Here is a 54,496-nt window from a genome sequence, read left to right as displayed (position 1 = left end):
CGCCGCGATCAGCAGCGTGCCGATGATGAACAGGAACGCGGCCGCGGCGATCGCCGGGCTGATGTTCTCGCGGATCGAGGAGAACATCTGCCGCGCCAGCGTGCGCTGGTTTGGGCCGGCGACAAACAGCGTCAGCACCACCTCGTCGAGCGAGGTGGCGAAGGCGAACACCGCGCCCGACAGGATGCCGGGCAGTGCCAGCGGCAGGGTCACGCGGCGGAACACGGTGAACGGCGCGGCACCCAGGCTGGCCGCCGCCCGCTCCACGCGCCGGTCGATGCCGGCGAGCGAGGCCGTGACCGAGACGACGACGAAGGGCACAGCCACCACCGAGTGGGCGGCGATGACGCCGGCATAGGAATTGGCGAGGCCCAGATGCACGAAGAACACCTGCATGCCCACGCCCAGCACCACTGCCGGCACCACCATGGGCAGAAGGAAGGCGGTGCGGAACAGGCCGGGCAGGATCAGCCCGGCATTGCGCAGCCCGAGCGCCGCCAGCGTGCCGAGCGTGCCGGCCAGCAGCGTCGTGCCGGTGCCGATGATGAGGCTGTTGATGATCGACATGCGCCAGACATTGGCGTTGGCCAGCTCGTTGAACCAGCGCATCGAATAGCCGGGGATGGGATAGGTGAGGAACACGCTGGAGGTGAAGGCGAGCGGCAGGATGGCGACCAGCGGCGCCACCAGGAACACCACCGCGAGCACGCCGAACAGCAGCTTGACGAGGTTCGCCGCGCGCATCAGCGGCCCCCCGCGCGGTCGGCGGAGAGCCGCCCGTAGACGGCATAGAGCGCCAGCGTGGCGACCAGCAGGATGGCGCCCAGCGCGCCCGCCATGCCCCAGTTGGCCGAGCCGATGGCGTAGAAGGCGATGACCGACGAGATCATCTGGTCCTGCGCCCCGCCGATCAGCGCCGGGGTGATGTAGTAGCCGATAGCGGTCATGAACACGAGCAGCGAACCCGACACCACGCCGCGCAACGACAGCGGCAACAGCACCCGCAGGAACGCCCGCCACGGCGGCGCGCCGAGCGAGGCGGCCGCCGGCATCAAATTGCGCGGGATCGACAGGAGCACCGAATAGATCGGCAGCACCATGAAGGGCAGAAGCACATGGGTCATGGCGATGACCACGCCGAGCCGGTTGAAGATCAGCGGCAGCGGCCGGCTGATGAGGCCGAGCGACATCAGCGTGTCGTTGATCAGGCCCTGCTCCTGAAGCAGGATGAACCACGCCGCGGTGCGCACCAAAAGCGAGGTCCACAGCGGCAGCAGCACCGCGCCGAGCAGGAGCTGGCGCTTCCAGCCCTCCACGGACACGGCGAGCATCGCATAGGGCAGGCCGATCAGCGCGCAGGCGATCGTCACCACCGCCCCGATACCGAGCGTGCGCAGCAGGATCGCCGTGTTGGCCGAGGCTTCCGCCGGCAGCGCCTCGATCCTGCCGCTGGCGTCGCGCTCATAGTCCAGTGCCGCCAGCAGGTAACGGTCGGTATAGGGATTGGTGGAATCGGCCACCGCGCGCCAGAACCGCGCATCGGCCCACCGCTTGTCGACCTCGACCAGGTCGATCGGCCCTTGCGGCTGCTCCTCGACGGCGCGCATGGTGCGGCCCATCAGCGTGCGGAACCCGTTCTGCGCGCTGTTGAGGCGGCGCACCGCATCGCCCAGCAATTGCTGGTCGTCGATGGCGCGCAGGTCGTCGATGAAGGCCTGCTGCAGTTCCTGGGGCGGGTCGGACTGCCGGTCCCAGTCGCCGGCGACGGCGGCGGTGAGCGGGAAGGCGCGCGAGCCGACCGGATCGGACACCGCCTCCTTGAGCATGGAGACCAGCGGCCAGGCGAAGAAGATGGCGAGAAACAGCACCAGCGGCGCGACCAGCGCCAATGCCCCGAGGCGTCCCTTGGCCGAGGTATCGCTCATGTCGGCAGCATCCAGCAGTCCGACGGTGCGAAGGACACCACCACCTTGTCGCCTGGGTTGAATTCCGCCGTCCTGCGATCGGCCTTGGCCACGAAACCGAAGGCGCCGTTGTCGAGCTGGATGCGCAGATGGTCGCCATGATAGACGGCATCGGTGACGGTGGCCGGATAGCTGTTCTCCGAAGCCGCATCCGGCCCGAGACGGATACGCTCCGGGCGCACCGAAACGAGAATCCTGCCTGCATCCATCGCCATATCCGAAGGCTGGACGCGGATCGTTCCGCCGCCCTCCAGCTTCACCGTCGCGCCCGTGTCGCCGGCCTCGGCCAGCGTGCCTTCGACCAGATTGGTCTCGCCGATGAACTGGGCGACGAAGCGCGAGCGCGGCTGGTCGTAGATTTCGCGGGGCGTGCCGATCTGCTCGATCTTGCCGCGGTTGAACACCGCGATGCGGTCCGACATGGTCAGAGCCTCGGACTGGTCGTGGGTCACGAACACGATGGTGAGCCCCAGCCGCTTGTGCAGCGCGCGGATGTCAAGCTGCATCTGCTCGCGCAACTGCTTGTCGAGCGCGCCGAGCGGCTCGTCCATCAGCACCACCGAGGGCTCGAACACCAGCGCCCGCGCCAGCGCCACACGCTGCTGCTGGCCGCCGGAAAGCTGAGAAGGACGGCGGTCCTTCATGGTGCCGAGCTGCACCATGTCGAGCGCGCGCGCCACCTTGCTGTCGATCTCCGAGCGCGGCGTGCCGCGCATTTCCAGCGGGAAGGCGACGTTCGCAGCCACGCTCATATGGGGAAAGAGCGCATAGTTCTGGAACACGACGCCCATGTTGCGCTTGTGCGGCGGCAACTGGTCGATGCGCCGGCTGCCGAGCGAGATCGTGCCGCCGCTCGGCGCCTCGAAACCGGCCAGCATCATCAGGATGGTCGTCTTGCCCGAGCCGGAAGGGCCGAGCAGGCTGAGGAACTCGCCCTGATCGATGGTCAGGTCGAGATCGTCGACGACGCGCAGCGTGCCGTAGGACTTGCTGACCTTCTCAAATCTGATGTTCGACTGGCTCAAGGACGACCGCCGCTCCCCGGGGAGCAGCCCTCTGCGATAAGGGACGGGACACGGGACCTTGCCGGCCCCGTGCCGTTGTGAAAGCCGGCCTTATTGGGCCAGCCAGGCGTTGAAGCGCTGGGTCAGGGCTTCGGCGTTGTCGATCCAGAAATCGACGTCGATCGCCAGCGCATCCTTCATGTTTTCAGGCTCGGTCGGCAGGTCGGCCTTGTATTCGGCCGGAACCATTTCCGCCGCCGCCTTCACCGGCAGGCCGTAGGCCACATACTGGGGCAGCTTGGCCTGGTTCTCCGGCTGGCTGGCGAAGGCGATGAAGTCCATGCCGGCCTCCTTGTTCTCGGCGTCCTTGAGGATCGCCCAGCTGTCGACGGCATAGATCGAGCCCGGCCAAACCACCTTGAACTTGCGGTTCTCGGTGCGGTTGATGCCGGTGATGCGGCCGTTATAGGCCGAGGCCATGGCCACTTCGCCGGAGGCCAGGAACTGCAGCGGCTGCGCGCCCGATTCCCACCACACGATGTTCGGCTTCAGCTCGTCCAGCTTCTTGAAGGCGCGGTCGACGCCCTCGTCGGTCGCCAGCACGTCATAGACCTCGGCCGGCGGCACGCCGTCCGCCATCAGCGCGAATTCGAGGGTGTATTTCGGCCCCTTGCGCAGCGAGCGCTTGCCGGGGAATTTCTGCACGTCCCAGAAATCCGCCCAGGACTGCGGGCCGTCGGCCAGCTTCTCTGTGTCATAGGCGATCGCCGTCGACCACACGATGGCCCCGGCGCCGCATTCGTTCACCGCCGAGGGGATGAACTTGTCCTCGCCGCCGAGCTTGGCCCAGTCGATCTTCTCGTAGATGCCGTCGGCGCAGCCCAGCGCCAGTTCCTCGACCTCGACCTGCACCACGTCCCAGTTCGGGTTGCCGGCCTTCGCCTTGGCCTGCAGCACGCCGTAGCCGCCGTCCCAGGTTTCGTCGAGCACCGGCTTGCCGGTCTTCTCGGCATAGGGCTTGAAATAGATTTCGCGCTGCCCGTCCTGATAGTTGCCGCCCCACGACACGATCGTGAGGTCGCGCGCCTGCGCGGGCGCGGCCGCGCCCATCGCCGCGGCCAGCAGGCCGCCGATTGCCAGAATGCCAATTCGCTTACGCATGTTTCCTCCCTATGCGGTCACGTTTCCCTGATTGCCGATCGAAAAACCGTCTCCCGAAACTGTCAAGCAATTCGCATCGAATGCAAAGGGCCGGGCAGCTGCCCGGCCGTCTTTCCTAGAAGAATGCCTGCAGGCCGGTCTGCGCCCGCCCGAGGATGAGGGCGTGCACGTCATGCGCGCCTTCATAGGTGTTCACCGTCTCCAGGTTCTGCGCATGGCGCATCACATGGTAGCCGATCTGGATGCCGTTGCCGCCATGCATGTCGCGAGCGAGGCGGGCGATGTCGAGCGCCTTGCCGCAATTGTTGCGCTTGACGATGGAGATCATCTCGGGGGCCATCTTGCCCTCGTCCATCAGCCGCCCGACGCGCAGGCTGCCCTGCAGGCCCAGCGCGATCTCGGTCTGCATGTCGGCGAGCTTCTTCTGGTAGAGCTGCATGCCGGCCAGCGGCTTGCCGAACTGCCTCCGGTCGAGGCCATATTGCCGCGCCCGGTGCCAGCAGTCCTCGGCCGCGCCCATCACGCCCCAGGAAATGCCGTAGCGCGCCCGGTTGAGGCAGCCGAACGGGCCCTTCAGGCCGGACACGTTGGGCAGCAGCGCCTCCTCACCGACCTCGACGCCGTCCATGACGATCTCGCCGGTGATCGAGGCGCGCAGCGAAAGCTTGCCGCCGATCTTCGGCGCCGAAAGTCCCTTCATGCCCTTTTCCAGCACGAAGCCGCGGATCGCGTCCTTGCCGTCCTCACCCTTCAGCTTGCCCCAGACCACGAACACGTCGGCGATCGGGGAGTTGGAGATCCACATCTTGGAGCCGGAAAGGCGATAGCCGCCGTCGATCTTCTCGGCCCGCGTCTTCATGCCGCCCGGATCGGAGCCGGCATCCGGCTCGGTCAGGCCGAAACAGCCGATCCATTCGCCCGAGGCCAGCTTCGGCAGGTACTTCGTGCGCTGCTCCTCCGAGCCATAGGCGTCGATCGGATACATGACCAGCGACGACTGCACGCTCATCATCGAGCGGTAGCCGGAGTCGATGCGCTCGACCTCGCGCGCGATCAGGCCGTAGGTGACGTAGTTGGCGCCGAGCCCGCCATATTCCTCCGGCACGGTGACGCCCAGCAGGCCGGCCTCGCCCATCTCGCGGAAGATCGCCGGGTCGGTCTTCTCGTCCATGTAGGCGTCCTCGATGCGCGGGGCGAGCTTGTCGGCCGCGAAGGCCGCCGCCGCGTCGCGCACCATGCGCTCGTCCTCGCTGAGCTGATCCTCGAGAAGGAACGGATCGTCCCACACGAAGGATGCCATTTTCGAAGATGTCTTGCCGTGTTCAGCGGTCAATGCGGTCGCCTCCTCAGCCTGCCTTGCGGGTCTTGGTTTCGGAAATCACTGACTGAGGAAGCCCGCGCCCCTGCGTCAAGATAACTGCCGCGACATCCGTCATCTTACCCCTGTGACGGCTCTTAGCATCGTTCAAAATTCTGCGCAACATCGCGCTCATTATATTGAGCGGCATTGGTCAAAGGTAGGGGGGCGTGCAGGCCGAGATGACGATGGTGACGGCATCGGATGCGTTGCGGAAGCGGTGCGGCAGGCGGCTGTCGAACAGGTAGGATTCGCCGGCCTTGAGCACGCGCACCTCCTCGCCCACGGTCAGTTCCAGCTCGCCTTCCACCACATAGCCGCCCTCCGTCGAGAAATGCTGGAGCATGGCCTCGCCGGTGTCGGCGCCCGGCTCGTAGATTTCGTGCAGGATCTGCAGGTTGTAGGCCCTGGCGTCGCCGATCTGCCGCAGCGTAAGCCTGCCATTGCCCTGGTCTATGGCACGCGCCGTCACCCGCGAGGTGAGGTCCTTGAGGTCGTCGGCGCCGAAGAACGGGCCGTATGGCTTGCGCTGGTCGTCCTCGAAGAAATCCGACATCGACACATCCAGCCCGCCGAGGATCTTGCGCAGCGTGGCGATGGACGGACTCGACTTGTTCTTCTCGATGATCGAGATCTGCGCATGCGGCACGCCGGCGCGCCCCGCCAGCTCGCGCTGCGACAGGCCGGCGGCGGTGCGCAGCGCCTTGAGGCGCGCGCCGATGTCGAAATCGTCTGTCATCCCTCTCCCGAGCCCGGTCGCTTCTTCCATTTTGGTCAAAATATAGAACACCAGAGGGAAGGGAAAGAGGTGATGACGTCATTTCGACATGCCGCGCGCGGGGGCAGGCCGCGCGGGCCGGGCGCATCATCCGTTCCGGCTCAGTCCGGCACCACGGCGGTGGCCTGTATTTCCACCAGCGCCTCGTCCTCGATCAGGCCCGAGACCTCGACCACGGCCATGGCCGGGAAGTTGCGGCCCATGGTGGCCTTCCACGCCGTGCCGATCTCCTTCAGCGAGGCCGAATAGGCCTTCCGGTCGGTCACGTACCAGGTCATGGTGGTGATGTGCTCAGGCCCCGCACCGCTCTCGCGCAGGATGGCAAGCACGTTCTCCAGGGTCTGGCGGATCTGGCCGGGAAGGTCGTGCGCCTCGAACCTGTACTGCCCGTTCCAGCCGATCTGGCCGCCGACGAAGATGGTGCGGCCGCGCGCCTCGATGCCGTTGGAATAGCCGATCGGCTTGGCCCAGCCTTCGGGCTGCAAGATGCGATGGGGCGTGAGGGGCGAGGTTGCGGGCGGCGCCTGTTCCTGGGGCTTGGTCACGCTCATGACGACTCCTGTCTCGACATTTTCACCAGCTCGCGGCCGATGATCAGCTTCTGCACCTCGGTGGCGCCTTCATAGATCCTGAGCGCCCTGATCTCGCGATAAAGGCGCTCGGCGATGTTGCCGACCTGAACGCCGCGGCCGCCGAACATCTGCACGGCCTGATCGATCACCCATTGCGCGTTCTCGGTCGCCGTCAGCTTGGCCATGGCGGCTTCCTTCGTGGCCGGCAGCTTCTGCACGTCGCGCCGCCAGGCGGTGCGCGCCACCAGAAGCGCCGCCGCATCGATGGAAGTCGCCATCTCGCCCAGCGTCGACTGCGCCGTCGGCAGGTCGGCCAGCGTCGCCCCGAACATGCTGCGCGCGCCGGCATGGGCGAGCGCCTCGGCCAGTGCCCGGCGGGCGAAGCCGAGCGCGGCCGCCGCCACCGAGGGGCGGAAAATGTCGAGCGTGCGCATGGCGATCTTGAAGCCCTCGCCGGGTGCGCCGAGAAGCTGGCTCGCCGGAATGCGGCAGCTCTCGAAGCGGATGCGGGCGAGCGGATGCGGGGCGATGGTCTCGATGCGCTCGGCGATCACGAAGCCCGGCGTGTCGGCGAACACGACGAAAGCTGAAATGCCGCGTGTGCCGGGCGCCTCGCCGGTGCGGGCAAAGACGGTGTAGACGTCGGCGATGCCGCCGTTGGAGATGAAGATCTTCTCGTCGTCGAGCACATAGGCGTCGCCGTCGCGGCGGGCAGCACAACTCATCGCCGCGACGTCCGATCCGGCATCCGGCTCGGTCAGCGCGAAGGCGGAGATCAGCTCGCCCTTCGCCACTTTTGGCAGGATCTGCTGTTTCAGCTCCTCGCCGCCCGAAAGGCTGATCGCGCCAGTGCCCAGCCCCTGCATGGCGAAGGCGAAATCGGCCAGCCCGTCCTCATGGCCGAGCGTCTCGCGCAAGATGCACAGCGAGCGGCTGTCGATGTCGGGCGACATGCCGCCATAGGCCTGCGGCACGCAATGGCGCAGGAAGCCGGCAGCGCCGAGCCGCTTGACCAGCGCCTGGCAGGCGGCGTCGGCATCGTGATGGTCGATCGCGCCAAGGCCGCCTTCGGCGATGAAGGCGTCGATCTCGGCCGCCAGAGCCCGATGCCCGTCATCATAGAACGGCCAGTCGAGATGGTCGCGCGGCGGCGCTTTGGCCGGGCTTGGTGCCGGGCTTGGGGGATGCGCGGCCATGGTTCAGTTCCCCTTGAAATCCGGCTTGGCCTTGGCGGCGAAGGCCTCGAAGGCGCGACGGAAATCACCGGTAGCCATGCAGATCGCCTGCGCCTGCGCTTCCGATTCCAGCATTTCCTCGATGCCCATCGACCACTCCTGGTCGAGCATCTTCTTGGTCATGGAATGGGCGAACCACGGGCCGTCGGCCAGCCGGCGGGCGAAGGCCTGCGCCTGCTTCAACAGGCCGTCGCGCGCGGCGATCTCGTTGTAGAATCCCCAGTCGTGGCCTTCCTGCGCCGTCATCACCCGCCCGGTGAACAGAAGCTCCGCCGCCCTGCCCTGCCCGATGATGCGCGGGAGAATGCCGCAGGCGCCCATGTCCGCGCCGGCCAGCCCGACGCGGGTGAACAGGAAGGCGGTCTTCGCTTCCGGCGTGGCGAGACGATAGTCCGACGCCATGGCGAGGATCGCGCCGGCGCCGGCGCAGATGCCGTCCACGGCGGCGATCACCGGCTGCGGGCAGGCGCGGATCTGGCGCACCAGATCACCGGTCATGCGGGTGAAGGCCAGGAGGTCCGGCATCTTCATGCCGGTCAGCGGCTCGATGATGTCGAACACGTCGCCGCCCGAGGAGAAATTGTTGTCCGCCCCGGCCAGCACCACGCAGCGCACGTCGCTGGCGCGCGCCAGCGCCCGGAACAGGTCGCCCAGTTCCTCATAGCTTTCGAAGGTGAGCGGGTTCTTCTTCTCCGGCCGGTTCAGCGTGATGGTGGCCACCCGGCCATCCTCGTCCGTCTCGAAGCGGAAATGCTTCGGCCGATAGTCCCTGAACGGCTTGAGCTTGGCCTGCATGGCATTGGTCATCGGTTCAGCCTCCCATCACTTCGCCGCCGGCGACCGCGATGGCCTGCCCGGTGATTGCGCTTGCGCCTTCGCCGGCCAGCCACAGCACGGCGTCGGCCACTTCCTGCGGCGCGACCAGCCGGCCCTGCGGATTGGCCCGCGCCAGCGTCGCGCGCGCCTCGTCGCCGCTGCGGCCGGTCTTGCCCCTGATCGTCTCCACGGCCGCGTCGAGCAGCGGCGTGTCGGTGAAACCGGGGCACACGGCGTTGACGGTGATGCCGGTGCGCGCCAGTTCCAGCGCCAGCGCCCGCGTCAACCCCACGACTCCGTGCTTGGCCGCGCAATAGGCGGAGACGTAAGGATAGCCGGTCATGCCGGCGGTGCTGGCGATGTTGACGATGCGCGCGTTGCGGACCTTGCGCAGCGAGGGCAGCAGCGCCCGCGTGACCAGATAGGTGCCGGTGAGGTTGACCGCGACGACATGGTTCCACAGCGCCGGATCGGTCTTCTCGAACGGCGCGGACGGCGCTTCGCCGGCGCAGTTGACCAGCACCGCCACCTCGCCCAGCGCCTCGGCCGCCTTCGCCGTGCCGGCGGCGACGGCCTTCTCGTCGGTCACGTCGAAGCCGTCCACGACGAGCGCGCGACCGCCGCCGGCCTCGATCTCACCCGCTGCCTCGCGCAGCGGCCCGGCCCGCCGCCCGGCCAGCGACACGGCAAAACCCCTGCCGGCCAGCGCCAGCGCGATGGCGCGGCCGATGCCGGTCCCGGCCCCGGTGACGAAGGCGTGTCGGGCGCTCATTTCTTGCCCGCCGCTTCGGCGGCCGCGCGGGCCAGATTGTTTTCATATTGCGTACGCGCCGACAGATATTGCTTCGGCCACTCGACGCCGGAAAAACCGATCCTGGCCGCCTCGTGCAACACGAAGGACGGGTCGGCCAGATGCGGGCGGGCGATGGCGCACAAATCGGCGCGGCCGGCGGCGATGACGGAATTGGCGTGGTCGGCTTCTGAGATCGCGCCGACGGCGATGGTCGCCACATCGACCTCGTTGCGGATCTTGTCCGACATCGGGGTCTGCCACAGCCGCCCATAGACCGGGCTGTCATCGGTCACCACCTGGCCGCTGGAGCAGTCGACCAGGTCGGCGCCCGCTTCCTTGAACATTTCGGCGAAAATCGCCGCATCCTCCGGCGTGTTGCCGCCCTCGTGCCAGTCGGTGGTCGACAGGCGCACCGACATCGGCCTGTCCTGCGGCCACACGGCCCGGACGGCGCGGAACACCTCCAGCGGGAAGCGGGCGCGGTTCTCATGGCTGCCGCCATAGTCGTCGTCGCGCGTGTTGGTCAGCGGCGACAGGAAGGAGGACAGCAGGTAGCCGTGCGCGGCGTGCAGTTCGAGAATGTCGAAGCCGATGGCGGCGGCCCGCTGCGTCGCCGCCACGAAATCGGCCACGACGCGATCCATGTCCGCCCGGGTCATGGCGCCCGGCACCTGCGAATGCGACAGGTAGGGGATGGCGGACGCCGAAAACAGCGGCCAGCCGCCTTCTTCCAGCGGCTCGTCCATGCCTTCCCAGGCGACCTTGGTGGCGCCCTTGCGGCCGGCATGACCGAGCTGGATGCCGATCTTCGCCGGCGTCTGGCCATGCACGAAATCGACGATGCGCTTCAGCGCCTGCGCCTGCGCGTCGTTCCACAGGCCGAGGCAGCCGGGCGTGATGCGCGCATCCGGCGACACGCAGGTCATCTCGGGGAAAACGAGGGCTGCCCCACCCATGGCGCGCGCACCCAGATGAACGAGGTGGAAATCGTCGGCGATGCCGTCCTTGGCGGAATACATGGCCATGGGCGACACGACGATGCGGTTATGAAGCGTCAGCCCGCGCACCTTGTAAGGTGTGAACATGGGCGGCGGCACGCTGCCGTTGGGTCCCGGCAGGGCACCGGCACGCGTGGCGAACCAGCGCTCGTAGCCTTCGAGCCAGTCCTTGTCGCGCAGGCGCAGATTCTCGTGGCTGATGCGCTGCGAGCGGGTCAGCATGGAGTACATGAACTGCTCCGGCTCAAGCCGGTCGGCATAGCGATGCCCCACGACCTCGAACCATTCCATGGCGTTGCGCGCCGCATTCTGGATGCGCGCGACATCGACCCGGCGCACCTCCTCATAGGCTTCCAGCACGGCCGGGATCTTCGCCGCGTCATGGCCGAACCTGTCGAACTGGCGGGTCAGTTCGATGGCGTCGTCGATCGCCAGCTTGGTGCCCGATCCGATGGCGAAATGCGCGGTATGAGCGCTGTCGCCCATCAGCACGACATGGCTGTCGCCGTTGAAATGGCTCCATTTCTCACAGATCAGCCGGCCGAAGTTCAGCCAGGCCGAGCCGCGCAGATGGCGGGCATTGCTGATCAGCCGGCCGCCGTCCAGCGTCTCGGCGAACAGCTCCTCGCAAAAGGCGATCGACTGGTCCTGGTCCATCTCGCCAATGCCGTGGGCGTTGAACACGTCCTCGGTGGTCTCGACGATGAAGGTCGAGGTGTTGTCGTCGAACTTGTAGATATGGGCCTGGAACCAGCCATGCTCGGTACGGCGGAAGTCGAAGGTGAAGGCGTCGAAGCGCTTGTCGGTGCCGAGCCAGATATAGCGGTTCGGCCGCATCTGCATGTCCGGCTTGAACACATCGGCATATTTGGCGCGGATGCGCGAATTGACGCCGTCCGAGGCGATGATCAGGTCGGCGCCGGCGAACTCCTCGTCGCCCTGCACGTCGCGCTCGAACACCAGCTCGACACCGAGCTCGAGGCAGCGCTCCTGCAGGATGTTGAGCATCTTCTTGCGGCCGATGCCGACGAAGCCGTGCCCGGTGGTGCGGATCTTGCGGCCCTTGAACACCAGCTCGATGTCGTCCCAGTGGTTGAAGGCGTCCTCGATGGTGGCAGCGGTCTGCGGGTCCCACTGACGCATCGATTCCATGGTGGCGTCGGAGAACACCACGCCCCAGCCGAAGGTGTCGAAGGGCCGGTTGCGCTCGACCACGGTGACGTGGTGCTGCGGATGCTGCTTCTTCATCAGCAGGGCGAAATAGAGACCGGCCGGCCCGCCTCCGATGCAGACAATGCGCATGCTTCACCTCCCGTCATCGGCCCGGCGCAGCGCCCGCGGCACCGGTCACCCTGACAGGAAAGAGCATTCCGAAAAAAACTTCAAGCTTAAAGTTTTCTGGCGGGACGCAAAAATTCCCGCTTCGGCGCACGGCATGCGCGGCCTGGGTTCGATGCGGATGCGGCTATTGCGTGCCCGCAAGGGCGGAGCGGATCGAGCCCTTGAGCCGGCCAAGCGCCTCCATCAGCGCCGTCTCGTCCTGCCGGGTCAGGTCCTTGAACAGGTCGCCGATCCACTCGCCATGGCGGTCGGCCATGATGCGGAAGGCGGCGCGGCCTTCATCGGTCAGGGCGATGATCTGCACGCGGCGGTCCTTCGGCGAGACGGTGCGGCTGACATAGCCCACCTCGGCCAGCCGTTCGACCAGCGCCGTCAGGTTGCCGGCCGACACCATCATGCGCTTGGAGACCTCGCCCAGCACCATGCCGTTCTCGGCCCGTTCGAGCTGCGCCATCAGGTCGAAGCGCGGCAGGGTGAAGTCGAATTCCTCACGCAGCCGCCGGCGGATCTCGGCCTCGGCCAGCGTCGTGCAGGTGAGCAGCCTGAGCCACAGCCGGATTTCGGCGCCGTGGTCGCCGGGCGCCTCCAGCACTTTGGTCTCCCCGTCCAGCCATTCATCCTGGCTGTCGCCGTCCTTCCTGTCGTCCATGTCGAGCGTCGTCAGCCTCCCGGATTCAAGGCTCCCAGTTTCAGGGCTCCCAGTTTCAGGGGCCCCCAGATTCACCGGCTCCTTGTAGAGCCGATTGACCGGGAGGGACAAGCCATCACGCGTCGATGCCATATCAGGGCCGGGGAATGCCGCCGGCAAGCACGGTTCCATAGGCGTCCGGGTCGATATTGCCGCCAGAAACCACGCACACGACATTGCCTTTCGCATGGGGGCTGCAAAGTGCCGCCGCCACCGAGGCAGCGCCCGCCCCTTCCGCCACCACCTTGGTTTTCGAGAACAAAAGGCGCATGGCGTCCGTCACTTGCGCCAGGCTGACACTTTGCGCGCCATCGATCAGGTCGCGGGCCACGGGCCAAAGCTGCGGCACGAGCGAAGGGCCGCCGATGCTCTTGATGAAGGACGGCTTCGTTTCGATGTCGACGATGCGGCCGGCAGCCAGTGCGGCCGCGACCGGAGCGGCACTCTCGTCCTCGACGGCAATGACCTTCGCGGCCGGCTTCAGCGCTTTGACGGCGCTGGCAACGCCCGTCGTCATCGACCCACCGCCATAGGGCGTGAACACCACATCGACATGCGGCAAGGCTTCGACGATCTCCAGCCCGATGGTGCCGTTGCCGTCGAGAACCGCCTGATCGGTGACCGGGTTGATGAACAGTTCGGCAAGCTGCGGGCGGTCGCCCCCGGTGATGTAGCGCCACCAATCGTCCATGCCGACAAAACGCACCTCGCCGCCCAGGCCGCGCACCCCGTCGATCTTGGCCTGCGGCGCGCCGGCATACATGTAGGCCGCCATTTTCACGCCGAGCGCGTGGGCGGCGAAGGCCATGCCATAGGCCATGTTGCCGGAGCTGACCGTCGCAATTCCGCCGGACAGGCACGCGCGCTCGCGCGACAGCAGCGCGTTGAGCGCCGGCCGCAGCTTGAAGGCACCGATCGGCGAAAGCGTCTCCAGCTTCAGGAAGATGCGCCGGCCCGGCAGCTCGAGGCCCAGCGGCACCAGCGGCGTCGCCTGCATATAAGCGCCAAGCCGCTCTCTGGCCGCCTCGATGGCAGCCAAAGCCGGACGCCGCGGATCGCTCATTCGGCTGCAAGCCCTCTTCTGATCCTGCGCAGGGCATGGGCATCCACGGTTTCGCCGTGAACATAGGCATGCAGCGTATAGCCGATATGCTCTTCCATCAGCTTGCGCGCCCTTTCGATGTCGCGGTCGAGGGCGGCCTCCATCAGCGCCGTGTGATGGTCGATCCCCATCGCCTCGCGCAGCGCCGCCACCGCCTGCTCATAGCCCTCCTGCCGGCCTTGGGCGGCACGCAGCGTGGGCGCCAGGCCGAGGAAGCGGTGATGGCGGCGCAACTGGTCGGAAATCGTCGAATGGAAGCGCAGCAGCCAGCTCGAGCGGGCGGCGCTCAGCAGGGCGTCATGGAACGCCGTATGCTTCTCGTCCCATTCGTCGACAGCAGTCTCGGACGGGTCATCGGGCGCGATCTTGCAGCGCGACAGGCGGTAATGGCTGGTGACCACCGCCGCCTCCCATTCGGCATCGCCATTGGCGATCGATTCCAGCAGCAGCGGCAGCTCGACCACCATGCGCGCCCGCGCCAGATCCTCCAGCTCTTCCTTGGAGACCGGGGCCACGGCAAAACCGCGATTGGAAATGGCCGTCACCAGCTTCTCGGCCTCGAGCCTGGACAGCGCCTCGCGCAACGGCGTCCAGCCGACGCCATAGGCATCGCGCAAGGCGCCGAGCTTGAGGGGCGCGCCCGGCTTCAGGCGGGTCGCGAGGATATCGCGCCGCAACAGGCGGTAGGCCGCCTCCGTCTTGCTCGGGTGGGTTTCTTCCTGCATCCTGCCATCCGCACCTGTAGCTGGCCGCTGCCACGCCCCGGTCGCCCGTCGGCAAACTATATATGAAATGGCCAAAGAGCCAAATTATATATGATTAACGGCAACAGCCTGATCTATATATATGCGTTTGACAAGCCCTCCGAAGCCGGTATGATCGCGCTCAAGGCGAATTAAAGCGCCGATGGTTGTGTCTCGGGAGGTTACAATGAACATGTCGAAATCCGGCTGGCTGTCCGGAATTGTTGTCGCCGGCGCCATGCTGGCTGGTGTCATGACGGCGGCGGCGGACCCGGTCCGCATCGGCATCGCCAATTTCGGCGAGCATTCGCAGCTCAACATCGCCATCGAAGGCTTCAAGAAGGCCCTTACCGAGGCCGGCTATGAAGAAGGCAAGGACGTCGTCTACACCGAAAGCCACACCAATTTCGACGCCTCGCTGGTGCCGCAGATGATCGCCAAGCTGCAGGCGGAGCAGCCGAAGCTGATCTACACCGTCACCACCCCGGTTTCCCAGATCGCCCAGAAGGCGCTCGCCGGCTCCGGCATTCCGATCGTCTTCACCGCCGTCACCGATCCGGTCGCGGCCAAGCTGACGCCCTCCTGGGACGAAGGCGGGGACGGCATCACCGGCTCCTCCGACCTTCAGGACCTCGCCGCGGTGATGAAGTTCGCCAAGGAGCTGATGCCCGACGCCACCCGCTTCGGCATCCCCTACAACCCGGGCGAGGCCAATGACGTCGCGCTGGTCGAGAGCGCCCGCGAACTGGCCAAGGACGCCGGCTTCGAGATCGTCGCCGTCGGTGTCGACAACGTCAACGAGATCCAGCAGCGCGTTGCCTCCTTCGCCGGCAAGGCCGACGTGATCTATGTCCCCACCTCCAACCTGCTGCAGCCGGCGGTCGCCGCCGTTGCCGCCGCCGCCCGCCAGGCCGGCATCCCGATCGTCAACGCCGACGACGGCGCCGTTCGCGACGGCGTGGTGCCGGCAAGCTTCGCCGTCAACTACAACAAGGTGGGCGAGAACGCCGGCAAGATCGCCGTGCGCATCCTCAAGGGCGAGGACCCCAAGTCCATCGCGCCGTCCAAGCCGGCTTACGAAGACCATGTCATGGTGATCTCGAAGAAGTCGGCCAAGGAGTTCGGTCTGGAAATCCCCGCCGCGCTCGACAATTGCGAGTGCTTCGTCGACTGACGGGCAGAATTTCGCCGGAAATGGCGGCGCTCTGGAGGCGCCGCCTTTTTCTTAAGCCTTCCAAGAACGCGCAGGAGTAGCGGATGCTGGAAGTCCGGTCCGCGCGCAAGGTCTTCTACCGGGGACAGCCCGACGAGAAGGTCGCGCTCGACAATCTCAACCTGACGCTCGCCACCGGCGAATTCGGGGTCGTCATCGGCTCGAACGGTGCCGGCAAAAGCTCGATGCTCAACGCCATTTCGGGCTCGCTAGTGCTCGATTCCGGCAAGGTCCTCATCAACGGCAACGACGTTACCGCCATGCCGGTGCACAAGCGCGCCGCCCGCCTGGCGCGCGTGTTCCAGGACCCGATGCGCGGCACCGCCGCCTCAATGACCGTGGCCGAGAACATGCTGCTGGCCGAGCTGCGCGCCAGGCGCCGCACGCTGCGCCCCGGCCTCAACGCCGCCCGGCTCGCCGAATATCGCGAGCGCCTGTCGGTGCTCGGCCTCGGCCTCGAAAACCGCCTCGACACCAAGGTGGAACTGCTTTCGGGCGGCCAGCGCCAGTCCCTGTCGCTGATCATGGCCGTCAGCGACCGGCCCGACGTGCTGCTGCTCGACGAGCATACGGCGGCGCTCGACCCGCGCACCGCCGACATCGTCATGCAGGCGACGATCCGCACCGTCTCCTCCCTCAAGCTGACCACGCTGATGGTGACCCACAACATGCAGCACGCCGTCGATTTCGGCGACCGCATCATCATGCTGGATGCCGGCAAGGTGAAGCTGGAGATCGCCGGCGAGGAAAAGAAGAACGTCACGGTGGTGGACCTGATCGGCCATTTCTCCGTCAAGACCGACCGCATGCTGCTGGCGAGCTGACCAAAATGGGCTTCATCGAAACCACCCTGTCGAGCTTCGTCTCGCTCATTCCCGTCACGCTGGCACAGAGCCTGATCCTGAGCTTCGTCGTGCTCGGCATCATGATCCCGTTCCGCATGCTGAGCTTCCCGGACCTGACCAGCGAGGGCGCCTTCCCGCTCGGCGGCAGCGTGTGCGGGGTCATGCTGGTCGCCGGCGCCTCGCCAGTGGCCGCCATCGCCGCCGCCCTCGCCGCGGGCTTCGTCGCCGGCTGCTGCACCGCCTTCATCCATCTGCGCTTCCGCATCCACACGCTGCTGGCCGGCATCCTGGTAATGACCATGCTCTACAGCGTCAACCTGCGCATCATGGGCCGCTCCAACCTGTCGGTATTCGGCAACCCGACCGTCTATGACTGGGTGCCGGGCCTGCGGGCAGGCTTCCCACCCTCGAAGATCGTGGTCGCCGGCCTCGTGGTTCTGGCCGTGTTCGCGCTGCTCTATTTCTACTTCAAGACCGAGAAGGGCACCGCCATGCGCGCGGTCGGCTCCAACCCGGACATGGCCGAGGCGCAGGGCATCAACGTCTGGGCCGCCACCATCGGCGGCATCGGGCTGGCCGGCGCCTTCTCCGCCACCGGCGGCGCGCTGATGGTGCAGAGCCAGGGGTTTGCCGACGTCAACATGGGCATCGGCGTGCTCATCAACGGCTTGGCCGCGCTGATGATCGGCGAGGCGATCACCGGCAAGCAGACGGTGCTGCGCCAGCTTCTGGCCCCCTTTGTCGGCGCCATCGTCTACTACCAGCTCGTGTCGCTGTGCCTTGCCGCCGGCATGCCGCCGCCCGACCTCAAGCTGGCGACGGGCCTGTTCGTGCTGACCATGCTGGCGCTGCCCAGCCTCAAGCGGGGGCGCGGCCCCGCCGCCGCCAAGGAAGCGTTCCGCGAATAGGGCAATTCCCGGGAAAGCGGGATCCGGCTTCCCGCGCGGAATTGCGTCAAGACAAGAGCCAGAACGCTCCGGCGAAGCCACCGCGCTTCGCCGGCAGCCCCGACCGCAACAGCCGGGCAAGCCTCCCGCCGAGGCACGCCCGCAAGGAGGTTTCATGTCCGCTGTTTCCGCCGCCGATCCTGCCGCTATCGATCCGGCCGCCATCGACCTGGCCGCCATCGGGGCGATGGACAAGGCCGACCCGCTCAGCGCCTTCCGCGCGCGTTTCGTGCTGCCGGAAGGCGTGATCTATCTGGACGGCAATTCGCTGGGCGCGGCCTCTTCTGCCGCACTTGCCGAACTCGGCAAGGCGGCCGGGCAGGAATGGAGCCACGACCTGATCCGCGCCTGGAACAGCGCCGGCTGGTTCGACATGCCGCTCAGGCTCGGCGACCGCATCGGCCGGCTGGTCGGCGCGGCGGAAGGCCAGGTCGTGGTGACCGACACCACCTCGATCAACATCTACAAGGCACTGCATGCCGCCCTCGCCATGCGGCCCGGCCGCAGCGTCATCGTCGCCGAAGGCGGTTCCTTCCCGACCGACCTCTACATGGCCGAGGGCGTCGTTTCCTCCCGTCCGGGCACGTCGCTGAAGCTGGAAGGCGTCGATGCGCCCACCATCGAGGACCTGATTGACGACAGCGTGGCCGTCGTGCTGGTCAACCATGTCAACTACAAGACCGGCGAGCTGCGCGACATGGCGGCGCTGACGCGGCGCATCCACGAGGCCGGCGCGATGGCGGTCTGGGACCTGTGCCACAGCGCCGGCGCGCTGCCGGTGGAACTCGACGCCGTCGGGGCCGATTTCGCGGTTGGCTGCACGTATAAATACCTCAACGGCGGCCCGGGCGCGCCGGCTTTCATCTATGCCGCCCGCCGCCACCACGACGACATCGTCCAGCCGCTTTCCGGCTGGTGGGGCCATGCCCGCCCCTTCGCCATGGAGCGCGGCTATGCCGGCGCCTCCGGCATCCAGCGTTTCCAGTGCGGCACCCAGCCGGTGCTCTCGATGCGGGCCCTGAAGGGCGCGCTCGACATCTGGGACGAGGTCGACATGACGGCCTTGCGGGAAAAGAGCCTGGCGCTCACCGATCTGTTCATCGCGCTGGTCGAGGCCCGCTGCGGGCAATACGGGGTTTCCCTGGAAACCACCCGCGACCGGGCACGGCGCGGCAGCCAGGTGTCCTTCGCCCATGCCAACGCCTATGAGGTGATGCAGGCGCTGATCGAGCGCGGCGTCATCGGCGATTTCCGCGCCCCCGCCACGCTGCGCTTCGGCTTCACCCCGCTCTACACCAGCTATCGCGACGTGTGGGATGCGGTCGGCATCCTTGAAGAGATTCTCTCAAGCGGCATCTGGAAGGAGCCCCGCTTCGCGGTGCGCGCCGCTGTGACCTGACCACTCCCCGGCATCCCGGAAGTCTGCCGCAGCGTAGCGGAGGCTGTCCGGGATCCATTCCGTAACGTTTGAATGTTCCGGAATGGATTCCCGACACTTTCCACTCCCTGCGGTCGCTCCAACGTCGAGAATGACGAGTGTACTTATACTTTCCCGTCATTCCCGGCCTCGAAATGAGCGAAGCGAATGGAGAGTGTCGGGAATCCATGCCGCGGTCTGTCAGAATAACCACTTGCTGTTCCGGAATGGAGCCCGGCTTGCGATCACTACGCTCCCTTGGCGGGGATGACGCGCGGAGCGCTGGTCAAACCCCCAGGTAGCGATCCTGCAATTCGGGCGTCAGCGCATCCGGCGTGCCTTCGAACACCGTAACGCCCTTTTCGAGCACGAAGCAGCGGTCGGCCACCGGCAGCAGTTCCGACAGCGTCTTGTCGACCACCAGGATCGACTGGCCGGCGGCCTTGAGCTTGCGGATCGCCGCCCAGATGTCCTGCCTGATCACCGGGGCGAGCCCCTCGGTCGCCTCGTCGAGGATCAGCAGGCGCGGATTGGTCATCAGCGCCCGGCCGATGGCCAGCATCTGCTGCTCGCCGCCCGAAAGCGTGTTGGCATATTGGCTGCGCCGTTCGCCGAGGCGCGGGAACAGCTCCGTCACCCGCCCCAGCGTCCAGTCGCTGCCGCGCGCCGCCACCAGCAGGTTCTCCTCCACGGTGAGGTTCGGGAAGCAGCGGCGCCCTTCCGGCACCAGCCCCAGCCCCAGCCGCGCGATGCGATGCGGGCGCAGGCCGGCCAGTTCCTTGCCGGCAAAGCGGATCGAGCCAGCACGCGGCCGCACGAGGCCGAGAATGGAGCTGATGGTGGTGGTCTTGCCCATGCCGTTGCGGCCCATCAGCGCCACCACCTCGCCGTCCTCGATGGTCAGCTTGACGCCGAACAGCGCCTGGCTGGCCCCGTAGAAACTTTCGACACGATCGAGGACAAGCAGGCTCATGCCGCGTCTCCGAGATAGGCGCGCCGCACTTCCGGATCGGAGCGGATTTCGGCCACGGTGCCGGTGGCGATGATGCGGCCGTAGACCAGCACCGAAATGCGGTCGGCCAGCGCGAAGACGGCGTCCATGTCGTGCTCGACCAGCAGGATCGGCGCTTCATGGCGCAGACCGTCGAGGAAGCCGGTCAGCCGCTTCGAGCCTTCCGGCCCGAGCCCGGCCATCGGCTCGTCGAACAAAAAGGCCTTCGGCTCCAGCGCCAGAGCGATGGCGATTTCGAGCTGGCGGCGCTCGCCATGCGACAGCTCCGCCGCCGGCACTTTTGCCCGCTTCTCCAGCCCGACGCGTTCCAGCATGGCCATGGCCGGCCCGGTCAGGCTGCGGTCGCCCGCCACCGGCCGGAAGAAGCGGTAGCTCGAGCCCTGCCTGGCCTGCACGGCCAGCATGACATTGCGCAGCGCCGAAAATTCCGGGGCCAGCGAGGATATCTGGAAGCTGCGGCCAAGTCCCTTGCGCACCCGCGCCGCCATGTCGAGCCCGGCCATGTCCTCGCCAAGGAAGCGGATGGTGCCGCTGTCGGGCCGGATCGACCCGCAGATCTGGTGGATCAGCGTGCTCTTGCCGGCCCCGTTCGGGCCGATCAGCGCATGGATTTCGCCTTTGCGCAGGTCGAGGCTCACCCCGTCGGTGGCCTTCAGCGCCCCGAAGGTCTTGCGGATTTCTGAGAGCTGCAGGATCGGCTCAGCCATGGCGTGCCTTTCCGGCCAGAAGCCCCAGAAAACCGCCGCGCGCGAACAGCACCACGCCGAGCAGGATCAGCCCGAGGAAGAACTGCCAGCGCTCGGTGATGCCGCCCAGCGCATATTCGAACAGCACATAGACCATGGCCCCGGCCAACGGCCCGAACAGCCGCCCCTTGCCGCCGAGGATGATGAGCACGATCAGCTCGCCCGACATGTGCCAGGACAGCATGGAGGGGCTGACGAAGCGGTTGAGGTCGGCGAACAGCGCGCCCGCCAGTCCCGTCACCATGGCCGAGATGACGAAGGCGGCGAGCCGGATGCCGAAGGGCGTGATGCCGACGGCGGCGAGCCGCGTCGCGTTCTGCCGCGAAGCTTCCAGCGCAGCGCCGAAGCGTGAACCCTGGATGCACCAGAACAGCACCAGTCCCGCCGCCAGCAGGCCGAGGCAAAGCAGGAAATAGGGCAGAGGCTGCGCCGTATTGAGGCCGGGAAAGCTGTTGCGCACATAGATCGACAGCCCGTCCTCGCCGCCATAGTCCGGCCAGGAGACGGCGAAGTAGTAGATCATCTGGGCAAAGGCCAGCGTGATCATGATGAAGTAGACGCCGGCGGTGCGCAGCGATATCGCACCGATGGGCAGCGCCACCAGCCCGCACAGCGCAATCGCCACCAGCCAGATCACCGGCATCGCCGTGGTGGCCGCGAAGCCGAAGGGCAGCGGGGCGCCGTTGAAGGCGTGGGCGGCGAAGATGCCGGCCACATAGCCACCGAGGCCGAAGAAGGCGGCATGCCCGAACGACACCAGCCCGCCGAGGCCGAGCGCGATGTTCAGGCCCACCGCCGCCAGCGCCAGTATGGCGATGCGGGTGGCAAGCGTGACGTAGAACGGCTCGCCCGCCGCCGTCGCCGCCAGCGGCACGGCAACCAGCAATGCGACCAGCACGGCGCTGATCCATGTCTCGCGCGATACGCCCGCCATCATGCCTGCCCCGCAAACAGGCCGCGCGGCCGGAAGGCGAGGATCAGCGCCATGACGATGTAGATCAGCATCGAGGCAAGTGCGGCCCCGACGGAATTGGCCTGCGAGGCCGGCAGGGCGAGCGCCAGCAGCTTGGGCAGCAGGAAACGGCCCATCGTATCGACCACGCCGACCAGCACGGCGCCGACCAGCGCCCCCTTGATCGAGCCGATGCCGCCGATGACGATGACCACGAAGGCGAGGATCAGCGCCGGCTCACCCATGCCGACCTGCACCGATTGCAGCGCCCCGACCAGCGCGCCGGCCAGCCCGGCAAGGGCGGCACCGAGCGCGAAGACCACGGTGTAGAGGGTGCGGATGTCGACGCCGAGCGCCGCGATCATCTCGCGGTCGCTTTCGCCGGCGCGGATGCGCATGCCGAGCCGGGTGCGCGAAATCAAGAGATAGAGCCCGACCGCGACGACGATGCCGACGCCGATGATCGCCAGCCGGTAGAGCTGGTATTGCCCGCCGCCCGGCAGCGGCACCGCGCCTTGCAGCACCGGCGGAATGTCGAGATAGAGCGGGAAGGACCCGAACAACCAGCGCATACCTTCCGACAGAATGAGGATGAGCGCGAAGGTCGCCAGCACCTGGTCGAGATGGTCGCGCTCGTAAAGGCGGCGGATGACGGCCACCTCCATCAGCGCACCGGCGGCGGCCGCCGCCGCAAGGCTGGCGACGAGCCCGATCCAGAACGAGCCCGTGGCCGCCGCCACCGCCGCGCAGGCGAAGGCCCCGATCATGTAGAGCGAACCATGGGCAAGGTTGATCAGCCCCATGACGCCGAAGATCAGCGTCAGCCCGGCGGCGATCAGGAACAGCATGACGCCGAGCTGGAGCCCGTTCAGAAGCTGTTCGATGATGAGGGCAATGGACAAAAGCGAGAGGTTCCGGGTGGGTTATCGATGGATCGGCTTGTGACGCGGCATCGCCCCTCACCTGCCCGCCGGCATCCTCTCCCCGCATGCGGGGAGAGGAGATTTGGCCGCGGCGCTGGAGAACCCCTCTGCCCATTGAACGGGGAGAGGGTAAGGGTGAGGGACCGACTCATTCTCCCGCAAGGGAGAAAGAAACCTACATCTTGCACTGCTCGACATAGGCGTCGCCATGCTTCTCGAAGGCGGTGCCGATGATCTTGTTTGTCAGCACATCGCCTTCCTTCACCACCTCGCGCACATAGATGTTCTGGATCGGATGCTGGTTGGTGTTGAAGGTGAACTCGCCGCGCACCGACTTGAAATCGGCTTCCTTGAGGGCGGCGCGGAAGGCATCCTTGTCCTTGACGCTGGCCTTGGCGAGCGCCGACAGGATGAGGTTCGCCGTATCCCAGCTCTGCGCGGCGTAGATCGACGGCAGGCGGCCATATTCGGCCTGGAAGGCTTCGACGAATTCCTTGTTGGCCTCGTTGTCGAGGTCCTTCGACCAGCTCGCCGAATTCTTCACGCCGAGCGCCGCGTCGCCCACGGCCGGCAGCACGTCCTGGCTGAAGGAGAAGCTCGGCCCCAGCACCGGCAGGCCGACGCCCGACTGCGCATATTGCTTCATGAAGGCGATGCCCATGCCGCCCGGCAGGAAGAAGAACACCGAATCCGCACCCGAGGCGCGGATCTGTGCGATCTCGGCCGCATAGTCGGTCTGGCCGACCTGCGTGTAGAGCTCGCCGGCCAGCTCGCCCTTGTAGTAGCGCTTGAAGCCGGTCAGCGAATCCTTGCCGGCCGGATAGTTGGGGGCGAGGATGAAGGTCTTCTTGTAGTCCTGGTTGGCGTACTGTCCCATCGCCTCGTGGAAATTGTCGTTCTGGTAGGCGACGTTGAAATAGTTCTTGTGGCAGTTGGCCCCGGCCAGCGCCGACGGGCCGGCATTGGGCGAGAGATAGATGACGTCCTGCGCCACCGTGTTCGGCACCACCGCCATGGCGAGGTTGGACCAGATGATGCCGGTCATCAGGTCGACCTTGTCGCTCTGGATCATCTTTTCGGCGATCTGCACGGCCAGTTCCGGCTTCTGCGCGTCGTCCTCGATGACCAGCTCGACATCCTTGTTGCCGGCCTTCTTGAACGCCAGCACCAGTGCGTCGCGCGTATCGACGCCAAGGCCCGCGCCACCGCCCGACAGCGTGGTGATGACGCCGATCTTCACCGGCTCGGCCTGCGCCAGCCCCGCAACCGTCATCGAAAGGGCGAGCAGGCTCGCCGTCACTATGCTGCGCATTTCATTCTCCTCCCAGATTCCCCGTCCAGAGACGTTTTTCGATAGTCCCCAACCTTCGGGATCATGCCCTAAAGCCGGGTGCGAACTTTCCAGAGTTCGGGAAACAGTTCAACCTCAAGCATTCGTTTTAGATAGGAAACGCCGCCGGTTCCCCCGGTGCCGCGCTTCAGGCCGATGATGCGCTCCACCGTGGTCACGTGGTTGAAGCGCCAGCGGCGGAAGTAGTCCTCGAAATCGACCAGCTTCTCGGCCAGCTCATAGAGCTCCCAATAGCGGTTCGGCTCCCTGTACACCGCCTGCCAGGCCGCCAGCACCGCCTCGCTTTCGGCCCGGGTCTCGCGCCAGTCGCTGCGCGCACCATCGGCGCCGATGTCGAAGCCGCTGCGGCCAAGCAGCAGGATCGCCTCGTCGTAGAGCGAGGGCCGGGCGAGGATTTCCTCCAGCTTCGCCACCACTTCGGGCCGGTGTTTGTGCGGCCCCAGCATGGCCAGGTTGCGGTTGCCGGCAAGGAATTCGATCGCCCTGTACTGCCAGGACTGGAAGCCGGACGACTGGCCGAGCGCGTTGCGGAACTCGGTATATTCGCTGGGCGTCATGGTGCGCAGCACGTCCCAGGCGCTGTTGAGCTGCTCGAAGATGCGCGCCACGCGCGTCAGCATCTTGAAGCAGGGCCGCACCTCGTCCCGCTGCACGCAGGCGATGGCCGAGCGCAACTCGTGCAGGGCGAGCTTCATCCACAGTTCCGAGGTCTGGTGCTGGATGATGAACAGCATCTCGTCATGGGCATCGGAAAGCGGCGCCTGCGCGTCCAGCACCTTTTCCAGTTGCAGATAGTCGCCATAGGACATGCGTCCCCGAAACGACATCTGCGCGCCTTCTGCGGAAGGATCGTAGGGTTGCTGGCTCATTGGCGTTCCACCCTCAGCCTGAAGCGCTGAATCTTGCCGGTCTGCGTCTTGGGCAGGGCATCGAGGAAGCGGATCGAGCGCGGATATTTGTAGGGCGCGATGGTCGCCTTGACGTGATCCTGCAACCGCTTGGCCGTGGCGGCATCGCCGGCCTTGCCGCGCGCCAGCACCACATAGGCCTCGACGATCTGGCCGCGCTCCGGGTCCGGCGCGCCGATCACCGCGCATTCGGCCACATCGTCATGGGCCAGCAACGCCGCCTCGACCTCCGGCCCGGCGATGTTGTAGCCGGCCGAGACGATCATGTCGTCGGAACGCGCGGCGAAGTGGAAGAAGCCGTCCTCGTCCTCGATGAAGGAATCGCCGGTCAGGTTCCAGCCGTCGCGCACATAGTCGCGCTGGCGCTCGTCCGCCATGTAGCGGCAGCCGGTCGGGCCACGCACCGCCAGCCGGCCGATCGTGCCCCGCGGCACCTCGTTCATCTCGTCGTCGACGATGCGGGCCTCGTAGCCGCCGACCGGTCGGCCGGTGGAAGCCGGGCGCATGTCCCCGAACCGGTTGGAGATGAAGATGTGCAGCATCTCGGTCGAGCCGATGCCGTCGAGGATCGGCTTGCCGGTCTTCTGCACCCATTCCTCGAACACCGGGCCGGGCAGCGTCTCGCCGGCCGAGACCGCGACGCGCAGCGACGACAGGTCGGCGCCTTCGTCCATGGCCTTCATCATCGCCCGGTAGGCGGTGGGCGCGGTGAAGGAGATGGTGGCGCGGTATTTCTCGATGATCTCGATCATGTTCGGCGGCGAGGCGTTTTCGAGCAGCGTCGCCGTGGCGCCGAAGCGCAGGGGAAACACCGCCAGCCCGCCGAGCCCGAAGGTGAAGGCCAGCGGCGGCGAGCCGACGAACACGTCATCCGGCGTCACGCCGAGCACTTCCTTCGCATAGCCGTCGGCGATGATCAGCAGGTCGCGGTGGAAATGCATGGTCGCCTTGGGCACGCCGGTGGTGCCGGAGGTGAAGCCGAGCAGGGCGACATCGTCGCGCCCGGTCTTCACCGCCTCGAAACGCACGGACTTGCCGAGCGCAATGCGGTCGAGTTCCGCGTCATGGTTGGCGGTGCCGTCGAAGCCGATCACTTTCTTCAGGAAGCGGCTTTCCTTGGCGCAGGCCACCATCTCGTCCATCAGCCGCGTGTCGCACAGCGCCAGCGAAACCTCTGCCTTGTCGACGATCTTGGCGAGTTCGCCGGCGCGCAGCATCGGCATGGTGTTGACGACGACGGCGCCGGCCTTGGTCGCCGCCAGCCAGCAGGCCACCATGGCCGGGTTGTTGGCGGAGCGGACCAGCACCCGGTTGCCGGGCTGGACGCCATAGTCCTCGACCAGCGCATGGGCGAGGCGGTTGGTCCAGTCCGACAATTCCTTGTAGGTGCGCTGCCGCCCGTTGCCGATCAGCGCGGTATGGTCGCCGAAACCCTGCTCGACCATGCGGTCGGTCAGTTCGGAGCCGGCATTGAGATATTCTGGATACCGGTACCCGTCGAGCAGGAACTCCGGCCACTGCTCCGGCGGCGGAAGGTTGTCACGGGTAAAGGTGTCGATATGTGCCGTAGGCCCAAGCATAAGCGTGATATCCTCCCTGCGACATCTGCCGGAACCCGTCATGGCGGAAACCGCCGCGCTCCCGAGCCGGTTCCTCTTCCAGCCCAACGCGCGTTTCCCGAAAGGGTTCAACGACATGGTCGCAGGAGAAAAAATGACACCGGCCGAAAACTATTTCAAGCCTAAAGTTTCTTCGCTACGCTGATCGCCTTGGGAATTGACTTCGAGCCGCCAGACGCGGCTTGCTGTGCCGACAGCGAACGGACCGGGGAGACACGCATGCTGAGCCGCCATATCGAGGACTGGAGCGACGCCTACACCAACGGCGCCCATATAGCGGGCGGCGAGCGCTGGCCGGCCGCCTGGGTGGAGCCGGCGCGCAGCTTTCGCGAGGCGCTGGCGGCACAGGGCCGGGCGAGGCTCGACCTCGCCTATGGCGAGGCGCCCCGCAACCGGCTCGACCTGTTCCTGCCCGACAGCGCCCCGCGCGGGCTGGTGGTGTTCGTGCATGGCGGCTACTGGATGGGGCTCGACAAGAGCTATTGGTCGCATCTGGCGGCGGGGCCCGTCGCGCATGGCCATGCGGTGGCCATGCCCTCCTACACGCTCTGTCCCGACATTCGCATCGGCGGCATCGTGCGCGAAATCGCGTCCGCCATCGCCTTCGCAGCCGGCGAGATCGACGGCCCGCTGCGGCTCACCGGCCATTCCGCCGGCGGCCATCTGGTATCGCGCATGGCAAGCGCCGGCGCGCCGCTGCCCGAGCCGTTACGGACCCGCATCCGCCATGTCGTGTCGATCTCCGGCGTGCACGATCTGCGGCCGCTGATGCGCACCGGCATGAACGAGACGCTCCACATCGACGAAAGCGAGGCGCTGGCCGAGAGCCCGGCGCTGCTGCGGCCCCGCGAAGGCATCCGCCTCACCTGCTGGGTGGGCGGGGCCGAGCGGGCCGAGTTCCTGCGCCAGAACGCCCTGCTGGCCAACATCTGGACCGGCCTCGGCGCGCGCACCGCCGCCGTGGCCGAGCCGGACCGGCATCATTTCAACGTCATCGACGGCCTCGCCGATCCGGACCATGCCTTGACCCGGACCCTGCTTGGCGACTGACCGCCGCATTTTCGGGCTCACTCCCCCCGCCGACTCTTGTTTTGCGAAATAATGATTGCATTTTTTTGCAATCGTATTTATGCAGATTTCAAGATGTGACCCGGTCAAGCAACCGGCAAGCCAGAGGAATCGCTGCATGAGCAACAAGCCGGACGTCACCGCCTTCTTCGATCCGCGCACATGGTCGGTGCAATATGTCGTGGCAGATCCTGAGACCGGCAAATGCGCCATCATCGACCCGGTCTACGACTTCGACGAGAAGTCCGGCCAGACCGCCTCCACCAATGCCGACCGCATCCTCGATTTCGTCCGCGAGAGGGGGCTGGCCGTCGAATGGATCCTCGACACCCATCCCCATGCCGACCATTTCTCCGCCGCCCACCACCTCAGGCAGAAGACCGGGGCGCCGACCGCCATCGGCGAGAAGATCGTCGAGGTGCAGAAGCTCTGGAAAGGCTTCTACAACTGGCCGGATTTCCCCGCCGACGGCTCGCAATGGGACCGGCTGTTCGCCGACGGCGACACCTTCATGGTGGGTTCCATCCCGGCCCGCGTCATGTTCTCGCCCGGCCACACGCTGGCCTCGATCACCTATGTCATCGGCGATGCCGCCTTCGTCCACGACACGCTGTTCATGCCCGACAGCGGCACCGCCCGCGCCGATTTTCCCGGCGGCAGCGCCTCGGCGCTGTGGACATCGATCCAGGCGATCCTTGCCCTGCCCGACGACACCCGCATCTTCACCGGTCACGACTATCAGCCGGGCGGGCGCGGACCGCTGTGGGAATCGACCGTGGCCGAGCAGAAGGCGAAGAACACCCACATGTCGAAATATCTCACCGAGGCCAACTATGTCGCCGCCCGCCAAGCGCGCGACGCCACCTTGCCGATGCCCAAGCTGATCCTGCAATCCTTGCAGGTGAACACCAATGGCGGCCGCCTGCCCGAGCCGGAGGCCAACGGAACACGTTATCTCAAGATACCGCTCGACCTCCTGAAAGGCGCACCATGGGGATGATCGTGACCACCGCCGGAACCCTGTCCTGCGAGGCCGCCAACCTCAAGGCACATGTCGACGAGGCATCGGCCTTCCTCAAGAAGCTGTCCAACCCGGACCGGCTGCTGGTGTGCTGCGCGCTGGTCGACGGTGAGCGCTCGGTGCGCGAACTGGAGGACCTTCTCGGCATCCGCCAGCCGGGCCTGTCGCAGCAGCTTGCCGAACTGCGCGAGGCGGAGCTGATCGTCAGCCGCAAGGAAGGCAAGCAGGTATTCTACCGGCTGGCCGACCAGCGCATCGCGCCCTTCATCCACACCATGCACGCCCTGTTCTGCCAGGTTCCGTGCCCGCAGCCGCAGTGAGAAAGCCGCGCAGATGACCGAATTCACGCCTTTCCTGTCGCTCGCCGGCGGCGCGCTGATCGGCCTGGCAGCGGTGCTGCTCATGGCCCTGCACGGGCGCATCGCCGGCATTTCCGGCATCGTCGGCGGCATCCTCCCGCCGCCGGCCGCCGACTGGGGCTGGCGCGCCGCCTTCCTTGTCGGCGCGGTTGCCGCCCCTGCCCTCCTCATCGCCTTGTCCGGTTACACGATCCCCTTCGACAGCCCGGCCGGAACGCCGTGGCTGATCGGCGGCGGGTTGCTCGTCGGCGTCGGCGTCACCCTCGGTTCCGGCTGCACCTCCGGCCATGGCGTGTGCGGGATGGCGCGGCTGTCGGCGCGCTCCATCGCCGCCACGCTGACCTTCATGGCCGCGACCGGCATCACCGTCTATGTCGTGCGTCACCTTCTGGGAGGCATATGATGGCCCGCGTCCTGGTCGCGCTGCTGATCGGCCTCGTCTTCGGCACCGGCATCGCGCTTTCCGGCATGATCAACCCGGCCAAGGTGCTGAACTTCTTCGATGTCGCCGGAAGCTGGGACCCGTCGCTCGCCTTCGTCATGGGCGGCGCGCTGGCCGTCACCGCCATCGGCTACCGGCTGGTGCTGAAGCGACCGGCGCCGCTGCTCGACGCGCGTTTCCATCTGCCGGCGCGCAGGGACATCGACCTGCCGCTTTTGGCAGGCGCCGGCCTGTTCGGCATCGGCTGGGGCATTGCCGGCTTCTGCCCCGGCGGCTCGATCCCGGCATTGGGGCTCGGCGAGCCCGCCGCCCTGATCTTCGTGGCCGCTATGGCCTGCGGCATCGCCGCCACGCGGCTCATCCGCCGCTGAGACACCAACAAAAAAGCGCGGGTCGAGGCCCGCGCTTCTTGTTGGATAGGAAGCGAGGTCTATTCCTCGTCGTCTTCGTCCTTGTCGGCGCCCTTCAGCGCCGAGAGCTTGGCGAAGACGGCATCGGCGTCGAGTTCCGCATCCTCGTCGCGCGGCGCGTCAGCCTGCGGCTCCAGACGCTCGGTGAGCGAGGCCGGCAGCAGCGTGTCGCCGGTCGGCGGCAGTTGCTCACGGTTGCGCGAGGCGCGCTGCACCTCGATGTCGAGGTCGATCTGCGAGGTCAGACCCAGCGTCACCGGGTCCATCGGCACCAGATTGGCCGAGTTCCAGTGGCTGCGGTTGCGGATCTGCTCGATGGTCGACTTGGTGGTGCCGACCAGACGCGAAATCTGCGCATCCTTGAGTTCGGGATGGTTGCGCACCAGCCACAGGATGGCATTGGGGCGATCCTGGCGCTTGGACAGCGGCGTGTAGCGCGGGCCCTTGCGCTTGGTCTCCGGCACCCGCACCTTCGGCTCGGAAAGCTTCAGGCGATGGTTCGGGTCCTGCTCGCCGCGCGCGATCTCCTCGCGGCTGAGCTGGCCGGTGATCACCGGGTCCATGCCCTTGATGCCCTGCGCCGACTCGCCGTCCGCGATCGCCTTCACCTCGAGCGGATGCAGGCCGCAGAACTGGGCGATCTGGTCGAAGGACAGCGCCGTGTTGTCGACCAGCCAGACGGCGGTGGCCTTCGGCATGAGAAGCGTGTTTGCCATCGAATAAAATCCTCTCGTTCGCCCGCGTCCCGTACGCGGGCGGTGGTTTCAGATGCCACCGAAAAAGGGAAATCCGTGCCCCTATAACCGCGTTCGCGCCCGAGGGCAAGAAAATCCGGCGCGAAAACCGCCGCCGGCGCATCGTCATGCAAGTGTCGTGGAAGCGTCATCGCACTGAAATACCGGTGGCACAAAGGGAATGCGCATTCTTCTCAGAAGGGAAAGAGGTCCCATGCGCACCCGCTCGTCACTTGTCGCGGCAATGGCCGCACTCGCCGCTTCCGTATCGCTGCCGGCTCACGCCGGCCAGGTATTCAACCGGATCGCCACCTTCCCGGTCGCGTCCAACCTGCCCGAAGGCGCCGATCCGGCAACGCCCACCTCGTCCGAAATCATCACCGCCACCGATGACGGCAACACGCTCGTCTATTCCGACAGCCCGCTGGGCGCCGTCGGCTTCGTCGACATCAGCGACCCGAAAGCGCCGAAGGCCGGCGGCATCGTCAAGATCGACGGCGAGCCGACCTCGGTCGTGGTGGTCGGCGCAAAAGTGCTGGCCGGCGTCAACACCTCGAAAAGCAAGCAGGAGCCGTCAGACAATTTGTCGGTCATCGACATCGCCTCGAAGGCGGTCGAGACGTCCTGCGATCTCGGCGGCCAGCCGGACTCCGTGACGCTGAGCAAGGACGGCCGCTTCCTCGCCGTCGCCATCGAGAACGAGCGCGACGAGGAGCTGAACGACGGCGCAATCCCGCAAATGCCGTCCGGCAACCTCAAGATCGTCTCGCTGAAGGCCGGCATGCCCGATTGCGACGCCATCCGCACCGTCGAGCTGACCGGCCTTGCCGAGATCGCGCCCGAGGATGCCGAACCCGAATTCGTCGACTTCAACGAGGCCGGCGAGATCGCAGTGACCCTGCAGGAGAACAACCACATCGCCATCGTCAATGCCGAGACCGGCGCGGTCGTCTCGCACTTCTCGGCCGGAGCGGTGACGCTCGAAAACGTCGATACGAAGAAGGACGGCAGGCTTTCCTTCACCGGCAAGGTCGAGAACGCGCTGCGCGAGCCCGATGCGGTCAAGTGGCTCGATAACGACCGCCTCGTCATTGCCAATGAGGGCGACTACAAGGGCGGTTCGCGCGGCTTCACCATCTTCTCCAAGGCCGGCGAAGTGCTCCATGAATCCGGCGCCGGCTTCGAGCATATCGCGGCACGGCTCGGCCACTATCCCGAGCACCGCAACAAGAAGGGCATCGAGCCCGAAGGCATGGAGGTCGGCCCCTATGGCGAGCAGAAGCTGGTCTTCGTCGGCGCCGAGCGCGCCTCGCTGGTCGGCGTCTACGAGGATACCGGCGCGGAGCCGAAATTCCTCCAGGCCCTGCCATCGGGCATCGGCCCCGAGGGTCTGCTGGCGCTGCCGGCCCGCAACCTCTTCGTCACCGCCAACGAGACCGACCTGGTCGAGGACGGCGGCGCCCGCTCGCATGTCATGATCTTCGAGCGCGCCGAGGGCGAGGCCGCCTATCCGATGCTCGAGTCCGAGCCCGACGCCAACGGCCTGCCGATCGGCTGGGGCGCGCTGTCCGGCCTCGCCGCCGACCCTGAGACGCAAGGCAGGCTGTATGCGGTGTCGGATTCGGTCTATGGCGGCGAGCCGGCGATCTTCACCATCGACGCTACCCAGACCCCGGCCCGCATCGTTGTCAAGACCGTCATCACCCGCGGCGGCAATACGGCCCAGAAGCTCGACCTCGAAGGCATTGCCTCCGACGGCGACGGCGGCTTCTGGCTGGCCAATGAGGGCGACGCCGCCAAGCTGGTGCCGCACGCCATCTTCCGCGTCGACGCCGAGGGCGAGATCAGGCAGGAGATCGCCCTGCCGGCCGAACTGATCGCCCACCAGACCCGCTTCGGCCTCGAAGGCGTCACCACCGTGGGCGAAGGCGACGAGCTGATGCTGATCGCCGCCGTGCAGCGCGAATGGGGCGACGACCCCAAGGGCGAGGTCAAGCTGCTTGCCTACAAGCCGAAGGCAAAAGACTGGTCGGCGGTGCGCTATCCGCTGGAAAAGGCGGAAAGCGGCTGGATGGGCCTGTCGGAAATAACCGCCCATGACGGCAGGCTCTACATCGTCGAGCGCGACAATCTGATCGGCGACGCGGCCAAGGTGAAACGCGTCTACGCCGTCTCGCTCGACGGCTTCAGGCCGGCCGAACTGGGCGGCGAGCTGCCGCTGGTGGAAAAGACGCTGGTGCGCGACCTGCTGCCCGACCTCAAATCCGCCACCAACGGCTATGTGGTCGACAAGGTCGAGGGCTTCACCATCGACAAGGCCGGCGAGGCCTTCGTCGTCACCGACAATGACGGCGTCGACGACTCCTCCGGCGAGACCCTGTTCATCCGCCTCGGCAACATCGCCGCGGTGAACTGACCTGAAGGCGGGCCGTCAGCACGGCGGCCCGCCCACCTTCACGCCCGTATAGGCGTCGTTGACGATGGCGCTGCACAGCTCGGCCCATTCGCAGCCCGCGCAGGCGGTGCGTGTCAGGCCGGACCCGAATCCGGCCCGCAGCTTCGCCAGCAGGATCGCGTCCGGTTCGATCCGCTCGCCCGCACCGATCCGGCGGCCGAGCAGGTCCCCGATATCGCGGGCCGCCTGCCGGTCACGCTCGGCCACGCTGTCATTGAAGCAATGCGGCTCGGCCTCTGTCAGCAGCGGGGCGCAGACATCGTCCGGCCCCTCGACGATCACGATCTCCTCGCCCTGGCTCAATCGCTCGGCAATGCGGTCGTAATTGACCGTGAAGGCAGGCGTATAGCCCTTGCCGACATAGGTGAGCATGCACAGGAGATGATGCGCCCGCAGCCTGATGGTCACGGGGCCTTCGGCTCCGCCTTTCCGCTCGGGAACAGCTTGAGCGTGGCCGCCGCCAGCGCTGACTTCAGCACGCCGCCGACGATAAACGGCGTGACGCCCAGCGCGATCGCCTTCTCGAAGCCGACGATGCCGGCCAGCCACAGCGCGCCGAGCACCAGGCACAGCCCGTTGCCGATCAGCATGGCGGCAAAGGCGAGGAACACGCGCTCGGCGTTCCAGCCGCGCTCGACCAGCCAGCCGACGAGGGCGGCGACGATCGGGAACGAGAACAGATAGCCCGCCGTCGGGCCGACGAAGGGCGCAAGCCCGCCCGAGCCGCCGGCCAGGACCGGCATGCCCACGGCCGCTTCCGCCAGCCACGCCACAACGGTGAGCGCCCCCAGCCGCCAGCCATAGAGCGCGCCGACCAGCGTGACGGCGAAGGTCTGCATGGTGATCGGCACCGGGATCATCGGCACCTCGATCCATGACGATAGCGTCAGAAGCAGCGTGCCGATGGCGACGGCCGCCACCTGCCACAGCAAGGGACGTTCCTGCAGGCGGAGCGGGCTGAAGGCCGGCGCGGCGGTGCGGGATGCGGGTTGCGACATGGGCTCGTTCTCCGAATTATAGATAATTTTCGATTCTGATCTATCATCGAATCCATATTTTTGGCCGCGAGGCAAGCCTCCACCGCCCGCCTCCGCCAAAACAGAGATTTTGGGCCCCGGAGAAATCGCCTCTTGGTTCGAAATTCCTGTGTCATACCAATGAGATGGCGATCCGCCGTGGAAAACGGGGAAGTCGAGGAACGACAGGTCGAAAACGGAAGGCGTGCGCGCCAGCGCGGGAACGCGCCGAATCGGCCGGGCCATCATCAGCCGACGATGGCGAAAACCTCGCGCGTGGCGCCCGATTGCATGCGCACCGGCCGCTGGCCGATCCACTGCACATGCCGGGCAAGGATGGCGGCGGCGTTTTCCACCTGCCCCTGCCGCAGGGCGGCAAGGATGGCGCGGTGATCGTGATCGGTGCGCGTTTCCCATTCCGAGCGCCAGGCGGCGAACAGGAAGCGGGCGCTGGCCGCATGCAGGTCGTCGATGGTCGCCAAAAGGCGCGGCATGGCGCAGGGCGTCAGGATCAGGCGGTGGAAAGTGCGGTTGGCCTCTTCCCATGAGCGCACGTCGCGCGAACGGTCGCCGGCGCGCGTCGCCTCCTCGGCCTGGTCGAGGATGGCGGCGGTCAGGTGCGGCGCGGCATGGCGCAACGCCAGAACCTCCAGTGCGGCGCGCATCTCGGCGACTTCCTTCACCTCGTCGAGGTCGAAGGCGGCGACGCGCACGCCCCGGCGCGCCTCGCTGACGGCAAGGCCCTGTGCCTCCAGCCGCCGGAACGCCTCGCGCACCGGCACATGGCTGGCGCCGAACTCCTCGGCGATATGGTCCTGCCGCAGCCGCGCCCCCGGCTCGATGGCGCCCGAGATGATGCGCTCGGCCAGCGCCTTGGCGATCCGCACCGCAATGGTGTCGTCCTTGCTCGATTCCATGGCCGATAGATAAGGGGGAGACGGCGCCGATGTCGATAAGCCGGATACCGGCAGCGCTCGGAAGGCGCTATCTTGTGCAGCGCAACATAATGCCCATTTCGCGGGCAGAAAAACAAAACCCGCCGGACTGGGTCCAGCGGGCTTGGAACCGGAGGCGCGATGGGCGCGCCAGCATCGGTTCTGCTTGCATGCGCCTCTTGATCAGAGGGCGGCGCGAGCCACCGACGGGATGTCGGCGCGATTGATGCCGAGATCCTTGAGTTCGCGGGTGTTCAGGCGGTTCAGCGCACGAACGGTTTCGTTGTAGCGGCGCCAGTTCTTGTAAGACTGAATCAGGTTCATGTTTGCCTCCAAAGCGTTCAGGAATTCGATGACGCTGATATAGGCGGTTCTGCCCAATTCTTGAACAGACGCTTTTGCATAGCGGCAATGCGTTTGTGCATTGCAGCATAAATGAAAGGTTAAGCGGAAGTTGCGCTCAGGCCACGTCGAGCACGATCTTGCCGATGGCCTCGCCGCTCTCCAGCCGTTCATGGGCGCGCCAGGCTTCCTTGAGCGGGAAGATCATGTCCATGACCGGCGCCACCCGGCGGCTGGCCAGGAGCGGCCACACCTCCGCCTCCAGCGCGGCAGCCACCGCCGCCTTGAATTCGATGCTGCGCGGCCTCAGCGTCGAGCCCGTATGCACCAGCCGCTTGGCCATCAGCCGGGCGAAATTGGCGCTGGCGACGGCGCCGCCCTGCGTCGCGATCTGGACGATGCGCCCCTCCTCGGCGGCGGCGACATAGTTGCGGTCGACATAGTCGCCGCCGATCATGTCGAGGATGACGTTGGCGCCCTTGCCTTCGGTGGCCTCCTTCACCGCCTTGACGAAGTCCTCCTCGCGGTAGTTCACCGCACGCGCGGCGCCGAGCTTCAGGCAGATGTCGCATTTGTCGGCCGAGCCGGCCGTGGCGATCACCCGAGACCCACGCGCGGCGGCAAGCTGGATCGCCGTGGTGCCGATGCCGGAGGAGCCGCCATGCACCAGAAGCGTCTCGCCCGCCTTCAGGCCGCCGCGCTCGAACACATTGTGCCAGACCGTGAAATAGGTTTCCGGCACCGCTGCCGCCTCGCTGAAGGTGAAGCCTGCGGGGACCGGCAGCGCATGGCCGGCAGGCACGGTCACATATTCCGCATAGCCTCCGCCGGCCGCCAGCGCGCAGACCTGGTCGCCGACGCGCCAGCGTTCCACCCCTTCGCCCAGCCCGGCCACCTCGCCCGCCACCTCCAGTCCCGGCAGGTCGGAAGCGCCCGGCGGCGGCGGATAGGCGCCGGTGCGCTGGGCGACGTCGGGACGGTTGACGCCGGCCGCCCGCACCCGGATCAGGATTTCGCCCGATCCCGGCTGCGGCACCGGGCGCCGCTCGGGCTTCAGCACCAGCGGCCCGCCGGGTTCCGAAATGGCGATCGCCGTCATCGTCTGCGGCAGGTTATGCGCTGTTGCCATGGTCGTTTCTCCCTCTCGCGGCCGCTGCCGCCCCTGTTTGCACGCCGCCACTGCCCTATCTATGCTTGGCTTTCTATTCCGATTGCCGGCTCAGGCAAACCGCTTGCGCCGGCGACAACAGGATTTTCGGGGAACGGTCATGGCGATCTTCGACGATGAACCGGCAAGGAAAAGCGGCCCGCATGAAATCGGCCAGGATCTGAGCAAGCTCTCGGTGGACGAGTTGAGGGCGCGCATCGACACGCTGCGCGGCGAGATCGCCCGCATCGAGGCCGAATTGCAGGCCAAGGGCTCGACCCGCTCGGCGGCGGAGGCGCTGTTTCGCCGCAGCTAGGGCCTTTCCAGCAAAAAGCGTGTTCCGGTCATCATGTCGACCTGAAGGATCGCGACGCACTTTGGTCGCCGGCTGGGCAGACCGCCGCCGAAAAGCCTGAAACAATCCGCTGTGATAGTCAGCAGACGTGATTCGACGCCGGACCGCCAGATGCTTGCAGCCTACAGACCGATCCTGTCCCTCCTGCGCGGCACCGCCTTCCTGCTGGCCGCCTCCGGCCTGCATGGCCTGCTGCTGCCGCTGCGCGGGCAGATGGAAGGTTTCTCCACCGCCGCGCTCGGCCTGATGGGCACGGCCTGGGCCACGGGCTTCGTGCTCGGCTGCTACTTCGCCCCGCGCATCGTGCGCCGCGCCGGCCATGTGCGCGCCTTCGGCACCTTCGCCTCCTGCGCCGCCATCATCGCCCTGCTCACCGGCCTCATCATCGACCAGTATGCCTGGATCCTCCTGCGTGCCTTCACCGGCTTCGTCATGGCCGGCGCCTTCATGATCATCGAGAGCTGGCTGAACGAGAAGGCCACCAACGAGAATCGCGGCACCGTCTTCGGCCTCTACATGATGGTCACCTACGCCTCGATCATGGGCGGGCAGATGATCGTCGCCGCGGGCGACGTCGGGTCGGCCTCGCTGTTCATGATCACCGGCATCTTCTTCTGCCTGTCGCTGATCCCCACCGCCGTTTCCACCGCCTCGCACCCCCAGCCCCTGCAGGACGTGTCGCTCGACCTCAAGGGCCTCTACGCCAATTCGCCGGTCGCCGCCTTCGGCTGCCTGCTGGTCGGCGTCGCCAACGGCGCCTGGGGCACGCTTGGCGCCGTCTATGGCGCGCGCATCGGCATCTCGACGGCCGAGATCGCGCTGATGATGAGCATCGTCGTCATTGCCGGGGCCTTCATGCAGCTTCCGGCCGGCCGGCTTTCCGACCGCACCGACCGCCGTTTCGTGTTGGCCGGCGCCGCGGCCGGCTCGGCCTTTTTCGCTCTGCTGGTCTTCCTGTTCGAGCCGCGCCTGGGTCCGCTCGTGCTGATCCTCACCGGCGCCTACGGCGCCTTCGCCTATACGCTCTATTCGATCGCCGTGGCCCACGCCAACGACCACGCCAAGGCGGAGGATTTCGTCAAGGTCTCGGGCGGGCTGCTCATCCTCTATGGCTTCGGCACCATGATCGGGCCACTGTTTGCCGCCGCCATGATGGAGTGGTGGCGCCCCGAAAGCCTGTTCCTGGCCACCGCGCTGGCCCATCTCAGCATCGCCGGCTACACCGCGCTGCGCATCAGGCGCCGGGCTCCCGTGCCGATCGAAGATCGCGACGCCTTCACCACCCTGCCGGTCGAGCGGTCGATCACACCGCAGTCGCTTACCCTCGACCCACGCACAAAAAATGAAACCGATGGTTGAGAATCCCGCGGCTTTGACGCACTACTAATGCCATGATGCTTGCTGATGCATTCGTGGCGATCGCCGATCCGAACCGGCGCCATATATTGGAGGAACTCCGGCGTGGCCCGAAGACGGTTACCGAACTGGCGTCCGGGCTGCCGGTCTCGAGGCCGGCCGTTTCCCAGCATTTGAAGGTGTTGCTCGATGCCGGGCTGGTCACGGCGCAGGCCGACGGGACCCACCGTGTCTACAGCATCAGCAACACCGGCTTCGTCCAGCTCAACCTGTGGCTGGACCAGTTCTGGGCCGTTTGAAGGGTTCCCGATAGCGGGAACCGACCTGCCTGCCAGGTTGTAGAAACGAAAAGACCGCCCGGAGGCGGCCTTCGAACTCGTCGGCGATCTCAACCAACCGCATTCATGCAATGCCGAACGTGTCCATCCGGCTGCAAAAAATGCGCTGAAAGATCAGCCTTCCTTCGGCGTCAGCACCTGACGGCCGCGATACATGCCGGTCTTCAGGTCGATGTGATGCGGACGGCGCATCTCGCCGGAATTCTTGTCCTCGACATAGGTCGGCGCCTTGAGCGCATCGGCCGCACGGCGCATGCCGCGCTTGGACGGGGAGGTTTTTCGCTTCGGTACGGCCATGGATATGCTCCGCTCGTGTTCAACAGCCCGCCATGCCCTTGTCCAAGGGCCGCCTGCCGGGCCAAATTCCAGATGAAAGTGGCGTGCCTATACACGGCCTGCAGCGTTTTGGCCAGCGGGGGCAGCAAGTTTTTTAGCTGCGCGACGGTTTGAGGCAGCCGACATAGCCGCCCGAGCGCGCCGCACGCCGTTCTATCAGATTGCCCAGGCGGCGCAAGCCGGGCCCAGGCTTGGCCGGATTGCGCGCCTGCGGGTTGGGAAGGGTGACGGCAAGAAGCGCGGCCTGCCGGCGCGTCAGCTTGGCGGCGGGCACGCCGAAATGATGCTGCGCGGCGGCCTCGATGCCGTAGATGCCCGGCCCCCATTCGGCAACGTTGAGATAGATTTCCATGATCCGCCGCTTCGGCATGACGAGGTCGACATAGACCGCCAGCGGCAGCTCGATCCCCTTGCGCAGCGTGGTGAACGGCTTTTGCCACAGAAAGAGGTTCTTCACCGTCTGCATGGTGATGGTGGAGGCCCCGCGCGCGCCCTCGCCGGCCAGGGCATCGTTGACCACCGCGCGCAGCTCCGCGAGATCGACGCCGGGATGCGAGCAGAACTGGCCGTCCTCCGACATGATGACGGAATGGGCCAGCACCGGCGCCACCTCGTCCAGCGGCACCCAGCGCCGGTCATAGCCGGAGAAGGTCACGAGGTCCTTGACCATCAGGGTCGAGACCGGATGGACGAAGGGCTGCAGGTAGAGAAGCGTCAGCACCACCGGCACCAGCGCCACGAGCACCGCCAGCTTCACGAGCGAGCGAAGCCAGCCTCTGCGCCCGGCCCTGCCCCTCGATCGCGAAACCATGCTCTGTCCCCGGTGGACCAGCCCCTCGGTCTCCTGCTCTATGATCGGTTCCGACACCCGGTCGCTCCCGCCAACACCCTTCCCGCATAAAGGTGCTTGGCTTCTTGCGCAATGTCTGCGCGTCGGCTACCGCTCGCCAACATGGATACGAACGCTGAAATCCCCTTCGAAATGCGGCTGGACGCGCGCGCCCGGGAGGTCGAGACGCTGCTGCGGAGCCTTCTCGATACGCATCTGCTGCCCGGCGAGATCGCCCGGCCCGAGCGGCTGCTGGCGGCCATGCGCCACGGCGTGCTCAATGGCGGCAAGCGCCTGCGACCCTTCCTCGTCGTCGAAAGCGCCGCCCTGTTCGGCGCCGGCGCCCGTCACATCGAGGCCCTGCGCGCCGCCGCGGCGCTGGAATGCGTGCACTGCTATTCGCTGATCCATGACGACCTGCCGGCCATGGACGACGACGACCTGCGCCGCGGTCAGCCCACTGTCCACAGGGCTTTCGACGAGGCCGCCGCCATCCTCGCCGGCGATGCGCTGCTGACGCTGGCCTTCGACATCATCTGCGACGACGCGGCAGACAACGGCGCGGCACCATTGCCGGCGGCGACGCGGCTGGCGCTGGCGCGCGGCCTTGCCCGCGCGGCGGGGCTGGGCGGCATGGCCGGCGGCCAGATGCTCGACCTGACCGCCCAGCACGACGCGCCCGACGAGGCCGGCATCATCCGCCTCCAGGCGATGAAGACCGGCGCCCTGATCCGCTATGCCTGCGAGGCCGGCGCCATCGTGGCCGGCGCTCCCGAAAGCGACCGCGAGCGGCTGGCCGAGTTCGGCTCTGCCATCGGGCTGGCCTTCCAGCTTGCCGACGACCTGCTCGACGTCACCGCCGATGCCGGCCGGCTGGGCAAGGCGACCGGCAAGGATGCCGCCGCCGGCAAGGCGACGCTTGCCGCGCTGCACGGCCCGGACTGGGCCCGCCGCCAGCTTCACGGACTGGTGGAACAGGCCTCAAGCCTGCTCGAGCCCTATGGCGAACGAGCCGCGATCCTGAAGCAGGCGGCGCGCTTCGTCGCCCAGCGAGACAGGTAGGGACGCCCGTTCCGGCCGGAACGGATTGTTAATGGTATATGGAGCGTAATCCCGACCGCTACATTTGCGTGGATGGGCTGGGGACTGCGCATGCCGGAATACTTGTCATTCATCCGGTCGGTACGGATAAGATATCTGTCCGGCCTCATGGTGCTGGCGCTGGCCGTGGTCGGCCTCATCGCAACCCTCAATCACTTCAACAGCTACCGCAACCGTGTCGACATGCTGAGCGCGCTCATGGCCGAGTTCGCGGGCAACCTCGACAATGCGGCGAACTTCGCCGAAAACGCGGCCAGCGTCTGGCGTGCCGACACGAGGCAGGAGCTCACCGGATCGGCGGGCCTCCATGCCCGCAAGCTATTGCAGGGCATCGACGCCGTCACCGCCGAGATCGAGGCACTGTCGCCGCGCCTGACCCAAGGCACGGCGGATGCGATCGCCGCCGCCTCGGTCAACCGCGATCTCATGTGGTCGGCGCGCGACATGGCTCGCAACCTCGCCCTGATGACCCAGGCCAAGACCCTCGACGACTGGAACCATCGCGACGTCCTCAACCAGAACACGCTGTTCGCGCAGCCCTTGCTGTTGCGCGCCCGCCTCGCCATGGATGCCGAGCGGCGGCTGGCCGATGCGCGCATCTCCGACCTGCTCCTGTGGGGAACGGTGCTTTTCGCCCTGACGCTGGCCGGCGTCACCTTGTGGATCTTCCGACCGATGGAACAGGCGATCCGGCGCGCCTTCGCCAGGACGGCGGAATCGCTGAAGCGGGCCGAGGAAGCCGACCGCGCCAAGTCCGAGTTCCTCGCCAATATGAGCCATGAGATCCGCACGCCGATGAACGGCGTGCTCGGCATGGCGGAATTGCTGGCCAATACCGACCTGACGGCGCGCCAGAAAACCTTCACCGACGTGATCGTGAAGTCCGGCCATGCGCTGCTGACCATCATCAACGACATTCTCGACTTCTCCAAGATCAATGCCGGCCAGTTGACGCTGAGCCCGGCCCCCTTCCGCCTCGCCGAGGCAGTGGAGGACGTGGCCACGCTGGTTTCCGCCCGCGTCGCGGAAAAGAACCTCGAGCTGATCGTGCGCGTCGACCCGCGCCTGCCCCCCTTCGTCGTCGGCGATGCCGGCCGTTTCCGCCAGATCGTCACCAACCTGCTCGGCAACGCCGTGAAATTCACCGAGAAGGGCCATGTGCTGGTCGATGTCAGCGGCGAGATCGTCAACGACGTCGCCATGCTCAAGGTGAGCGTCGAGGACACCGGCATCGGCATTCCGGCCGAGAAGCTGCAAAGCGTGTTCGAGAAGTTCGCGCAGGTCGATTCCTCCTCCACCCGCCGCCATGAAGGCACCGGCCTCGGCCTCGCCATCGGCGCCCGGCTGGTGGAGCTGATGGGCGGCGAGATGGGCGTCAGCAGCGAGCTCGGGCGCGGCTCGGTCTTCTGGTTCAGCGTGCCCATGCCCGTCCATGACATGAATGTCGACGACGAGAGGGTGCCCGGCGACGTGACCGGCGCGCGCGTGCTGATCATCGACGACAATCCGGTCAACCGCGACATCCTGCTCGAACAGCTCCGCAGCTGGGGCTTCGACTGCGCGGCGGCCGAGAGCGGCGCCGTCGGCCTCGCCTTCCTGGAGCGGGCCTGCCAGATCGGCGCCTCGGTCGACTGCATCATCCTCGACTACCAGATGCCCGGCATGAACGGCGCCGACGTGGCGCGGGCAATTGCCGGCGACAGCCGCCTGTCGGCCATCCCGGTGGTGTTGCTGACCTCCGTCGATCAGGTCGATTTTTCCCGCCTCATCATCGACTACGGCATCGCCGCGCATCTGACCAAGCCGGCGCGTTCGGCGGTGCTGCTGGGCACGATCGTCTCCGCCATCCAGAACGCGCGCATGCAGCAGGGCGCCGCCCATTTCGTGCGCGAGCAGGTGCCGCCGCCTGCCCCGCCCGCCCCGCGCCGCGCCGAGACACCGGTGCTGGCGCCGGCGGCCGGCAACGACCTGAGCGGCGGCGCCATCGACATCCTGATCGCCGAGGACAATGACGTGAACCAGCTCGTGTTCAGCCAGATCCTCAACGGGCTCGGCCTCAGCTACCGCATCGCCGGCAACGGCCGCACGGCCATCGACATGCACCGGGCGCTCAATCCCCGGCTGATCCTGATGGACGTCTCCATGCCCGACATGAACGGCTTCGAGGCGACCCGCGCCATCCGCGCCGCGGAGGCCGCCAGCGGCGCGCGCGTGCCGATCATCGGGGTGACCGCGCATGTCCTCAAGGGCGACCGCGAGAAATGCCTCGATGCCGGCATGGACGACTACCTGCCCAAGCCGGTTTCACCGGACCGGCTGGCGGCCAAGATCGGAAGCTGGCTGGGCGAGACGGTGACCGCGAAAACCGCCTGACGGCACGGTCAGCGATTGCGCAGCACCACGCAGGCGCCGCCGGCGCCGCGCAGCTTCTGGCAGATGCCGTCCGCTTCCGAGCGGCTTTCGGCCCCGATGCGCACCGCATAGATGCCGCGCCGGCCGCGCGCCGAGCGCACCCGGCTGACCACCGGCTCATGCCCGCCCAGCACGCTCGAGAACCGCCCCTCCAGCCTTTGCCATTGCCGGATGACCACGGCCCGGTTGAAGCCGCCCGCCACCTGCACGCCCCACGGCTTGACCGGAACCGTGGCCATGGCCACCGTCCACGGCGCCGAGACCGGCAGCCTGCGGCAGGCCGTGCCGAACCCCCTCTCGGGGTCCAGCGGCCGCACCTTGCCGGCATAGGCCTTGTCGGAAAAATTGTCGGCCGGCTCGCCCATGATGTCGAGCACGTAGTTTTCCGTCTCCAGCGGCAGGAAACCGCCGGAGGACAGCCAGCGCGCCACCCGGTTCTCGCCGGCATTGTAGGCGGCGGCAGCAAGGCCGAGATTGCCGAAATTCGCTTTCAGCTCGCCGAGATAGGTGGCCGAGGCGGGGATCGCCTGCTCGATGTCGAAGGAATCGGCCAGTCCCCGCAATTTCGCCGTGCCCGGCATGAACTGGGCGATGCCTTCCGCGCCGACCGGGCTCACCGCATTGGGATCGAAGCGGCTTTCCTTCCAGATCAGCCGGGCGAAGAAATCGCGCGGCAGGCCGGCACGGTCGGAATGGAATTCTATGAGGTCGCAGACCCGGTCGATCAGCCGCTCCCGCGCCGGCTTCGGCGGATCGGCCCACGCGGCAGTGCTGGCACCAGCGCCGATCAGGACAGCGATCAGCGGCGCGGCCAGGCGCATGGTGCTACTCGGCTGCCTTGGCCCTGGTCCCCATGCCGAAACGGTTCTCGATATAGTCGGAAACCATCTTCTCGAAATCGGCGGCGATGTTGGGACCGCGCAGCGTGGCCGCCTTCTGGCCGTCGATGAACACCGGCGCGGTCGGCATCTCGCCGGTACCCGGCAGCGAAATGCCGATATCGGCATGCTTGGATTCGCCCGGTCCGTTGACGATGCACCCCATCACCGCCACCTTGAGCTGCTCCACGCCCGGATATTTGGTGCGCCACACCGGCATGTTGCGGCGGATGTCCTCCTGGATGTTCTGGGCAAGCTCCTGGAACACGGTCGAGGTGGTGCGCCCGCAACCCGGGCAGGCGGCCACGATAGGCACGAACTGGCGGAAGCCCATGGTCTGCAGCAGTTCCTGCGACACCTGCACCTCGCGCGTGCGGTCGCCGCCGGGCTCCGGCGTCAGCGAAATGCGGATGGTGTCGCCGATGCCCTGCTGGAGCAGGATGCCCATGGACGCCGACGATGCGACGATGCCTTTCGATCCCATGCCGGCTTCGGTGAGACCCAGATGCAGCGCGTGGTCGCAGCGCCTTGCAAGCTCGGCATAGACGGCGATCAGATCCTGCACGCCGCTGACCTTGGCCGACAGGATGATGCGGTTGCGGCCGAGGCCGATTTCCTCTGCCATATGCGCCGACAGGATGGCCGATTGCACGATCGCCTCGCGTGTCACCTCCTGGGCGGTCATCGGAAAACCCTTGGCCTGGTTCTCGTTCATCAGCCGGGTCAGCAGTTCCTGGTCGAGCGAGCCCCAGTTGACGCCGATGCGCACCGGCTTGTCGTAGCGGATCGCCATCTCGACGATGTCGGCGAACTGCTTGTCCTTCTTGTCCTTGAAGCCGACATTGCCGGGATTGATGCGGTATTTGGCCAGCGCCTCGGCGCAGGCTGGATGATCGGCCAGCAGCTTGTGGCCGATATAGTGGAAGTCGCCGACCAGCGGCACGTCGATGCCGAGCCGCGCCAGCCGGTCGCGGATCTTCGGCACGGCGGCGGCGCTTTCGTCGCGGTCCACGGTGATGCGCACAAGCTCGGAGCCGGCCCGGTGCAGCGCGGCGACCTGGGCGACGGTGCCGTCGATATCGGCGGTATCGGTGTTGGTCATCGACTGCACCACGACAGGTGCGTCGCCGCCGACCATGACGCCGCCGACATCGACGCCGACCGAAGCGCGGCGCGGGAACGGAGAGGAATAGTACCCGGTCATGCCCGGCTGCCTCTGATAGTATTCCTGGGCGTTGCGCATCCTGCCGGATACGTCAGAGGCCCTGCTGCATCAAATCTGCGTGCCGGATGCCGCGACGCGGGCGCATTGAGGCCGGCCGATACGACGGACAGGCACGCGAAACTCCGCCATGAGGTGGAGGAGAGAGCCGGTCTTGTCAATGCCGCCGATGCGCCCAATGCCGGCCCCCATGTCGAATCATGTCCCTCGGCCGCGTCGCACGGCGTTCCGGAACCGCCTCATGAGCCTGGAATTTGGCGAAAAGCGGGAAATGCCAGCCGGCGGCAGTACGCCGCCGACAAGTCATTTGTCGCATCACCGGCCGCAGAGCATCGGGCCGAAAAGGGAAATCGGTTTCGGAGTTTCCGATGCTCGATCAAAGTGCCGGAGCGTTCCAGTGCATCCTGAAGGACGCATGACGCCCCAGGCCGGCGGGAAGTCAATGTGAGGTGGGTTGGGTCCTGAGTTTCTCAATCTCGTCCTTGATGGCCAGCTTGCGCCGCTTCAGATCCGCTATCTGGAGATCGTCCATGGAGGGGTGCTGCATGGCTGTATCGATCTGCCGTTCGATATCGCTATGCTTCCTCTGCAGCTCGTCAAGATGGGATGCAAGAGACATGATTGGTTCTCCCTTTCATGGTTTCCTCGACTGCAGCCGCCACCCCTGTCGCCTACATTGCCGGCCCACATGTGTGACGGCTGCATGACACTGTGCCATCAACCGAAGCGGTTGTCGAACGCATAAGCGTTGCATTCCACCTTGGACCAAAATGTGATAATGATTTGCCAGAGGGTGGTTTTCGGACCGCTCCCCGCCCGATCGGATACCCGCCGCGGCAGCGCTGCGGGCGTCGAAATTTACATATGGTAGGTAATGTCCGAGCAGGAACAGGCCGAGATTCGACTCGAATTCGCGCGTTTGAAGCAGGACCACGCCGATTTCGACGCCGCGATAAACGCCATGGTGGCGACGGGCTGCGATCCCTTGCAGATCCAGCGCATGAAGAAGAAGAAGCTGGCGCTGAAAGACAAGCTGCGTACGCTCGAAGACCGCATCATTCCCGACATCATCGCCTGAAACAGCAGCCGGCGGCACGGCCGCCCTGAAGCCGGGCCAGTCCGCGCGCGGGGCCGCGCCGACACCTATCTGTCTGTGACGATCTTGACCTTGTCGCCGGCCGAAAGGGTCGCTCCCGGCGCCAGCGCGTTGAGCACCCTGAACAGGTCGAGCTTGCGGTCGACGCCGACCATCTGGGCGGCCAGCGTGCCCATGGTCTGGCCGGCCCGGACCGTGACGATGCGGATGCGCAGCGGCTTCAGCGCGTCCCGTTCCGCCTGGCTGAGAATGCGGAACGAGCCCACCACCACGCCGGCCACGCTGTCCAGCGAGGTGCTGGCGGCGGGTGCCGCCGTGAGCAGCCGGTAGACCTGGCTGCCGGCGCGGATGACGGTGACGTCGAACTGCCAGCCTTCGGCACGCGCCCGCGCCGTGGCCGCCGGATTGCCGTTGATCGTCGTCTCGCGCACGCTCGAGGTGTCGAGGCCCGCGACCCAGCCGCTGCGGATATAGTCGCCCAGCGAGCGGTTGGCGTCGAGCGTCACCCCGTCGAAGCGCACGGCCATGTCGCCCGGCCCGGTCGCGGTGACGGCGGTGGCCGAATTGTCGATCATGAAGTTGTCCGGCACCGAGAACGAAATGCCGAGCTTCGGGTGCAGGAAGGTGTTGCCGCGCACATAGCCCTCGTCGGGCGTATCGCCGTAGAGCAGCCCGTCGATGCCGGCCAGGTAGCTGTCGCGGTCACGCGAGCCGACGCCCGGCTGGCCGAACTGCCGCGCATGGCGCAGCGCCAGTTCGATGCGCTGCGGCGTGTTCGGGTGGGTGGCGAGGAAGTCGAGGCTGGCGTCGGTGGCGCCGCTGACCGAGCGGAAATCCGTATAGGCCGACATGGATTGCAGGAAGCGGCTGGCGGCAAACGGGTCGTAGCCCGCCTCGCCCACCGACTTGATGCCGATGCCGTCGGCCTCCAGTTCCTGGTTGCGCGAGAACTGGGCCAGCCGCAGCTTGCCGCGGATCAGCGCCGCCTTGGCGGTCGGGCTGTCGCCCAGCACGTCGGAGACGACCTTGGTGGCCAGCCCCTCTTCCGCCTCCAGCCGCTGCCGCTGCAACCCGTGATTGGCGGTGACGTGACCCATCTCATGCGCCACCACCGCCGCCAGTTCCGAGGAATCGTTGGCCAGCGCCAGAAGCCCGCGGGTGATGTAGAGATAGCCGCCCGGCAACGCGAAGGCGTTGACATTGGGCGAGTTGAGGATGGTGATGCGGTAGTTCTGGGTCGGGTTGGCGGACACGGTGGTCAGGCCGCCGATCACCTTGGCCACCATGCGCTCCAGCTTGGGGTCGGAATATTCGCCGCCATAGGTCGCCAGGATGCGCGGGTGCTGCGCCCGTGCCAGTTCCGCCAGCTTGTTGTTGGCGGTGACATTGTCGACCGTCACCGGCTTGTCGGAAGGCCGGAAGGCCGATTCCTGCATGTCCGGCGGCACGATGGCCTGACAGGCCGCCAGCGCCACGACGATACCGGCCAGCGCGAGCGCCCGCGCCGACGACAGCCTCCGGTCAGGGTTCAGGACGGACGACAGATGGGCTTCCTTTCCTCGCGTGCGGCGCAGACCGCGACCGTGCCCCTTATTGGCAGCCGGCCACGATTCGACCGCTCTTGCCATATTCCTTAATGTCGCATTGATAGCAAATTATGTCCGCTTCCGGGCAAGGCCATGCAATCGCGCTCAGGAAGCGCCGATATAGCGTCGGAAAGCTTCCGGTCCACCCTCTCCGAAGAATTCCTCGACCGGCCCCGTCGCCGCCACCCTTCCCTCCTCGATGAAAGCCATGTCATGGGCGATGCGGCGCGCATCCTCCGGCTGGTGGGTGACGAACAGCACCGTCATGCCCCGTTCGGCCTGCAAGCCGGCCACCAGTTCCAGCATGTCCTCGCGCAGGGCCGGGCCGAGCGAGGCGAAGGGTTCGTCCAGAAGCAGCACCGGCCGCTCCCGCACCAGCACCCGCGCCAGCGCCACCCGCTGGCGCTCGCCGCCCGACAATTCGCGCGGCAGGCGTTTTCCCTTGCCGCCGAGTCCGGTGCGCTCCAGCGCCCCGGCCACCGCCGTGCGATCCGCATCGCTCAGTCGCAGCGACGGCGAGCGGCCGAGCCCGACATTCTGCTCCACCGTGAGATGCGCGAACAGGTTGTTTTCCTGGAACACCATCGACACCGGCCGTGCCGCCGGCGGATCGGCGGTGACGTCCCGGTCCCCGATCAGCACCCGCCCCGATGCCGCCGTCTCGAAACCGGCAACGAGGTTGAGCAGCGTGGACTTGCCCGATCCGCTCGGCCCCATCACGGCGGTGACGCGGCCGGGCCGGAACGCCACGTCGAACCCGAACACGGCCTCGCCATAGCTGAACGTCACCTTGTCCAGTCGCACCTCCGCGCCGGATAATGCGTTGCGCGTCATTGCCGGGCCTCCTTCGCCAGCCGGCTGGACAGGAACATCAGGGCGAGACAGGCCAGCCCCAGAATGAGCGCCAGCCCCGCCGCATCGGCGGTGCGATAGCTGCCCATGCGCGCCAGCAGCAGATAGGGCAGCGTCTGCACCGCATCCGAGCCGAACAGCGCGATCACGCCGAGATCGCCGAGCGACAGCGCCATGGCGAAGGCCGCCGCCGTCGCCAGCGGCCGTCGCAGCGAGGGCCAGTCGATCAGCCGAAGCCGCGTCCAGCCCGCGATCCCGAGCTGTGCGCACAGCCGCTCATGACGGGCGCTCGCCGCATCATAGGCCGGCCGCAAGGCTCTCAGCGCAAACGGCATCGCCATCACCGCATTGACGGTGACGACCAGCACCGGCGCCAGCGCGAACACATCGGCCACATGGCGCAGCAGGATGAACCAGCCGGCGCCGACGACGATCGGCGGCACCACCAGCACGAAACCGGCCCCCGTATCGGTGGCGTATTCGAGCAATGGGCGGCGTGCACCAGCGGCCCGCAGGGCAAGCGCGCGGCGCGCCATCACCAGCGCCATGGAAAGGGCGGCGGCCAGCAGCGCCGACAACAGCGCCAGAACGAGGCTGGTCAGCGCGGCGCGCTGCACGGCGGGTTCCAGGACGAGACGGCCAAGCTCGGCCTGCAAGCCCGCCGCCACCGTTGCCGCCATGGGGCCGGCGACGAACAGCAGCGCCAGCGCGATCAGGAAACCGTTGAGCGCTGTCTCTCCCGCTCCGGCCGAGACGAAGCGGCGCGGCGCCACCGACAGGTTGGCCTCCGCCGCCGTATTGGCCCCCAGCCGCGTCAGCACGAAGACGATGGCCAGCGTCAGCGCCACCTGCAACGCGGTCAGGGCCACGGCGCGGGCGGGGTCGAAATCGAAGCGCAGCGCCTGATAGATCGCCACCTCCAGCGTGGTGGCGCGCGGCCCTCCGCCCAGCGTCAGCACAATGGTGAAGGAGGTGACGCACAGCATGAACACCAGCCCGGCCACTCCCGGCAGGGCCTGCCGCAGCACCGGCCATTCGATCAGCCGGAAGCCGGCCCGCGCGCCCATGCCGAGCTGGCTCGCCAGCCGCCACTGGTCGGACGGTACCGTCTGCAATGCCTCGACGAACAGCCGCGTCGCCAGTGGCAGGTTGAAGAACACATGCGCGACGAGGATGCCGGAAAGCCCGTAGATGCCCGGCCATGTGTCGCCGCCGAGCGCGGAGAGCAGGCCAGCGAAATAGCCGGCGCGACCATAGAGCGCCAGCACGCCCAGCGCCGCGACGAGGGCCGGCAGCGCCAGCGGCACGGCGAAGAGTTGCAGGATCAGGCCGCGCCCCGGAAAATGCGGATGGCGAACCAAAGCCCGCGCCACGAACAGCGCCGGAACCACCGAGAGCAGCGTCGACAACAGCGCCTGCCACAGCGTGAAGCGCGCGACCCTCAGCATATAGGGATCGAAGGCGGCAACCGCGCCGGACAGGTCGCGCACCCCCTCGACGATCAGCCCGGCGAACGCCCCGCCGATCAGCAGCGAGATCGCCGCCAGTGCGACGATGCCGACCGTAACGCGGAAATCGGTCATGGCGCGGCCATGGAGCAATTCCAGGAAAAGTGTGAAGCGGTTTTCCGTCCGGAATTGCGTAAAAATAAGGAGATGAAAGGCCTCATTTCCGCCGGCAAAACCCTCGACCGCGCCGCGCCAATAACGCGTCGGGAAGACGGGACCGGAAAGGAACGAAAGCACGCCATCGAAAAATGGACTACCGGCCCATCACGCCGAGCCACTCGTCCACCCAGGCCTTGCGGTTGTCGGCCACTTCCTGCGGGTTGAATTGCAGGGTCCTGGCCGGCTTCACCAGCTTGTCGAAGGCGGGGTCGAGCGGCTTGTCGGTCTTGCCGGCCGGATACATCCACTGGGTTTCCGGCACCGCATCCTGAAAGCCCGGCCCGGTCATGAAGGCGAGGAACTTTTCGGCCAGCGGATTCTTCGCCCCGGCAATGGTGATGCCGGCCACCTCCACCTGAAGATAATGCCCTTCCGAAAAAGCCGCCGCCTGATAGCGCTCCGTCTTGTCGGCGATCATGTGGTAGGCCGGCGAGGTGGTGTAGGACAGCACCATCGGCGCCTCGCCCTTGGTGAACAGCCCGTAGGCCTCGCTCCAGCCCGGCGTTACCGTCAGCACGCGGCCTTTCAGCTTCTCCCATGCCGCACCCGCCTCGTCGCCATAGACGGAGCGCACCCACAGGAGCAGCCCGAGCCCCGGCGTCGAGGTGCGCGGGTCCTGGATGACGATCTTCTGCTCCTTGTCGCCCTCGACCAGCTCCTTGAGGCTGGCCGGCGGGTCGGGCAGCTTCTCGGTGTCGTACACCACGGCAAAATAGCCGTAGTCGTAGGGCACGAACATGTCGTCGTTCCAGCCGCCGGGAACATCCACCTGCGGCGTCGCGCCATGCGCCACGAACAGCCCGGTGCCGCGTGCCTCGGCGGTGAGGTTGGTGTCTAGGCCGAGCACGATGTCGGCCTTGGTGGACGCGCCTTCCAGCTTCAGCCGGTTGAGCAGGGCGACCCCATCGGCCACCGAGACGAAATCGACCTCGCAGCCGCATTCGGCCTCGAAATTCGTTTTCACCTGCGGGCCCGGGCCCCAGTCGGCGGTGAAGCTGTCATAGGTGTAGATGGTGAGCTTGCCTTGTGCCGAAGCGGGCGCGGCGGCCAACAGGGCCGCGGCCGACAGAAGGGATAAAAGCACTATGCGCATCGGCGCCTCCTTGGTTTCGTTTCAGGGGGTCGAGGCGCCGGCTGTCCGACAGCTTCTAATCCCTCCGCCGGTACAAGCCGGATCAGGTTCAGCGGGTTGGCTTTGAGGCCTCTCAGCCGGGCCGCGATGACGCGTCCGGCACCCCGTTAGAGCATTTCCAGAAATAGGGGCCCGCGCGCCGCGACGCAAGAGAGGCGGCGCTCTTCCGTTCCATGAACGGGGCTGCTAATGCCCTCCTCCCATGAGCCGATACACCATCCTTCTCGGCGGCGAGCTTGTCCGCACCCCCGCCCTCGACCGCCAGATCGCGGGAACGCGCATCGTCGCCGCCGATTCCGGCATCCGCCATGCCGAAACCCTCGGCATCGTGCCGGAGCTTTGGGTTGGCGACTTCGATTCCGCGCCACCTGTGCTGCCGGAACGCCTGAAAGCGGTGCCGAAGCGGAAATTCCCCTCCGACAAGGACAGCACCGACGGCGAACTGGCGGTGGACATCGCGCTGGAACAGGGCGCGACCGCGCTGGTGCTGGCCGGCGCCTTCGGCGGCGCCCGCGCCGACCATGCCTTCCTGCATCTGGCGCTGGCGCTGCGGCTGGCCGAGGCAGGCATCGACGTGCTGCTGACCAGCGGCACGCAGGAAGGGCGGCCCCTGCCGCATGCGGCGGTAACCTTCGACTATGCCGAAGGCACGCTGTTTTCGATCCTCGGTTTTTCGGAGCTGGCCGGCCTCACCGTGCGCGGCGCGAAATGGGAGCTGGCCGGGGTAGAGGTGCCGTTCGGCTCGTCGCTCACCATGTCGAACGAGGTTCGCGGCACGCTCGGCGTCGAACTCGCACAGGGCCGCGCCATGCTGGTCGCCCATCCGCTGACCGGAAAGGAAGGCTGACATGGCCCCGCCGCTTCTCAACCTTGCCGGCATCCGCCTCACCTTCGGCGGCACGCCGCTGCTCGACGGCGCCGACCTCACCGTCGGCCCCGGCGACCGCATCGCGCTGGTCGGCCGCAACGGGTCCGGCAAATCGACACTGCTGAAGATCGCCGCCGGCCTCGCCGAAGCGCAGGACGGCGAGATCTTCCGCCAGCCCACGGCCACCATCCGCTACCTGCCGCAGGCGCCCGACATGGACGGATTCGCCACGGTGCGCGCCTATGTCGAGGCGGGCCTCGGCCCCGCCGACGATCCCTACCGCGCCACCTATCTGCTCGAACATCTGGGCCTCACCGGCGAGGAAGCGCCGGCCGAGCTTTCGGGCGGTGAGGCGCGCCGTGCCGCCCTTGCCCGCGTCATGGCCCCGGAGCCGGACATCCTGCTGCTCGACGAGCCGACCAACCATCTCGACCTCAACGTCATCGAATGGCTGGAGGAAGAACTGATCCGCTCCGCCTCGGCGCTGGTCGTCATTTCCCACGACCGCCGTTTCCTCGAGCGCGTCTCGCGCGCCACCGTCTGGCTGGATCGCGGCCAGACGCGCCGTCTCGACCGGAGCTTTGCCCATTTCGAGGAATGGCGCGACAAGATTCTGGAGGAAGAGGAGCGCGAGCAGCACAAGCTCGGCCGCCAGATCGCGCGCGAGGAGCACTGGCTGCGCTATGGCGTCACCGCCCGGCGCAAGCGCAATGTGCGCCGCCTTGGCGAATTGCAGGCGCTGCGCCAGCGCCACGCCGGCCACAGGGGCGCGGAAGGCACCGCCACCATGGTGGCCAGCGACGCCGCCGAATCCGGCAAGCTGGTGATCGAGGCGAAATCGATCTCCAAGAGTTTCGGCGATCTGGTCGTGGTCCGGGATTTCTCGACCCGCATCCAGCGCGGCGACCGCATCGGCCTCGTCGGCCCCAATGGCGCCGGCAAGACCACGCTGCTCAAGATGCTGACCGGCGAGCTTGCGCCCGACACGGGCAGCGTGCGCCTCGGCGTCAATCTGGAGATCGCCACGCTCGACCAGAAGCGCGATGCCGCCGATCCGCAGGAGACGCTGTCCCACTACCTCACCGACGGGCGCGGCGAGAGCCTCGTCATCAATGGCGAGCAGCGCCATGTCGTCTCCTACATGAAGGACTTCCTGTTCAAGCCGGAGCAGGCGCGCACGCCGGTGCGCGAGCTTTCCGGCGGCGAACGCGCCCGGCTGCTGCTCGCCCGCGTGCTGGCCCGCCCCGCCAATTTGCTGGTGCTGGACGAGCCGACCAACGACCTCGACATGGAGACGCTGGAGCTGTTGCAGGAACTGGTTGCGGGCTTTGCCGGCACGGTCATCCTCGTCAGCCATGATCGCGACTTCCTCGACCGCACCGTGACCAGCGTGATCGTGCCCGATGGCGACGGGCGCTGGATCGAATATGCCGGCGGCTATTCCGACATGCTTTCCCAGCGCGGCGCCTCGAAGCTGGACGACCGCAAGCTGCGCGCCCGCACCGCCGGCGACGAGGACAAGCCCGCCGCGAAACCGCAGGAGACGGCAAAGGCCGCGTCGAAAAAACTCTCCTACAAGCAGAAATTCGCGCTGGAGAGCCTGCCGAAGAAGATCGAGGCGGCGACCGACACGATCAACCGGCTCGAGGACCAGATCGCCGATCCGGGCTTTTACGACCGCGATCCGGTCGGCTTCCAGAAGACCATCGCCGCGCTCGACAAGGAACGCGCGGCGCTGGCCGCAATGGAAGAGGAATGGCTGGAACTGGAAATGCTGCGCGAGGAACTGGAGGGGTAACCCCTTTCAAACACACGACGTCATCCCGGACCGCGGGAAGGCGCAGCCTGACGGCGTGTCCGGGATCCATTCCGGTCGGGTGGCGATTGGCCGCCGTTTTTCGATCTTCTGCAAGGTTCAGGAATGAATCCCCGATAGGCTGCCTTCGCTCCGCTTCGCTTCGGCTTCCGGGATTGTTTGATCGATATCGGGTAGGTTGAGCAGCGAGGCTGCGGGCCTGCAAACCCGCAGCCTCGGCGGCAGGCGACCGGTTCCG

Annotated in this window: 55 protein-coding genes and 1 riboswitch (1 of these 56 cut by a window edge); of the genes, 19 read left to right on the top strand and 36 right to left on the bottom strand. The window is 66.8% G+C overall.

Features of this window, described 5'->3' with window-relative positions:
* The 14 genes from ABID37_RS24425 to ABID37_RS24360 form a co-directional block, all read right to left on the bottom strand.
* Nucleotides 1-744, bottom strand: partial view of an ABC transporter permease gene (locus tag ABID37_RS24425; protein ID WP_354199577.1) — the 5' portion only. Its footprint begins 60 nt before the window's first position; the window shows 744 of its 804 coding nt (coding positions 1-744); the start codon lies at nt 742-744; the stop codon falls past the left edge of the window.
* Nucleotides 744-1,925, bottom strand: coding sequence for an ABC transporter permease (locus ABID37_RS24420; protein ID WP_354199576.1), 1,182 nt, complete (start codon nt 1,923-1,925; stop codon nt 744-746). Before ABID37_RS24420 ends, ABID37_RS24425 begins: the two co-directional genes overlap by 1 nt.
* Complete coding sequence (locus ABID37_RS24415) at nt 1,922-2,989, bottom strand: ABC transporter ATP-binding protein (RefSeq protein ID WP_354199575.1); 1,068 nt, start codon at nt 2,987-2,989, stop codon at nt 1,922-1,924. The genes ABID37_RS24420 and ABID37_RS24415 overlap by 4 nt, the downstream gene beginning before the upstream one ends.
* A 90-nt stretch (nt 2,990-3,079) precedes the next feature.
* On the bottom strand, nt 3,080-4,078 hold the full coding sequence (locus ABID37_RS24410; RefSeq protein WP_354199601.1) for an ABC transporter substrate-binding protein: 999 nt from the start codon (nt 4,076-4,078) through the stop codon (nt 3,080-3,082).
* 166 nt (nt 4,079-4,244) lie between these two features.
* The gene (locus ABID37_RS24405; protein ID WP_354199600.1) at nt 4,245-5,429 is read right to left on the bottom strand and encodes an acyl-CoA dehydrogenase; all 1,185 of its coding nucleotides are present in this window, start codon (nt 5,427-5,429) and stop codon (nt 4,245-4,247) included.
* Between the two features lie 211 nt (nt 5,430-5,640).
* Nucleotides 5,641-6,225 (bottom strand): cupin domain-containing protein, encoded by a 585-nt coding sequence (locus tag ABID37_RS24400; protein WP_354199574.1) that lies wholly within the window; start codon nt 6,223-6,225, stop codon nt 5,641-5,643.
* Between the two features lie 140 nt (nt 6,226-6,365).
* The gene (locus ABID37_RS24395; protein ID WP_354199573.1) at nt 6,366-6,815 is read right to left on the bottom strand and encodes a RidA family protein; all 450 of its coding nucleotides are present in this window, start codon (nt 6,813-6,815) and stop codon (nt 6,366-6,368) included.
* On the bottom strand, nt 6,812-8,032 hold the full coding sequence (locus ABID37_RS24390; protein ID WP_354199572.1) for an acyl-CoA dehydrogenase family protein: 1,221 nt from the start codon (nt 8,030-8,032) through the stop codon (nt 6,812-6,814). Before ABID37_RS24390 ends, ABID37_RS24395 begins: the two co-directional genes overlap by 4 nt.
* 3 nt (nt 8,033-8,035) lie before the next feature.
* Entirely contained in the window at nt 8,036-8,878 is an 843-nt protein-coding gene (locus tag ABID37_RS24385; RefSeq protein ID WP_354199571.1) for an enoyl-CoA hydratase family protein, read from the bottom strand.
* A gap of 4 nt (nt 8,879-8,882) precedes the next feature.
* Nucleotides 8,883-9,659, bottom strand: a complete 777-nt coding sequence (locus ABID37_RS24380; protein WP_354199570.1) for an SDR family NAD(P)-dependent oxidoreductase — start codon at nt 9,657-9,659, stop codon at nt 8,883-8,885.
* On the bottom strand, nt 9,656-11,980 hold the full coding sequence (locus ABID37_RS24375; protein ID WP_354199569.1) for a bifunctional salicylyl-CoA 5-hydroxylase/oxidoreductase: 2,325 nt from the start codon (nt 11,978-11,980) through the stop codon (nt 9,656-9,658). The genes ABID37_RS24380 and ABID37_RS24375 overlap by 4 nt, the downstream gene beginning before the upstream one ends.
* A 163-nt stretch (nt 11,981-12,143) precedes the next feature.
* Nucleotides 12,144-12,668 carry a MarR family winged helix-turn-helix transcriptional regulator gene (locus ABID37_RS24370; protein ID WP_354199568.1) on the bottom strand — a complete coding sequence of 175 codons (525 nt, stop codon included), beginning with the start codon at nt 12,666-12,668 and terminating at the stop codon, nt 12,144-12,146.
* A 133-nt stretch (nt 12,669-12,801) separates the two neighbouring features.
* A complete protein-coding gene (locus ABID37_RS24365; protein ID WP_354199567.1) occupies nt 12,802-13,770 on the bottom strand; it encodes a pyridoxal-phosphate dependent enzyme in 969 nt (322 codons plus the stop codon).
* Nucleotides 13,767-14,534: a GntR family transcriptional regulator gene (locus ABID37_RS24360; protein WP_354199566.1), complete on the bottom strand. Its 768-nt coding sequence runs from the start codon at nt 14,532-14,534 to the stop codon at nt 13,767-13,769. Before ABID37_RS24360 ends, ABID37_RS24365 begins: the two co-directional genes overlap by 4 nt.
* A 205-nt stretch (nt 14,535-14,739) precedes the next feature.
* Here ABID37_RS24360 and ABID37_RS24355 point away from each other — a divergent pair, with 205 nt between their 5' ends.
* The 4 genes from ABID37_RS24355 to kynU all read left to right on the top strand — a co-directional run bounded on the left by ABID37_RS24355 (nt 14,740) and on the right by kynU (nt 18,956).
* On the top strand, nt 14,740-15,726 hold the full coding sequence (locus ABID37_RS24355) for an ABC transporter substrate-binding protein (RefSeq protein ID WP_354199565.1): 987 nt from the start codon (nt 14,740-14,742) through the stop codon (nt 15,724-15,726).
* An 83-nt stretch (nt 15,727-15,809) separates the two neighbouring features.
* The gene (locus ABID37_RS24350; protein WP_354199564.1) at nt 15,810-16,589 is read left to right on the top strand and encodes an ABC transporter ATP-binding protein; all 780 of its coding nucleotides are present in this window, start codon (nt 15,810-15,812) and stop codon (nt 16,587-16,589) included.
* Nucleotides 16,590-16,594: 5 nt separating this feature from the next.
* Nucleotides 16,595-17,518: an ABC transporter permease gene (locus ABID37_RS24345; protein ID WP_354199563.1), complete on the top strand. Its 924-nt coding sequence runs from the start codon at nt 16,595-16,597 to the stop codon at nt 17,516-17,518.
* 154 nt (nt 17,519-17,672) lie between these two features.
* Entirely contained in the window at nt 17,673-18,956 is a 1,284-nt protein-coding gene (kynU, locus tag ABID37_RS24340; protein ID WP_354199562.1) for a kynureninase, read from the top strand.
* 304 nt (nt 18,957-19,260) lie between these two features.
* On the opposite strand, the gene ABID37_RS24335 is transcribed toward kynU, so the two are convergent.
* The 7 genes from ABID37_RS24335 to ABID37_RS24305 all read right to left on the bottom strand — a co-directional run bounded on the left by ABID37_RS24335 (nt 19,261) and on the right by ABID37_RS24305 (nt 26,446).
* On the bottom strand, nt 19,261-19,947 hold the full coding sequence (locus ABID37_RS24335; RefSeq protein WP_354199561.1) for an ABC transporter ATP-binding protein: 687 nt from the start codon (nt 19,945-19,947) through the stop codon (nt 19,261-19,263).
* Nucleotides 19,944-20,693 carry an ABC transporter ATP-binding protein gene (locus tag ABID37_RS24330; protein ID WP_354199560.1) on the bottom strand — a complete coding sequence of 250 codons (750 nt, stop codon included), beginning with the start codon at nt 20,691-20,693 and terminating at the stop codon, nt 19,944-19,946. Before ABID37_RS24330 ends, ABID37_RS24335 begins: the two co-directional genes overlap by 4 nt.
* Nucleotides 20,686-21,669 (bottom strand): branched-chain amino acid ABC transporter permease, encoded by a 984-nt coding sequence (locus ABID37_RS24325; protein WP_354199559.1) that lies wholly within the window; start codon nt 21,667-21,669, stop codon nt 20,686-20,688. Before ABID37_RS24325 ends, ABID37_RS24330 begins: the two co-directional genes overlap by 8 nt.
* Complete coding sequence (locus tag ABID37_RS24320) at nt 21,666-22,586, bottom strand: branched-chain amino acid ABC transporter permease (RefSeq protein WP_354199558.1); 921 nt, start codon at nt 22,584-22,586, stop codon at nt 21,666-21,668. The genes ABID37_RS24325 and ABID37_RS24320 overlap by 4 nt, the downstream gene beginning before the upstream one ends.
* Nucleotides 22,587-22,782: 196 nt before the next feature.
* Nucleotides 22,783-23,919, bottom strand: coding sequence for an ABC transporter substrate-binding protein (locus tag ABID37_RS24315; protein ID WP_354199557.1), 1,137 nt, complete (start codon nt 23,917-23,919; stop codon nt 22,783-22,785).
* A 68-nt stretch (nt 23,920-23,987) separates the two neighbouring features.
* A complete protein-coding gene (gene kynA / locus ABID37_RS24310) occupies nt 23,988-24,827 on the bottom strand; it encodes a tryptophan 2,3-dioxygenase (RefSeq protein ID WP_354199556.1) in 840 nt (279 codons plus the stop codon).
* Nucleotides 24,824-26,446 (bottom strand): AMP-binding protein, encoded by a 1,623-nt coding sequence (locus tag ABID37_RS24305; protein WP_354199555.1) that lies wholly within the window; start codon nt 26,444-26,446, stop codon nt 24,824-24,826. The genes kynA and ABID37_RS24305 overlap by 4 nt, the downstream gene beginning before the upstream one ends.
* 40 nt (nt 26,447-26,486) lie before the next feature.
* Here ABID37_RS24305 and ABID37_RS24300 point away from each other — a divergent pair, with 40 nt between their 5' ends.
* The 6 genes from ABID37_RS24300 to ABID37_RS24275 all read left to right on the top strand — a co-directional run bounded on the left by ABID37_RS24300 (nt 26,487) and on the right by ABID37_RS24275 (nt 29,746).
* Nucleotides 26,487-26,630 carry a hypothetical protein gene (locus ABID37_RS24300; RefSeq protein WP_354199554.1) on the top strand — a complete coding sequence of 48 codons (144 nt, stop codon included), beginning with the start codon at nt 26,487-26,489 and terminating at the stop codon, nt 26,628-26,630.
* Between the two features lie 74 nt (nt 26,631-26,704).
* Nucleotides 26,705-27,535, top strand: coding sequence for a hormone-sensitive lipase (locus ABID37_RS24295; protein ID WP_354199553.1), 831 nt, complete (start codon nt 26,705-26,707; stop codon nt 27,533-27,535).
* A gap of 136 nt (nt 27,536-27,671) precedes the next feature.
* On the top strand, nt 27,672-28,553 hold the full coding sequence (locus tag ABID37_RS24290) for an MBL fold metallo-hydrolase (protein WP_354199552.1): 882 nt from the start codon (nt 27,672-27,674) through the stop codon (nt 28,551-28,553).
* Nucleotides 28,550-28,894, top strand: coding sequence for an ArsR/SmtB family transcription factor (locus ABID37_RS24285; protein ID WP_354199599.1), 345 nt, complete (start codon nt 28,550-28,552; stop codon nt 28,892-28,894). Before ABID37_RS24290 ends, ABID37_RS24285 begins: the two co-directional genes overlap by 4 nt.
* A 13-nt stretch (nt 28,895-28,907) precedes the next feature.
* The gene (locus ABID37_RS24280) at nt 28,908-29,336 is read left to right on the top strand and encodes a YeeE/YedE family protein (RefSeq protein WP_354199551.1); all 429 of its coding nucleotides are present in this window, start codon (nt 28,908-28,910) and stop codon (nt 29,334-29,336) included.
* Complete coding sequence (locus tag ABID37_RS24275) at nt 29,336-29,746, top strand: DUF6691 family protein (protein WP_354199598.1); 411 nt, start codon at nt 29,336-29,338, stop codon at nt 29,744-29,746. Before ABID37_RS24280 ends, ABID37_RS24275 begins: the two co-directional genes overlap by 1 nt.
* Nucleotides 29,747-29,805: 59 nt before the next feature.
* Here ABID37_RS24275 and ABID37_RS24270 read toward each other — a convergent pair whose 3' ends face one another.
* Nucleotides 29,806-30,501 (bottom strand): DUF1013 domain-containing protein, encoded by a 696-nt coding sequence (locus ABID37_RS24270; protein WP_354199550.1) that lies wholly within the window; start codon nt 30,499-30,501, stop codon nt 29,806-29,808.
* Nucleotides 30,502-30,733: 232 nt separating this feature from the next.
* On the opposite strand from ABID37_RS24270, the gene ABID37_RS24265 reads away from it, so the two are divergent.
* Entirely contained in the window at nt 30,734-32,935 is a 2,202-nt protein-coding gene (locus tag ABID37_RS24265; protein WP_354199549.1) for an esterase-like activity of phytase family protein, read from the top strand.
* 15 nt (nt 32,936-32,950) lie between these two features.
* Here the strand turns inward: ABID37_RS24265 and ABID37_RS24260 are convergent, their stop codons facing one another.
* From ABID37_RS24260 to ABID37_RS24240, 5 genes are all read right to left on the bottom strand, one after another.
* Nucleotides 32,951-33,382 (bottom strand): DUF1284 domain-containing protein, encoded by a 432-nt coding sequence (locus ABID37_RS24260; RefSeq protein WP_354199548.1) that lies wholly within the window; start codon nt 33,380-33,382, stop codon nt 32,951-32,953.
* Nucleotides 33,379-33,972 carry a biotin transporter BioY gene (locus tag ABID37_RS24255; protein ID WP_354199547.1) on the bottom strand — a complete coding sequence of 198 codons (594 nt, stop codon included), beginning with the start codon at nt 33,970-33,972 and terminating at the stop codon, nt 33,379-33,381. The genes ABID37_RS24260 and ABID37_RS24255 overlap by 4 nt, the downstream gene beginning before the upstream one ends.
* 266 nt (nt 33,973-34,238) lie before the next feature.
* Nucleotides 34,239-34,907 carry a GntR family transcriptional regulator gene (locus ABID37_RS24250; protein WP_354199546.1) on the bottom strand — a complete coding sequence of 223 codons (669 nt, stop codon included), beginning with the start codon at nt 34,905-34,907 and terminating at the stop codon, nt 34,239-34,241.
* A 201-nt stretch (nt 34,908-35,108) separates the two neighbouring features.
* On the bottom strand, nt 35,109-35,249 hold the full coding sequence (locus ABID37_RS24245) for a DUF1127 domain-containing protein (protein ID WP_183825203.1): 141 nt from the start codon (nt 35,247-35,249) through the stop codon (nt 35,109-35,111).
* A 136-nt stretch (nt 35,250-35,385) separates the two neighbouring features.
* Nucleotides 35,386-36,366, bottom strand: a complete 981-nt coding sequence (locus ABID37_RS24240) for an NAD(P)H-quinone oxidoreductase (protein WP_435521633.1) — start codon at nt 36,364-36,366, stop codon at nt 35,386-35,388.
* A 169-nt stretch (nt 36,367-36,535) separates the two neighbouring features.
* On the opposite strand from ABID37_RS24240, the gene ABID37_RS24235 reads away from it, so the two are divergent.
* From ABID37_RS24235 to ABID37_RS24225, 3 genes are read left to right on the top strand one after another with little or no spacing between them, the layout of a single operon-like run.
* Entirely contained in the window at nt 36,536-36,730 is a 195-nt protein-coding gene (locus tag ABID37_RS24235; RefSeq protein ID WP_354199544.1) for a DUF1192 domain-containing protein, read from the top strand.
* 48 nt (nt 36,731-36,778) lie between these two features.
* Nucleotides 36,779-38,128, top strand: coding sequence for an MFS transporter (locus ABID37_RS24230; RefSeq protein WP_354199597.1), 1,350 nt, complete (start codon nt 36,779-36,781; stop codon nt 38,126-38,128).
* Nucleotides 38,129-38,160: 32 nt separating this feature from the next.
* Nucleotides 38,161-38,424 carry an ArsR/SmtB family transcription factor gene (locus ABID37_RS24225; protein ID WP_354199543.1) on the top strand — a complete coding sequence of 88 codons (264 nt, stop codon included), beginning with the start codon at nt 38,161-38,163 and terminating at the stop codon, nt 38,422-38,424.
* Between the two features lie 153 nt (nt 38,425-38,577).
* Here the strand turns inward: ABID37_RS24225 and rpmF are convergent, their stop codons facing one another.
* Together rpmF and mtgA are read right to left on the bottom strand one after the other, a co-directional pair.
* Nucleotides 38,578-38,760, bottom strand: a complete 183-nt coding sequence (gene rpmF, locus ABID37_RS24220) for a 50S ribosomal protein L32 (RefSeq protein WP_056238174.1) — start codon at nt 38,758-38,760, stop codon at nt 38,578-38,580.
* A gap of 133 nt (nt 38,761-38,893) precedes the next feature.
* On the bottom strand, nt 38,894-39,610 hold the full coding sequence (gene mtgA / locus ABID37_RS24215; protein WP_435521632.1) for a monofunctional biosynthetic peptidoglycan transglycosylase: 717 nt from the start codon (nt 39,608-39,610) through the stop codon (nt 38,894-38,896).
* A 141-nt stretch (nt 39,611-39,751) separates the two neighbouring features.
* On the opposite strand from mtgA, the gene ABID37_RS24210 reads away from it, so the two are divergent.
* Together ABID37_RS24210 and ABID37_RS24205 are read left to right on the top strand one after the other, a co-directional pair.
* On the top strand, nt 39,752-40,690 hold the full coding sequence (locus tag ABID37_RS24210) for a polyprenyl synthetase family protein (protein ID WP_354199541.1): 939 nt from the start codon (nt 39,752-39,754) through the stop codon (nt 40,688-40,690).
* Between the two features lie 90 nt (nt 40,691-40,780).
* On the top strand, nt 40,781-43,102 hold the full coding sequence (locus ABID37_RS24205; protein ID WP_354199540.1) for a response regulator: 2,322 nt from the start codon (nt 40,781-40,783) through the stop codon (nt 43,100-43,102).
* Between the two features lie 8 nt (nt 43,103-43,110).
* Here ABID37_RS24205 and ABID37_RS24200 read toward each other — a convergent pair whose 3' ends face one another.
* The 3 genes from ABID37_RS24200 to ABID37_RS24190 all read right to left on the bottom strand — a co-directional run bounded on the left by ABID37_RS24200 (nt 43,111) and on the right by ABID37_RS24190 (nt 45,860).
* On the bottom strand, nt 43,111-43,962 hold the full coding sequence (locus tag ABID37_RS24200; protein WP_354199539.1) for a lytic transglycosylase domain-containing protein: 852 nt from the start codon (nt 43,960-43,962) through the stop codon (nt 43,111-43,113).
* Nucleotides 43,963-43,966: 4 nt separating this feature from the next.
* Entirely contained in the window at nt 43,967-45,223 is a 1,257-nt protein-coding gene (gene ispG, locus ABID37_RS24195; RefSeq protein ID WP_354199538.1) for a flavodoxin-dependent (E)-4-hydroxy-3-methylbut-2-enyl-diphosphate synthase, read from the bottom strand.
* 457 nt (nt 45,224-45,680) lie between these two features.
* Nucleotides 45,681-45,860 (bottom strand): YdcH family protein, encoded by a 180-nt coding sequence (locus ABID37_RS24190; RefSeq protein ID WP_354199537.1) that lies wholly within the window; start codon nt 45,858-45,860, stop codon nt 45,681-45,683.
* Between the two features lie 255 nt (nt 45,861-46,115).
* On the opposite strand from ABID37_RS24190, the gene ABID37_RS24185 reads away from it, so the two are divergent.
* Nucleotides 46,116-46,319 (top strand): YdcH family protein, encoded by a 204-nt coding sequence (locus ABID37_RS24185; protein ID WP_354199536.1) that lies wholly within the window; start codon nt 46,116-46,118, stop codon nt 46,317-46,319.
* A 65-nt stretch (nt 46,320-46,384) separates the two neighbouring features.
* Here the strand turns inward: ABID37_RS24185 and ABID37_RS24180 are convergent, their stop codons facing one another.
* The 4 genes from ABID37_RS24180 to thiB form a co-directional block, all read right to left on the bottom strand.
* Nucleotides 46,385-47,965 carry a M48 family metalloprotease gene (locus tag ABID37_RS24180; protein ID WP_354199535.1) on the bottom strand — a complete coding sequence of 527 codons (1,581 nt, stop codon included), beginning with the start codon at nt 47,963-47,965 and terminating at the stop codon, nt 46,385-46,387.
* A 63-nt stretch (nt 47,966-48,028) separates the two neighbouring features.
* Nucleotides 48,029-48,757, bottom strand: a complete 729-nt coding sequence (gene thiQ, locus ABID37_RS24175) for a thiamine ABC transporter ATP-binding protein (RefSeq protein WP_354199534.1) — start codon at nt 48,755-48,757, stop codon at nt 48,029-48,031.
* On the bottom strand, nt 48,754-50,358 hold the full coding sequence (thiP, locus tag ABID37_RS24170) for a thiamine/thiamine pyrophosphate ABC transporter permease (RefSeq protein ID WP_354199532.1): 1,605 nt from the start codon (nt 50,356-50,358) through the stop codon (nt 48,754-48,756). Before thiP ends, thiQ begins: the two co-directional genes overlap by 4 nt.
* A gap of 178 nt (nt 50,359-50,536) precedes the next feature.
* Nucleotides 50,537-51,535, bottom strand: a complete 999-nt coding sequence (gene thiB / locus ABID37_RS24165) for a thiamine ABC transporter substrate binding subunit (RefSeq protein WP_354199530.1) — start codon at nt 51,533-51,535, stop codon at nt 50,537-50,539.
* 42 nt (nt 51,536-51,577) lie between these two features.
* A riboswitch (TPP riboswitch) is annotated at nt 51,578-51,691 on the bottom strand.
* Between the two features lie 85 nt (nt 51,692-51,776).
* On the opposite strand from thiB, the gene ABID37_RS24160 reads away from it, so the two are divergent.
* Nucleotides 51,777-52,421 carry a thiamine diphosphokinase gene (locus ABID37_RS24160; protein ID WP_354199528.1) on the top strand — a complete coding sequence of 215 codons (645 nt, stop codon included), beginning with the start codon at nt 51,777-51,779 and terminating at the stop codon, nt 52,419-52,421.
* 1 nt (nt 52,422) lies between these two features.
* Entirely contained in the window at nt 52,423-54,240 is a 1,818-nt protein-coding gene (locus tag ABID37_RS24155) for an ABC-F family ATP-binding cassette domain-containing protein (RefSeq protein WP_354199526.1), read from the top strand.
* Nucleotides 54,241-54,496: the final 256 nt, after the last annotated feature.

Source organism: Aquamicrobium terrae, assembly GCF_040545735.1.
GTDB lineage: Bacteria > Pseudomonadota > Alphaproteobacteria > Rhizobiales > Rhizobiaceae > Mesorhizobium > Mesorhizobium terrae_A.
Note: the sequence above shows the minus strand (reverse complement) of the source record. Positions and strands in the feature narration are given on the sequence as shown.

What these genes read in the sequence shown, in the direction of transcription:
- ABID37_RS24420 (WP_354199576.1), bottom strand. Translation starts at nt 1,925, where the DNA reads ATGAGCGATACCTCGGCCAAGGGACGCCTCGGGGCATTGGCGCTGGTC.
- ABID37_RS24410 (WP_354199601.1), bottom strand. Translation starts at nt 4,078, where the DNA reads ATGGGCGCGGCCGCGCCCGCGCAGGCGCGCGACCTCACGATCGTGTCG.
- ABID37_RS24405 (WP_354199600.1), bottom strand. Translation starts at nt 5,429, where the DNA reads ATGGCATCCTTCGTGTGGGACGATCCGTTCCTTCTCGAGGATCAGCTC.
- ABID37_RS24400 (WP_354199574.1), bottom strand. Translation starts at nt 6,225, where the DNA reads ATGACAGACGATTTCGACATCGGCGCGCGCCTCAAGGCGCTGCGCACC.
- ABID37_RS24395 (WP_354199573.1), bottom strand. Translation starts at nt 6,815, where the DNA reads ATGAGCGTGACCAAGCCCCAGGAACAGGCGCCGCCCGCAACCTCGCCC.
- ABID37_RS24390 (WP_354199572.1), bottom strand. Translation starts at nt 8,032, where the DNA reads ATGGCCGCGCATCCCCCAAGCCCGGCACCAAGCCCGGCCAAAGCGCCG.
- ABID37_RS24385 (WP_354199571.1), bottom strand. Translation starts at nt 8,878, where the DNA reads ATGACCAATGCCATGCAGGCCAAGCTCAAGCCGTTCAGGGACTATCGG.
- ABID37_RS24380 (WP_354199570.1), bottom strand. Translation starts at nt 9,659, where the DNA reads ATGAGCGCCCGACACGCCTTCGTCACCGGGGCCGGGACCGGCATCGGC.
- ABID37_RS24375 (WP_354199569.1), bottom strand. Translation starts at nt 11,980, where the DNA reads ATGCGCATTGTCTGCATCGGAGGCGGGCCGGCCGGTCTCTATTTCGCC.
- ABID37_RS24370 (WP_354199568.1), bottom strand. Translation starts at nt 12,668, where the DNA reads ATGGACGACAGGAAGGACGGCGACAGCCAGGATGAATGGCTGGACGGG.
- ABID37_RS24365 (WP_354199567.1), bottom strand. Translation starts at nt 13,770, where the DNA reads ATGAGCGATCCGCGGCGTCCGGCTTTGGCTGCCATCGAGGCGGCCAGA.
- ABID37_RS24360 (WP_354199566.1), bottom strand. Translation starts at nt 14,534, where the DNA reads ATGCAGGAAGAAACCCACCCGAGCAAGACGGAGGCGGCCTACCGCCTG.
- ABID37_RS24355 (WP_354199565.1), top strand. Translation starts at nt 14,740, where the DNA reads ATGAACATGTCGAAATCCGGCTGGCTGTCCGGAATTGTTGTCGCCGGC.
- ABID37_RS24350 (WP_354199564.1), top strand. Translation starts at nt 15,810, where the DNA reads ATGCTGGAAGTCCGGTCCGCGCGCAAGGTCTTCTACCGGGGACAGCCC.
- ABID37_RS24345 (WP_354199563.1), top strand. Translation starts at nt 16,595, where the DNA reads ATGGGCTTCATCGAAACCACCCTGTCGAGCTTCGTCTCGCTCATTCCC.
- kynU (WP_354199562.1), top strand. Translation starts at nt 17,673, where the DNA reads ATGTCCGCTGTTTCCGCCGCCGATCCTGCCGCTATCGATCCGGCCGCC.
- ABID37_RS24335 (WP_354199561.1), bottom strand. Translation starts at nt 19,947, where the DNA reads ATGAGCCTGCTTGTCCTCGATCGTGTCGAAAGTTTCTACGGGGCCAGC.
- ABID37_RS24330 (WP_354199560.1), bottom strand. Translation starts at nt 20,693, where the DNA reads ATGGCTGAGCCGATCCTGCAGCTCTCAGAAATCCGCAAGACCTTCGGG.
- ABID37_RS24325 (WP_354199559.1), bottom strand. Translation starts at nt 21,669, where the DNA reads ATGATGGCGGGCGTATCGCGCGAGACATGGATCAGCGCCGTGCTGGTC.
- ABID37_RS24315 (WP_354199557.1), bottom strand. Translation starts at nt 23,919, where the DNA reads ATGCGCAGCATAGTGACGGCGAGCCTGCTCGCCCTTTCGATGACGGTT.
- kynA (WP_354199556.1), bottom strand. Translation starts at nt 24,827, where the DNA reads ATGAGCCAGCAACCCTACGATCCTTCCGCAGAAGGCGCGCAGATGTCG.
- ABID37_RS24305 (WP_354199555.1), bottom strand. Translation starts at nt 26,446, where the DNA reads ATGCTTGGGCCTACGGCACATATCGACACCTTTACCCGTGACAACCTT.
- ABID37_RS24300 (WP_354199554.1), top strand. Translation starts at nt 26,487, where the DNA reads ATGGCGGAAACCGCCGCGCTCCCGAGCCGGTTCCTCTTCCAGCCCAAC.
- ABID37_RS24295 (WP_354199553.1), top strand. Translation starts at nt 26,705, where the DNA reads ATGCTGAGCCGCCATATCGAGGACTGGAGCGACGCCTACACCAACGGC.
- ABID37_RS24290 (WP_354199552.1), top strand. Translation starts at nt 27,672, where the DNA reads ATGAGCAACAAGCCGGACGTCACCGCCTTCTTCGATCCGCGCACATGG.
- ABID37_RS24285 (WP_354199599.1), top strand. Translation starts at nt 28,550, where the DNA reads ATGATCGTGACCACCGCCGGAACCCTGTCCTGCGAGGCCGCCAACCTC.
- ABID37_RS24280 (WP_354199551.1), top strand. Translation starts at nt 28,908, where the DNA reads ATGACCGAATTCACGCCTTTCCTGTCGCTCGCCGGCGGCGCGCTGATC.
- ABID37_RS24275 (WP_354199598.1), top strand. Translation starts at nt 29,336, where the DNA reads ATGGCCCGCGTCCTGGTCGCGCTGCTGATCGGCCTCGTCTTCGGCACC.
- ABID37_RS24270 (WP_354199550.1), bottom strand. Translation starts at nt 30,501, where the DNA reads ATGGCAAACACGCTTCTCATGCCGAAGGCCACCGCCGTCTGGCTGGTC.
- ABID37_RS24265 (WP_354199549.1), top strand. Translation starts at nt 30,734, where the DNA reads ATGCGCACCCGCTCGTCACTTGTCGCGGCAATGGCCGCACTCGCCGCT.
- ABID37_RS24255 (WP_354199547.1), bottom strand. Translation starts at nt 33,972, where the DNA reads ATGTCGCAACCCGCATCCCGCACCGCCGCGCCGGCCTTCAGCCCGCTC.
- ABID37_RS24250 (WP_354199546.1), bottom strand. Translation starts at nt 34,907, where the DNA reads ATGGAATCGAGCAAGGACGACACCATTGCGGTGCGGATCGCCAAGGCG.
- ABID37_RS24245 (WP_183825203.1), bottom strand. Translation starts at nt 35,249, where the DNA reads ATGAACCTGATTCAGTCTTACAAGAACTGGCGCCGCTACAACGAAACC.
- ABID37_RS24240 (WP_435521633.1), bottom strand. Translation starts at nt 36,366, where the DNA reads ATGACGGCGATCGCCATTTCGGAACCCGGCGGGCCGCTGGTGCTGAAG.
- ABID37_RS24235 (WP_354199544.1), top strand. Translation starts at nt 36,536, where the DNA reads ATGGCGATCTTCGACGATGAACCGGCAAGGAAAAGCGGCCCGCATGAA.
- ABID37_RS24225 (WP_354199543.1), top strand. Translation starts at nt 38,161, where the DNA reads ATGATGCTTGCTGATGCATTCGTGGCGATCGCCGATCCGAACCGGCGC.
- rpmF (WP_056238174.1), bottom strand. Translation starts at nt 38,760, where the DNA reads ATGGCCGTACCGAAGCGAAAAACCTCCCCGTCCAAGCGCGGCATGCGC.
- mtgA (WP_435521632.1), bottom strand. Translation starts at nt 39,610, where the DNA reads ATGGTTTCGCGATCGAGGGGCAGGGCCGGGCGCAGAGGCTGGCTTCGC.
- ABID37_RS24210 (WP_354199541.1), top strand. Translation starts at nt 39,752, where the DNA reads ATGGATACGAACGCTGAAATCCCCTTCGAAATGCGGCTGGACGCGCGC.
- ABID37_RS24205 (WP_354199540.1), top strand. Translation starts at nt 40,781, where the DNA reads ATGCCGGAATACTTGTCATTCATCCGGTCGGTACGGATAAGATATCTG.
- ABID37_RS24200 (WP_354199539.1), bottom strand. Translation starts at nt 43,962, where the DNA reads ATGCGCCTGGCCGCGCCGCTGATCGCTGTCCTGATCGGCGCTGGTGCC.
- ispG (WP_354199538.1), bottom strand. Translation starts at nt 45,223, where the DNA reads ATGACCGGGTACTATTCCTCTCCGTTCCCGCGCCGCGCTTCGGTCGGC.
- ABID37_RS24190 (WP_354199537.1), bottom strand. Translation starts at nt 45,860, where the DNA reads ATGTCTCTTGCATCCCATCTTGACGAGCTGCAGAGGAAGCATAGCGAT.
- ABID37_RS24185 (WP_354199536.1), top strand. Translation starts at nt 46,116, where the DNA reads ATGTCCGAGCAGGAACAGGCCGAGATTCGACTCGAATTCGCGCGTTTG.
- ABID37_RS24180 (WP_354199535.1), bottom strand. Translation starts at nt 47,965, where the DNA reads ATGGCAAGAGCGGTCGAATCGTGGCCGGCTGCCAATAAGGGGCACGGT.
- thiQ (WP_354199534.1), bottom strand. Translation starts at nt 48,757, where the DNA reads ATGACGCGCAACGCATTATCCGGCGCGGAGGTGCGACTGGACAAGGTG.
- thiP (WP_354199532.1), bottom strand. Translation starts at nt 50,358, where the DNA reads ATGACCGATTTCCGCGTTACGGTCGGCATCGTCGCACTGGCGGCGATC.
- thiB (WP_354199530.1), bottom strand. Translation starts at nt 51,535, where the DNA reads ATGCGCATAGTGCTTTTATCCCTTCTGTCGGCCGCGGCCCTGTTGGCC.
- ABID37_RS24160 (WP_354199528.1), top strand. Translation starts at nt 51,777, where the DNA reads ATGAGCCGATACACCATCCTTCTCGGCGGCGAGCTTGTCCGCACCCCC.
- ABID37_RS24155 (WP_354199526.1), top strand. Translation starts at nt 52,423, where the DNA reads ATGGCCCCGCCGCTTCTCAACCTTGCCGGCATCCGCCTCACCTTCGGC.